This window comes from Streptomyces sp. NPDC058877 (genome assembly GCF_042742855.1).
Taxonomy (GTDB): Bacteria; Actinomycetota; Actinomycetes; order Streptomycetales; family Streptomycetaceae; genus Streptomyces.
Genome location: NZ_JBHYMF010000030.1, coordinates 1 through 55,364, shown reverse-complemented (window position 1 = coordinate 55,364; position 55,364 = coordinate 1). Strand labels below are relative to the sequence as shown.

Annotated in this window: 46 protein-coding genes and 1 pseudogene; 25 read left to right on the top strand and 22 right to left on the bottom strand. The window is 71.3% G+C overall.

Features of this window, described 5'->3' with window-relative positions:
* Nucleotides 1-292 precede the first annotated feature (292 nt).
* The 3 genes from ACFW2Y_RS10220 to ACFW2Y_RS10210 all read left to right on the top strand — a co-directional run bounded on the left by ACFW2Y_RS10220 (nt 293) and on the right by ACFW2Y_RS10210 (nt 2,346).
* Complete coding sequence (locus ACFW2Y_RS10220; protein ID WP_384876151.1) at nt 293-1,045, top strand: GAF domain-containing protein; 753 nt, start codon at nt 293-295, stop codon at nt 1,043-1,045.
* 13 nt (nt 1,046-1,058) lie between these two features.
* Entirely contained in the window at nt 1,059-1,793 is a 735-nt protein-coding gene (locus tag ACFW2Y_RS10215) for a GAF and ANTAR domain-containing protein (RefSeq protein ID WP_384876149.1), read from the top strand.
* 175 nt (nt 1,794-1,968) lie between these two features.
* Complete coding sequence (locus ACFW2Y_RS10210) at nt 1,969-2,346, top strand: STAS domain-containing protein (protein ID WP_384876147.1); 378 nt, start codon at nt 1,969-1,971, stop codon at nt 2,344-2,346.
* 12 nt (nt 2,347-2,358) lie between these two features.
* Here ACFW2Y_RS10210 and ACFW2Y_RS10205 read toward each other — a convergent pair.
* A pseudogene (locus ACFW2Y_RS10205) lies at nt 2,359-2,958 on the bottom strand (response regulator); the annotation flags it as partial.
* Between the two features lie 365 nt (nt 2,959-3,323).
* Between ACFW2Y_RS10205 and ACFW2Y_RS10200 the strand changes: the two are divergent.
* Complete coding sequence (locus tag ACFW2Y_RS10200) at nt 3,324-4,070, top strand: ABC transporter ATP-binding protein (protein WP_384876145.1); 747 nt, start codon at nt 3,324-3,326, stop codon at nt 4,068-4,070.
* Between the two features lie 2 nt (nt 4,071-4,072).
* The gene (locus tag ACFW2Y_RS10195; RefSeq protein WP_384876143.1) at nt 4,073-7,009 is read left to right on the top strand and encodes an ABC transporter permease; all 2,937 of its coding nucleotides are present in this window, start codon (nt 4,073-4,075) and stop codon (nt 7,007-7,009) included.
* 566 nt (nt 7,010-7,575) lie between these two features.
* Here ACFW2Y_RS10195 and ACFW2Y_RS10190 read toward each other — a convergent pair.
* A complete protein-coding gene (locus ACFW2Y_RS10190; RefSeq protein ID WP_384876141.1) occupies nt 7,576-8,166 on the bottom strand; it encodes a dihydrofolate reductase family protein in 591 nt (196 codons plus the stop codon).
* Between the two features lie 359 nt (nt 8,167-8,525).
* Between ACFW2Y_RS10190 and ACFW2Y_RS10185 the strand changes: the two genes are divergently transcribed.
* Nucleotides 8,526-9,647 carry an aminotransferase class I/II-fold pyridoxal phosphate-dependent enzyme gene (locus tag ACFW2Y_RS10185; protein WP_384876139.1) on the top strand — a complete coding sequence of 374 codons (1,122 nt, stop codon included), beginning with the start codon at nt 8,526-8,528 and terminating at the stop codon, nt 9,645-9,647.
* Nucleotides 9,648-9,755: 108 nt separating this feature from the next.
* Here the strand turns inward: ACFW2Y_RS10185 and ACFW2Y_RS10180 are convergent, their stop codons facing one another.
* On the bottom strand, nt 9,756-11,021 hold the full coding sequence (locus ACFW2Y_RS10180) for an MFS transporter (RefSeq protein WP_384876137.1): 1,266 nt from the start codon (nt 11,019-11,021) through the stop codon (nt 9,756-9,758).
* 98 nt (nt 11,022-11,119) lie between these two features.
* Between ACFW2Y_RS10180 and ACFW2Y_RS10175 the strand changes: the two genes are divergently transcribed.
* The 3 genes from ACFW2Y_RS10175 to ACFW2Y_RS10165 all read left to right on the top strand — a co-directional run bounded on the left by ACFW2Y_RS10175 (nt 11,120) and on the right by ACFW2Y_RS10165 (nt 14,862).
* Entirely contained in the window at nt 11,120-12,205 is a 1,086-nt protein-coding gene (locus ACFW2Y_RS10175; protein ID WP_384876135.1) for a DUF5937 family protein, read from the top strand.
* A 137-nt stretch (nt 12,206-12,342) separates the two neighbouring features.
* On the top strand, nt 12,343-12,618 hold the full coding sequence (locus ACFW2Y_RS10170) for a hypothetical protein (RefSeq protein ID WP_384876133.1): 276 nt from the start codon (nt 12,343-12,345) through the stop codon (nt 12,616-12,618).
* Nucleotides 12,619-12,681: 63 nt separating this feature from the next.
* Nucleotides 12,682-14,862 carry an FUSC family protein gene (locus ACFW2Y_RS10165; RefSeq protein WP_384876131.1) on the top strand — a complete coding sequence of 727 codons (2,181 nt, stop codon included), beginning with the start codon at nt 12,682-12,684 and terminating at the stop codon, nt 14,860-14,862.
* Between the two features lie 124 nt (nt 14,863-14,986).
* On the opposite strand, the gene ACFW2Y_RS10160 is transcribed toward ACFW2Y_RS10165, so the two are convergent.
* Nucleotides 14,987-16,978, bottom strand: a complete 1,992-nt coding sequence (locus ACFW2Y_RS10160; protein ID WP_384876130.1) for a hypothetical protein — start codon at nt 16,976-16,978, stop codon at nt 14,987-14,989.
* A 307-nt stretch (nt 16,979-17,285) separates the two neighbouring features.
* Between ACFW2Y_RS10160 and ACFW2Y_RS10155 the strand changes: the two genes are divergently transcribed.
* Nucleotides 17,286-17,723, top strand: a complete 438-nt coding sequence (locus ACFW2Y_RS10155) for an STAS domain-containing protein (RefSeq protein WP_384876128.1) — start codon at nt 17,286-17,288, stop codon at nt 17,721-17,723.
* A 443-nt stretch (nt 17,724-18,166) separates the two neighbouring features.
* On the opposite strand, the gene ACFW2Y_RS10150 is transcribed toward ACFW2Y_RS10155, so the two are convergent.
* Both ACFW2Y_RS10150 and ACFW2Y_RS10145 read right to left on the bottom strand, forming a co-directional pair.
* Nucleotides 18,167-19,162 (bottom strand): AraC family transcriptional regulator ligand-binding domain-containing protein, encoded by a 996-nt coding sequence (locus ACFW2Y_RS10150; RefSeq protein ID WP_384876126.1) that lies wholly within the window; start codon nt 19,160-19,162, stop codon nt 18,167-18,169.
* Between the two features lie 4 nt (nt 19,163-19,166).
* Nucleotides 19,167-20,252, bottom strand: coding sequence for an NAD-dependent epimerase/dehydratase family protein (locus ACFW2Y_RS10145; protein WP_384876124.1), 1,086 nt, complete (start codon nt 20,250-20,252; stop codon nt 19,167-19,169).
* 258 nt (nt 20,253-20,510) lie between these two features.
* Here ACFW2Y_RS10145 and ACFW2Y_RS10140 point away from each other — a divergent pair, with 258 nt between their 5' ends.
* Together ACFW2Y_RS10140 and ACFW2Y_RS10135 are read left to right on the top strand one after the other, a co-directional pair.
* The gene (locus tag ACFW2Y_RS10140) at nt 20,511-21,251 is read left to right on the top strand and encodes a response regulator transcription factor (protein ID WP_384876122.1); all 741 of its coding nucleotides are present in this window, start codon (nt 20,511-20,513) and stop codon (nt 21,249-21,251) included.
* Nucleotides 21,248-22,714 (top strand): sensor histidine kinase, encoded by a 1,467-nt coding sequence (locus ACFW2Y_RS10135; RefSeq protein WP_384876120.1) that lies wholly within the window; start codon nt 21,248-21,250, stop codon nt 22,712-22,714. Before ACFW2Y_RS10140 ends, ACFW2Y_RS10135 begins: the two co-directional genes overlap by 4 nt.
* A gap of 69 nt (nt 22,715-22,783) precedes the next feature.
* Here ACFW2Y_RS10135 and ACFW2Y_RS10130 read toward each other — a convergent pair whose 3' ends face one another.
* Complete coding sequence (locus ACFW2Y_RS10130; RefSeq protein ID WP_384876118.1) at nt 22,784-23,323, bottom strand: DUF2231 domain-containing protein; 540 nt, start codon at nt 23,321-23,323, stop codon at nt 22,784-22,786.
* A gap of 280 nt (nt 23,324-23,603) precedes the next feature.
* Between ACFW2Y_RS10130 and ACFW2Y_RS10125 the strand changes: the two genes are divergently transcribed.
* From ACFW2Y_RS10125 to ACFW2Y_RS10110, 4 genes are all read left to right on the top strand, one after another.
* Complete coding sequence (locus ACFW2Y_RS10125) at nt 23,604-24,002, top strand: DUF302 domain-containing protein (protein ID WP_384876116.1); 399 nt, start codon at nt 23,604-23,606, stop codon at nt 24,000-24,002.
* Between the two features lie 271 nt (nt 24,003-24,273).
* Complete coding sequence (locus ACFW2Y_RS10120; protein ID WP_384876114.1) at nt 24,274-24,525, top strand: EF-hand domain-containing protein; 252 nt, start codon at nt 24,274-24,276, stop codon at nt 24,523-24,525.
* 182 nt (nt 24,526-24,707) lie between these two features.
* A complete protein-coding gene (locus tag ACFW2Y_RS10115) occupies nt 24,708-25,460 on the top strand; it encodes a hypothetical protein (RefSeq protein ID WP_384876112.1) in 753 nt (250 codons plus the stop codon).
* A gap of 403 nt (nt 25,461-25,863) precedes the next feature.
* On the top strand, nt 25,864-26,457 hold the full coding sequence (locus tag ACFW2Y_RS10110) for a DinB family protein (RefSeq protein ID WP_384876110.1): 594 nt from the start codon (nt 25,864-25,866) through the stop codon (nt 26,455-26,457).
* Between the two features lie 161 nt (nt 26,458-26,618).
* On the opposite strand, the gene ACFW2Y_RS10105 is transcribed toward ACFW2Y_RS10110, so the two are convergent.
* Both ACFW2Y_RS10105 and ACFW2Y_RS10100 read right to left on the bottom strand, forming a co-directional pair.
* Entirely contained in the window at nt 26,619-27,986 is a 1,368-nt protein-coding gene (locus ACFW2Y_RS10105) for a (5-formylfuran-3-yl)methyl phosphate synthase (protein ID WP_384876108.1), read from the bottom strand.
* Between the two features lie 147 nt (nt 27,987-28,133).
* Nucleotides 28,134-29,060 carry a RimK family alpha-L-glutamate ligase gene (locus ACFW2Y_RS10100; RefSeq protein ID WP_384876106.1) on the bottom strand — a complete coding sequence of 309 codons (927 nt, stop codon included), beginning with the start codon at nt 29,058-29,060 and terminating at the stop codon, nt 28,134-28,136.
* Here ACFW2Y_RS10100 and ACFW2Y_RS10095 point away from each other — a divergent pair.
* Nucleotides 29,059-29,196, top strand: coding sequence for a hypothetical protein (locus ACFW2Y_RS10095; RefSeq protein WP_384876104.1), 138 nt, complete (start codon nt 29,059-29,061; stop codon nt 29,194-29,196). The genes ACFW2Y_RS10100 and ACFW2Y_RS10095 overlap by 2 nt on opposite strands.
* Nucleotides 29,197-29,348: 152 nt before the next feature.
* On the opposite strand, the gene ACFW2Y_RS10090 is transcribed toward ACFW2Y_RS10095, so the two are convergent.
* From ACFW2Y_RS10090 to ACFW2Y_RS10050, 9 genes are all read right to left on the bottom strand, one after another.
* Nucleotides 29,349-30,869: an aminopeptidase P family protein gene (locus ACFW2Y_RS10090; RefSeq protein ID WP_384876102.1), complete on the bottom strand. Its 1,521-nt coding sequence runs from the start codon at nt 30,867-30,869 to the stop codon at nt 29,349-29,351.
* Between the two features lie 61 nt (nt 30,870-30,930).
* Complete coding sequence (locus tag ACFW2Y_RS10085) at nt 30,931-31,491, bottom strand: MaoC family dehydratase (protein ID WP_384876100.1); 561 nt, start codon at nt 31,489-31,491, stop codon at nt 30,931-30,933.
* An 86-nt stretch (nt 31,492-31,577) separates the two neighbouring features.
* Entirely contained in the window at nt 31,578-32,936 is a 1,359-nt protein-coding gene (locus tag ACFW2Y_RS10080; protein WP_384876099.1) for a hypothetical protein, read from the bottom strand.
* On the bottom strand, nt 32,923-33,948 hold the full coding sequence (locus ACFW2Y_RS10075; protein ID WP_384876097.1) for an ornithine cyclodeaminase family protein: 1,026 nt from the start codon (nt 33,946-33,948) through the stop codon (nt 32,923-32,925). Before ACFW2Y_RS10075 ends, ACFW2Y_RS10080 begins: the two co-directional genes overlap by 14 nt.
* Complete coding sequence (locus ACFW2Y_RS10070) at nt 33,945-34,811, bottom strand: HpcH/HpaI aldolase/citrate lyase family protein (protein WP_384876095.1); 867 nt, start codon at nt 34,809-34,811, stop codon at nt 33,945-33,947. The genes ACFW2Y_RS10075 and ACFW2Y_RS10070 overlap by 4 nt, the downstream gene beginning before the upstream one ends.
* Nucleotides 34,808-36,052, bottom strand: a complete 1,245-nt coding sequence (locus tag ACFW2Y_RS10065) for an aminotransferase class I/II-fold pyridoxal phosphate-dependent enzyme (RefSeq protein WP_384876093.1) — start codon at nt 36,050-36,052, stop codon at nt 34,808-34,810. Before ACFW2Y_RS10065 ends, ACFW2Y_RS10070 begins: the two co-directional genes overlap by 4 nt.
* Complete coding sequence (locus ACFW2Y_RS10060) at nt 36,052-36,918, bottom strand: cupin-like domain-containing protein (protein WP_384876091.1); 867 nt, start codon at nt 36,916-36,918, stop codon at nt 36,052-36,054. The genes ACFW2Y_RS10065 and ACFW2Y_RS10060 overlap by 1 nt, the downstream gene beginning before the upstream one ends.
* A 40-nt stretch (nt 36,919-36,958) precedes the next feature.
* Nucleotides 36,959-37,972 (bottom strand): 4-hydroxy-2-oxovalerate aldolase, encoded by a 1,014-nt coding sequence (gene dmpG, locus ACFW2Y_RS10055; protein ID WP_384876089.1) that lies wholly within the window; start codon nt 37,970-37,972, stop codon nt 36,959-36,961.
* On the bottom strand, nt 37,969-38,898 hold the full coding sequence (locus tag ACFW2Y_RS10050) for an acetaldehyde dehydrogenase (acetylating) (protein ID WP_384876087.1): 930 nt from the start codon (nt 38,896-38,898) through the stop codon (nt 37,969-37,971). The genes dmpG and ACFW2Y_RS10050 overlap by 4 nt, the downstream gene beginning before the upstream one ends.
* 775 nt (nt 38,899-39,673) lie before the next feature.
* Between ACFW2Y_RS10050 and ACFW2Y_RS10045 the strand changes: the two genes are divergently transcribed.
* The 8 genes from ACFW2Y_RS10045 to xdhC all read left to right on the top strand — a co-directional run bounded on the left by ACFW2Y_RS10045 (nt 39,674) and on the right by xdhC (nt 50,155).
* The gene (locus tag ACFW2Y_RS10045; RefSeq protein ID WP_384876085.1) at nt 39,674-40,927 is read left to right on the top strand and encodes an MFS transporter; all 1,254 of its coding nucleotides are present in this window, start codon (nt 39,674-39,676) and stop codon (nt 40,925-40,927) included.
* Entirely contained in the window at nt 40,927-42,312 is a 1,386-nt protein-coding gene (locus ACFW2Y_RS10040) for a hypothetical protein (protein ID WP_384876083.1), read from the top strand. Before ACFW2Y_RS10045 ends, ACFW2Y_RS10040 begins: the two co-directional genes overlap by 1 nt.
* Before the next feature lie 282 nt (nt 42,313-42,594).
* Nucleotides 42,595-43,275 carry a GAP family protein gene (locus ACFW2Y_RS10035; protein WP_384876081.1) on the top strand — a complete coding sequence of 227 codons (681 nt, stop codon included), beginning with the start codon at nt 42,595-42,597 and terminating at the stop codon, nt 43,273-43,275.
* 45 nt (nt 43,276-43,320) lie between these two features.
* A complete protein-coding gene (locus ACFW2Y_RS10030) occupies nt 43,321-44,232 on the top strand; it encodes an ABC transporter ATP-binding protein (RefSeq protein ID WP_384876079.1) in 912 nt (303 codons plus the stop codon).
* Nucleotides 44,229-45,026: an ABC transporter permease subunit gene (locus tag ACFW2Y_RS10025; RefSeq protein WP_384876077.1), complete on the top strand. Its 798-nt coding sequence runs from the start codon at nt 44,229-44,231 to the stop codon at nt 45,024-45,026. Before ACFW2Y_RS10030 ends, ACFW2Y_RS10025 begins: the two co-directional genes overlap by 4 nt.
* Nucleotides 45,027-45,460: 434 nt before the next feature.
* Nucleotides 45,461-46,924, top strand: a complete 1,464-nt coding sequence (locus ACFW2Y_RS10020; protein ID WP_384876075.1) for a xanthine dehydrogenase small subunit — start codon at nt 45,461-45,463, stop codon at nt 46,922-46,924.
* Nucleotides 46,921-49,326: a xanthine dehydrogenase molybdopterin binding subunit gene (gene xdhB / locus ACFW2Y_RS10015; protein WP_384876073.1), complete on the top strand. Its 2,406-nt coding sequence runs from the start codon at nt 46,921-46,923 to the stop codon at nt 49,324-49,326. The genes ACFW2Y_RS10020 and xdhB overlap by 4 nt, the downstream gene beginning before the upstream one ends.
* Nucleotide 49,327: 1 nt before the next feature.
* Entirely contained in the window at nt 49,328-50,155 is an 828-nt protein-coding gene (gene xdhC, locus ACFW2Y_RS10010) for a xanthine dehydrogenase accessory protein XdhC (RefSeq protein WP_384876153.1), read from the top strand.
* A 96-nt stretch (nt 50,156-50,251) separates the two neighbouring features.
* Here xdhC and ACFW2Y_RS10005 read toward each other — a convergent pair whose 3' ends face one another.
* The 4 genes from ACFW2Y_RS10005 to ACFW2Y_RS09990 form a co-directional block, all read right to left on the bottom strand.
* Nucleotides 50,252-51,448, bottom strand: coding sequence for a S8 family peptidase (locus ACFW2Y_RS10005; RefSeq protein ID WP_384876071.1), 1,197 nt, complete (start codon nt 51,446-51,448; stop codon nt 50,252-50,254).
* Between the two features lie 188 nt (nt 51,449-51,636).
* Entirely contained in the window at nt 51,637-52,587 is a 951-nt protein-coding gene (locus ACFW2Y_RS10000) for a nucleoside hydrolase (protein WP_384876069.1), read from the bottom strand.
* A gap of 140 nt (nt 52,588-52,727) precedes the next feature.
* On the bottom strand, nt 52,728-54,614 hold the full coding sequence (locus ACFW2Y_RS09995) for an AMP-dependent synthetase/ligase (RefSeq protein WP_384876067.1): 1,887 nt from the start codon (nt 54,612-54,614) through the stop codon (nt 52,728-52,730).
* Between the two features lie 167 nt (nt 54,615-54,781).
* A partial coding sequence (locus ACFW2Y_RS09990) for an ATP-binding cassette domain-containing protein (RefSeq protein WP_384876065.1) occupies nt 54,782-55,364 on the bottom strand: 583 nt, incomplete at its 5' end.

Here is a 55,364-nt window from a genome sequence, read left to right as displayed (position 1 = left end):
CCCCCTTCCGTCGCTCCGCACACCGCTGCACCCGCCCTTCCGCGAGGCGGCGTTCGAACCGTTCGGGCCGAACCGGTCGGGACCACCGGTCCCGATCACGGGACGTCGGGCCCCTCGCTCCCCGCACCACGGCAAGGAGACGGTGGAGCCCGGAGGTTGCACATCAATGAATCCACGCATCAGTCACATGGCGTCAGGGGCCAATCCCACGTCCGTCCCAGCCGATCAGAACCGGCGGCAGGAGCCGGCCGATCATGATGCACACGACTCGCACGTCGAAGGCGGTGCAACCATGAGGGCTCGCGCGGAGGAACTCCACCGCGTCCTCGTGGAGCGCGCCGCCCCGGACGGGCCGAACCTCGCCACCATGTGCCAACTCGTGGTCGAGAACTGCGCGGTCGAGTCGGCGGCGATCCTCATCGGCCGGGGGCAGCAACGCGGCTCCCTCCACAGCACCGGCGGCGTGGCCGGGGCGATGGAGGACCTGCAGATCACGCTCGGGGAAGGCCCGAGCGTGGACGCCTGGGACACGAGGGAACCGGTCACCGCGGGTGACCTCGCGGAGGCCCGCTTCCTTGAGCGGTGGCCGGGCTTCACCCCACAGGCTCACGGGGAAGGCGTCCACGGAGCCTTCGTGTTCCCCCTGCAGGTCGGCGCCATTCGCTTGGGAACTCTCTCCCTCTACCGCCTCGAACCCGGACACCTGATGCCCGAACAGGTCCGCGACGCACTGCTGCTCTGCACCATCGCCCTGGAGCAACTGCTCTCGCTGTCCCAGGAGAATCCACCGTCCGCACCCGGAACCCTGGGCCTGGGCACGGAAAGCCTGCAGGTGTACCAGGCCACCGGCATGGCCGCTTCCCAGATGCGAGTCGGCATCGAGGAGGCCTTCGTCCGGATGCGCGCCCACGCCTTCAGCGCCGGGATGTCGCTGTCGGAGGCCGCCAAGCTGATGATGACGGGCCAACTGGTCTTCTCGCCGGTCCAGGACCGTCCACCGGGGCGGCCTGCCGAGCGGTCCGACGACGAGGCGGACGGGCAGTGAGGGGAGCACCGTGATGGACAGGGAAGAGGCCCTGGCCTCTGCCTTCGTGGAACTGGCGGACACCCTGGTCGAGGACTTCGACATCATCGATTTCCTCAACCGCCTCGCCGAGCACTGCGTGTCGCTCCTCAACGTGGACGGAGCCGGCATCCTGCTGACCAATCCGCAAGGCGAGCTCCACTTGATCGCCGCGTCGAGCGAGAAGACGCGCCTGCTGGAGCTCCTCCAACTGCAAGGATTCCAAGGGCCCTGCGTCGCCTGCTACACCGAAGGACGTCGGGTCGACTACTCGGATCCCGACCCGGACAAGGAAGTGGAGGACCTCCCCTGGCCGCGCTTCGCCAAGGCGGCCCGTCAAGAAGGGTTCCGCGGCGTGTGCGCGCTCCCGATGCGCCACAAGGGCAAGGTGATCGGCGCGCTGAACCTCTTCCTGCACGACTCCGGTCCGCTCGACGACCGGCGCGCCGCACTCGGCCAGGCCCTCTCCGACATCGCCACCATAGGCATCCTCCAGGAGCGGGCCACGAGACAGCAGGAGATCCTGGCCGACCAGTTGCAGTACGCGCTCAACAGCCGAGTGGTCATCGAGCAGGCCAAGGGGTTCCTCGCCCATCGGCTCGACACCAGTCTCGACGAGGCGTTCGCAGCACTTCGCACGCTGGCGCGGGGCAGCAACCGGAAGCTGGTCGACATCGCGTTGGAGGTGATCACCGAACCCGACAAGGTGGTCCCCGATCTCCAGCCGTGAAGTGTCCGAAGCCCAGGACCGGCCGATATGAATCGTACGATCACATTTAAACCTGAACTCGGCGTGGCGCCGTGACACGGCACTAGCATCCTTGTCAGGCCCCCTCCTCAGGAGGTCTGACAAGGTGCCGCCCCAGACCCCGGCGGACTCAGGAGACTTTCCATCCGGAGTTGTGGTGCACCTTTACACGCTCAGCTTCCCCCACCCCCATCACTACGTGGTGTCCTTCCACGGCGAGGCCGACATCCTGAGCGCCCCGCTGCTGCGGCGCGCCTTGAGCAAGGCCGTGGAAAACGCCGCAGGTCGCGATGTCGTCGCCAACCTCTGCGAGATCGACTTCATGGACAGCTCGGGAGTGGCACCACTCATCGAGGCGGACATGTCACTGCATTCCAGGGGGCGCCGTCTGTGGATCAGTTGCGCCACTGCGCGCAGCGCGCGGCTCTTCCGTGCGCTGAAGCTGGACGGGGTCTTCCCCAAGGTGCCCCGCAGCATGGCGGCGGGGCTGTGCAACAACGGCCCGGGACACCCCACGACGCGGGCGACGGGATGAGGGGCCCTGCCCTCAGCCGTCCGACGGCAGGGGCGTGTGGCCGGGAGGCCTCAGCACATGGCTGGCGATCACTGCCGCCTGCACCCTCCGCTCCACACCGAGCTTCAAGAACAAGCGCGAGATGACGTTCTTCACGGTCTTCTCCGCGAGGTGCAGCCGCCCCCCGATCTCCCTGTTGGTCAGCCCTTCGCTCACCAACAGGAGGATCTCCTTCTCACGGTCGGTGAAGCCGGGGAGATCCGGCTCCGCGCGGCGTTCGGGCACCTCCCCGCGCACACGTGCCATCAGTCGCGCGGTGGCACCCGGATCCAGCATCGATTGACCGGCAGCCACCGTACGCACGGCAGTGACCAGGTCGGTACCGGTGATCTGCTTCAACACGTAGCCGGCCGCACCCGCCATGACCGCGTCCAGCAGGGCCTCCTCGTCGTCGAACGAGGTGAGCATCAGACAGGCCAGGTCGGGCATGTACGAGCGCGGCTCGCGGCACACCGTCACTCCGTCGCCGTCCGGGAGCCGGACGTCCAGGATGACGACCCGTGGACGGAGGGCGGGAATCCTGACCATGGCCTGGGCCGCCGTGGCCGCCTCGCCCACGACCACAGGGTACGGCCGTCAGACCCGATGATCCCCAGGGCACCGTAATCGGCGTCCACGAGAAGAGCCGCCGCCTCGACGATGCGGCGGAGCGAACGCCCCCCGATGCCCGGGCCGTGCGGTGAACCCGCCCAGCGGGTCCCGGTGCCGCCCCCTCCGGGCACACGTCCGCCCCCGTTCCACCGGTGGCCACGGGCGCCTCCACCCCCACCCCGATCGGTCCGGGGCCATGGTTGCGCGCCGCCTCCGGGCCGTCGCAGCGTTCTGACGACGGCGTCTGAAGAACGACGGGGTCCCCTACGGTGGAATCCGCCATTGGGCCCTTTGGCCCCTCCCCCGGGCCTGGGTGGCCGTAGCCTCCCGTTCCTCCGGAGGGTGGTATGGAAAACGTGAACACCGACCGGGCACTCCTCGTCGCCACTCGGGTGAGCAAGATCTACCGAACAGGATCCGTCGAGGTCACCGCCTTGCGCGACCTGGATCTCCTCGTCCACCACGGGGAGATGGTGGGAGTCATGGGACCGTCCGGTTCCGGAAAGACCACCCTGTTGAACTGCCTGTCGGGCTTGGACGACATCGACGGCGGTCGGGTGGAGGTCGACGGTCACGACCTGTTCGCGATGTCGGACGCAGCGCGCACGGAGCACCGGGCCCACACCATGGGCTTCGTCTTCCAGGCGTTCAACCTCATACCGGTGTTCTCCGCCGTGGAGAACGTCGAACTGCCCCTGCTGCTCGTGGGCACCCGGCCCCGCGAAGCCCGTCGCAGGGCGCTGGACATGCTCGACCGGGTGGGGCTCGGTCACCGGGTCGAGCACCGGCCGAGCGAAATGTCCGGCGGTGAACAGCAGCGGGTGACCATTGCCCGGGCCCTCGCCGGCCGCCCCGCAATCGTGTGGGCGGACGAGCCGACGGGCAACCTCGACAGCACCATGGCCGGCCAGGTCATGGACCTGCTGTGCGAGCTCAACCGAGAAGGGGGCCAGACGATCGTCCTGGTCACCCATGACGGCAGCATCGGTGCCCGCGTCACCCGTCTGATCCGCATGCGGGACGGGCGTCTGGTCGACGACGTGGAGCAGGCCGTCACCCCCTCGGCCGTGACCCCCGACCCCCCTCCGGGCTGACCATGTACCCGAACCTCCTCGCTCCGCTGCTCATCGCCCTCGCGCTCGCCCTTGCGGCGCTGCTCCTGGTGGCGATCCGGCAACCGGTCTCACGGCGACTGGCCTTCCGGCAGGTGGCGCGCCGGCGCACCGAGGCGGCGCTGGTGATCGGGGGGTCGATGCTCGGCACGGCCATCGTCATCGGGGCCCTGGTCGTCGGGGACACCTTGGACTTCTCCGTACGACAGGAGGCGTACCGAACCCTGGGGCCGGTGGACGAACGCGTCGTCGCGCCCCCCGGGCCGGCCGGGCGTGCCGTCACCGAACGGCTGGCCACCCTGGCCGGCAACCCCGACGTCGACGGAGTGCTGAACGCCGGGGTCACCCAAGCATCGGCCGTCAGCACCGCCGGCGACCGCACGACCGCAGAGCCGCGCGTCCTGGCCTGGCAGATGGACTTCGACGAGGCCTCGCGCTTCGGTGCGCCGGGCGGGGACTCCGGTCTCGACGGACCGAACCCGATGCCCGGCCAGGTCGTGATCAACGAGCCGCTGGCCCGTTCCCTTGGAGTGGAAGCCGGGAAACCGGTCACGTTGTTCCTGTTCGGAACCCCCCGGACGTACCGGGTCGAGCGGGTGGTGCCGGAGCAGGGCCTTGCCGGTGTCGGCCTGGGCGGCAGGTTGAACCGGGACGCCTTCCTGGCACCGGGGGACCTCGATTCCGCCGCCCGGGCCGCGGGAACGGAGCCGCGCTCCGTCACCTTCGTGTCCAATGCCGGCGGCGTCGAAAGCGGCGAGCGACTGACCGACCGGGTGACCGCCGAGATGCGGGAGGCCCTGGGACCGCTCGCCGGCCAGACCTCGATCGAAACGCCGAAGCACACGGTGCTGCGGGACGCGGAACAGGCCGGTGCCTCGCTCGGTGCCCTGTTCCTCATGATCGGCAGTTTCAGCATCATCGCGGGCGCACTGTTGCTGGTGAACATCTTCGTCATGCTCGGCGAGGAGCGGAAGTCCCAAATGGGCATGGTGCGGGCAGTGGGGATGAAGCGTTCGCGGCTCATCGGCTCCTTCACCCTCGAAGGAGCCGCCTACGCATTGTTGTCGGTGCTGCCGGGCGTGGCCATCGGGGTCGCCGTCGGCTGGGGTGTCGCCGTGGTCGCGGCGCAGATATTCCAAGGCTGGTCGGTCGGCGGGAGCAGCATCCGGATCGCGTTCGCCATCACCCCGACCAGCGTGCTCAACGGACTGGCCCTGGGCCTGCTCATCGCCTTCGTCGCGATCCTGGCCACCAGTGTGCGCATCAGCCGGTTCAACATCATCTCCGCCATACGCGACCTCCCGGCGCGGTCCGGGCAAAGGGCGAGTCGTCGTCTGCTGGTGGTCTCCACCGCCCTTGCCGTCCTCTGCGTCCTCGCTGCCGTACCGGCCCTGGCCCGCAGCCAGCCCGAAGCGACCTACCTGCTGCCCGCCGTCGCGCTCGCCCTCGCCGCTCCCGCACTGCTGCGCGTCCTGCCCCGGCACACGGTCACCACCCTGGTTGCGGGGGGCGTACTCGCCTGGACGCTGCTGGCACCCGTCATCCGCCCCCGGATATTCGACACGCCTTCGATGTCCGTCTACGTCATCCAGGGCACCTTGGCCGCCTTCTCCGCAGTGGTGCTGGTCAGCGACAACCAGAAGACGCTGCTCCGCCCCCTGCGACGGCTCCTCGAGCGGCCCACCGAAGGCGGCCTGGCGGCGCGGCTCGCGGTCGCCTATCCCCTGGCCAAGCGTTTCCGGACCGGTGCGACGCTGGTGATGTACACGCTGATCGTGTTCGTCCTCGTGCTCCTGACGGAGATCTCGGGCATCCTCCGTGCCGGTGTGGACGGAGTCGTCGCGGATGCCACGGCCGGTTACACCCTGCGCCTGGACTACAACCCGGAGGTCGCAGGAGACCGGCTCGTCACCGAAGTGCGAACCGGTCCCTCCGCCGCGGAGATCACGGCCGTGACGCCGCTGCTCAACGCCACGGGCAAGGCCACCGACCCCGGGCACCGCGGTGACGGGCTCCTCGACATCGCCGCCGTCGGGGTGCCCGACGGTGCGATCACCGGCATCACCTTCCGCGAGCGCCTGCCCGGCCTCGAGGACGACGCCGCGGTGTGGCACGCACTCGCCTCCGATCCCCGCTACGTCGTCATCGACGGCTTCTTCGGCAGCACCGGCGGCCCGGCGGGCGACTACTACGACCCCGGTGACACCCTCACCTTGACGGATCCCCGGACGGGCCGTGGTGAACAGCGGATCATCGCCGGAGTGCTCAGCAACGGGCTGGTCTTCTACCCGGGCACCGGTGCCAGTTCGACCACGTACCCCGTCGTGGCGAGCGAAAGGGCCACCCGCGAACTCTTCGGCGCCCAGGCACGGAACGCATCGGCGCTGGTGCGAACCGGTCCCGGCGCCTCCGCCGACGTCGTGGCGACCCAACTGCAGGGCGAGCAGCTCTCTTCCAGTCTCGTCGCCACACCCATCGAGTCGGACATCCGCCGCCAGTTCGACTCCAGCACCGCCTTCTTCCGCCTCATGCAGGGCTTCCTCGCCCTGGGCCTCGGCGTGGGCATCACCGGCCTCGGCGTCGTCATGGTGCGGGCCGTGCGCGAACGCCGCCGCACCATCGGCATCCTGCGGGCACTCGGCTTCCGGGCCCGTACGGTCCAGCGCTCCTTCCTCTTGGAAAGCTCCTTCGTCGCCCTGGAGGGAATCGTGCTGGGCTCGTTGCTGGGCGTCCTCACCACCTGGCTGATGTACAGCAACAGTGCTGCGTTCCAGGGCCTCGAAGGGGGCTTCCCCATCGAATGGGCCGGCATCTTCGGCCTCGCCGCAGCCACCTTCGTCGCTTCCCTCCTGGCGACGATCGGACCGGCACGGCGTGCGGCAGCCATCCGTCCGGCGCTCGCGGTCCGCGTCACCGAATGAGGACCCTCCCCCTGACGCCCTCCTCCATGTCCTTCATCGACGGCCTCTCCTCGGTTTCCGTGTCGCTGGAACTCGGTTACCGCCCCGACGGCATCACGCGTGACGTCCTGCACGGCAAGGTCGTCGAGTCCCAGCGGTTCCGTCCCTCCCGTGACGATCGGCACTTGCACGAGCCTCCACCCGTGACGGTGAACGGGTCCACGGGCTGCGAGGAGCTCTTCGGGGTCTCCGGCGGAGGAGCAGCCCCGGGGGCTGCTTGGGCGGGGAGCAGCCCCCGGGGGCTGCTTGGCAAGACGACTCCCTCTTGCGCTCGACGTTCCTCAGGGGTGGTCGCGAAACACCGCACCCCGGTGGCCCACCCGGGAGGGAGGGGCGACACCTCTCCCGGCGACCACGATGGGGATGCTGCGCGGGCACGATGAGCCCGCCGCGGCGATCTCGGCACCGCAGCAGGACCGTCAGCCGTTCAGGAGCACCCCGTTGTCCCTTTGTCGCGCGCCGCGGTCAGACCCCGACCGAGGCGCTTCGACGTGCTCCGGCATTGCTTGGGTTCGACGGCGGCGCGTTCACCGAGGGCTCGGCGGACCAGCCGGCTGACGCACCACGCGGTAGCGGAGGTAGACGACGTGCGAAGCAAAGGTGCGGGTCTCGACGAGTTCGAGATCCACCCGGCGCTCGTGCCGGGGAAAGAACGGAACGCCGCCGCCGACCAGTACCGGACAGACCCTGACCCGGTACTCGTCGATCAGCCCCAACGCGGCTGCCCCGGCGGCGAGAGTCGCACCGCCGATCGCGATGTTGCCGTCCCCGGGTTCGGCTCGCAATCGTTCGATCTCCTCCGCCAGACGGCCGGAGGCCAAGCGGGCGTTGCCCCGCACGGTCGAGAGCGTGGTGGAGAACACCACCTTGGGCAGCTGCTTCCAGATCTCGGCGAACTCCAGCGTGGAGAAGTCGAGCGCTGGATTCTGGTCGACGGTCTCCCAGTACAGCATCGTCTCGTACAGCCGTCGCCCCAACAGGTGGACACCTGCCTCGCGCACCTCGTCGGTGGCGAAGCGGAAGAGCTCCTCGCTGGGCGCCGTCCAGTCGAAGCCGCCGTCCGGCCCGACGATGTAGCCGTCCAGCGAGATGCTCATCGAATAGGTCACCCTCCGCATCGGACCTCCTCCTCGGTGATGGGTTCGACCGTACGACCGCCGGGCGGCACCGGACCCGTCCCGGCCCGCGAGATCCCCCGGCCGGGTCACCCTTTCGTCGCGAAGGCCCGCTCGCCCACCTCGAAGGCGTGTGGAACGGTCCTGTGGAAGGACGGGCCCCTGCGCGGACGACTGCCCGTGCGGTGACGCAGAACGCCGTCCGCGGACCGGTACCACCAGCAGCGGAGGTCCACACCGCTCTCCACCCGGTCAGCGGGGACGTCGTCCCCATCAGCCAGAAAGGTGAAATGTTCAACTGATTCATCCTCGGGAGTGAGCGCGTCGGCAGCGCGGCCGAGGAACGTAGTAGATCTTCGCCCGTGACGAACGATCATCAGCAATACGTGGACGACGAGATCCTCGACGTCCTCTACCGGAACCGTGTGCAACCGGAGGACGAGGGCAAGCTCGTGGAGGTGGTCTCCAACGACTACCTCGCCCTCGGCGGACACCCGGCCATCACCACCGCACAGCACGAGGCCGACGAGCTGTACGGGAACGGCAACCGGATGGCGGCCCCGCACCTGTTCTCCGACGACCCGCAGCGCCGTCTGGAGGAACGGATCGCCGCCTGGCTCGGCGTCGAGGCCGTCGTGCTGACCCAGTCCGGGTGGACCGCGAACTTCGGCCTCCTGCAGGTTCTCGCGCAGGACACCAGGGTCTTCCGGGACGAGACCGCCCACAGCTCCCTGACCGACGGCGCACTCGCCGCCCGCGCCGAGATCCACGACGTCCGGCACAACGACCCCGCCCATCTGGACGAACTGCTGCACCGTCACGGCCCCGGCCTGGTGGTCCTCAACGCCGTCTACAACATCCGGGGCGACCTTCCCCCGCTGGCGGCCCTGGTGGAAGTGGCCGGCCGCCACGGCGCGGACCTCGTCCTGGACGAGTCCCACTCCCTCGGCGCGCTCGGTCCGGCCGGCCGTGGACTCGCTGCCGAGGCCGGGATCGGAGGCCGGATCACGCACCGCACCGCCTCCCTGGCCAAGGCGTTCACCGGCCGCGCCGGCATCATCGCCACCACCCACACCGCTGCCGAGCAGATCCGCTACCGGGCCCGCTCCGCCTGCTTCGCCTCCACCCTCCTGCCACGCGACATCGCCGGCATCGACGCCACCCTCACGCTGATCGAACGCGCCGACCGCGCAAGGGCGCGGCTCGCCGACCACACCCGCACCCTCCGCACGGGGCTGGACCGGCAGGGATGGGACGTCGGCGACGGCGCCCACATCGCCTCCCTCGTCCACACCACCCTGCCCCGCCTCGCCCGCTCGGTCGCCGCCCTGGACACCGCCGCCATCCGCACCAGCGCCTTCGTCCTGCCCGTCCCCCGCCCCGGCCACCTCCCCCTGCGCATCTGCCTCCACTCCGCCCTCACCGACCACGACCTCGACCGCATCCTGGACGCCACCGCCCTCCTGCGCGCCGAACCCGTCTGATCCGTCCCGCACCGCACCACCGCGGACGGCAGGTCTCATCACTCCGCCAGACGCCCTGCGGCACCCGTCGCCCGCGCCCCGAGCACGGTGCACTGCCCCGACCTCGGGTCAGTGCACCGGCGACCGGCGCGTTCGCGGTGCCCTCGCGGCCGGCGGCACCAACCGCCGAACCGCGTTCCGCGGTCCCTTCTCGATGGCGACGGCGGAGGCGGAGAGGAGCGTCGCAGCGGCGAGGCTCCCCCACAGGGCGGCCGGGCCGCGGGCCGCGAGAGCGGTGATGACCGCCGGGGAGACGGCCAGGCCGAAACCCGTGGAGAGCTGGAAGCGGGCGAGGGATCGCCCCAGGACCCGGGTCGGCGCGAGGGCCGTGACCAACGCGGTGGCACTGCCGGCATAGACGATCTCGCCGAGGGTGCACACCACGGAAACGGCGACGACGGCCGGGGCACCCCATCCGTGCCCGAAGGAGGTCGCCGCGAGGAAACCGAGATAGGACGCGGCGAGCACCACCCCCGCGAGCGCCAGCGCAGTACGCCGGGAGAAGCGGGACAGCAGGACGGTGACCGGAACCTGCAAGGTGACCACCAGCACCGTGTTCGCCACGAAAATGGCCGCCGACCACACCGGGGATGCGTGCAGCTGCGTCACCAGGATCAGGGGAAGCGCGATTTCGGGGACGTTCAGGCAGAAGACGTAGACCACATTGGCGGCCAGTAGCGCGCCCATCCGCGGTGCGGGCCCCTCGGCCCCGTCCTCGGCCGCGGCAACGGCCGGTCCCGCATGGATTCGGACCGACCAGGCCAAGGCCGCCGCCGCGAGGTAGGCGACTCCGGTGGCAGCCGCCAGCATCTGCAGTGCGGTGGTCCCGCCCGTCAGACACACGGTGGCGAGAAGGGCGCCCGTACCCAGACCGGCGTTGCGCAGGGCACGGCCCGCCGCGAGGGCGGCGTCGCGTTCACGCCCCTGGGCGACGGTGGCCACCAGGGCCGCATGGGCTGCCGGCCACGCCTGGTTGCCGATGCCGAGGAAGAGGGCCGCCGTCGCGAACAGCCAGACGTTCCCGGTCGGAGTCGCCAGCAAGAGCACCACTCCGAGCACCCGCACCAGCATCGACGCCGCCACGACCGTGCTGCGTGCCCCCCGGTCCAGCCATCGGCCCACGGCGGGCATGCACACCAGGCCCATGACGATGCCGAGCGTCATGCCGATGCCGGTGGCCGGAGCGGACAGCTTCACCACCATCACTCCGTAGAGCAGCAGGAAGGGGCGGAGCAGACCGGTGCCGAGCGCGTCCACCGCCAGGGCGAGGGCATAGCGGGGGCCTCCGGAGGCGCGGACGAGGGCACGCGGCTGGATCTTGGTAGTGATTGCCATGGCGTCAACGGTGCGTTCGGCCGCCGGGCCGACCTCGTCGGTTGACCAACACCGTCAATCGACGCGGTCCCGGCCGCTCGACCAGCGATGATGAACGGATGACGTTGAAGATCGACATCACTGGCCTGCCGTCCGCGGGGTTGAGGTTCGCCGCCTCCCCACTGGCCGAGCTGACCGCGATGCTGCACGTACTGGCCGAACCCGGGCACCACCCACAGCTCGCGGACTGGGCCGGGGACGTCTGGGCCGGTCTGCCGCCCGAGCTGGCCGAGCGGTTGTGGGAGGCCGAGTTCCTCTGGCGTTCTTCACGAGCCGACTTCCTGGTCCCCGCGCATCCCCGGCAGACGCTCGCCGAGGAGTTGGACGACGTGGACCGGATGGGTGACGACGCCTACGTGACCTCCGCGCTCATCACCACGTGCGGCAGCAATCGGGTGCGCTTCGGCTCGCCGTCCCCGCTCGCCGACGCAGCGGCACGCGAGCGTGCCCTGGACCTGGCCCAGGCCCGCGGCGCCCGCCAGGAGGCCTTCGCGGAACGGCTGCTCGCGGAGCCCGCAGTCATGCGCGCCCGAGTGCGCCAGACCCTCGAACTGTGCGCCGGGGCCTTCTTCGACGCGGCCTGGACGAAGGTGGCCGTGGCACTCGCCACCGATCTGCGGCTGAAGAACGACCTGCTGAAACGCCAGGGCACGGAGGCAGCACTCGCATCGGTCTCCGGCGCCGTCAGCCTGACACCGGACGGCAGCCACATCGTGGTGGACAAGCTCCAGGACCATGCGACGTCGGCCCGCGACACCGGGGTCACCTTCCTTCCCAGCGTCTTCGGCCGCCCGCACCTGGTGGTGGTCCGTGCACCCGGGTGGCAGCCCGTGGTGCAGTACCCCGTGGCCGAGGCGGAGCCCTCGGAGCCGGTGCCGCTGGAGACGGTCACGCTCCGGTTGGAGGCACTGGCGCATCCGGTGCGACTGCGCCTGCTGCGTACCCTGGCCCGTGGCCCGCACACCACCAGTGAACTTGCCCACGCCTGGGAACTCTCGCCCCCGGAGGTCTCCCGCCACCTCGCCGTGTTGCGTCGTGCAGGCCTGCTCACGACCCGACGGCAGGGGCGTTACGTCCGCTACACCCTCGATCTCGCCGATCTGGCGTCGCTGGGCGGCGACCTGCTGGCCGCCGTGCTGCGCTGACCGCGCCCTCTGACGGGTTGCAGATCGTGCACGGACCCCGAGGATGGAACCGGGGGGACGGCCGAGGACGCCTCTTCCGTCGCAGTCGGTGAGGCCGCCAGAACGGTGCGCATCCGTGCGCGTGACCTGGAGGGAACATGAGCGGGCTTCCTCCTCCGACCGCTCCGTCGCCCGTCCGGCCGGAGCTCCTTCGGACGGCCCCGGCCACCGGCGGCGAGGCCGATGTGCTGCGGGTCGAGGGGAAGCAAGGAGTCGACGAACCCCGCAGGGCCGGCGCCGGCGTCACTTCCGTGCGCGTTCGGGCCGCATGCGACGACGTCCCCATCCCGGACGACCTCCGGGACGTCCGCGCCGCCGACGCCGCGCACGGGCCCTCCGTCGGGGCCCCACGAACCGCGCTCCACGACGACTGACACACCCGCGTCCACTCCGACACCGCTGTCCTCGGAAGCGGGCGCACGGCGAAGAGGCTGGTCATGGGCTCAGGAACGGGCACCAGTGGCACCGCCCGCGGGGACCGGGGGCTGCACCGGCTCGTCCGCGAACTGAGGCACGGCACGTCCGCATCGGCGTACACCGGTAGGCGGGCGGCTCGGGTGACACTGGCCGCGGTCACCGCCTTCTACATCGGCCTCTACGGCCTGCACGAACCCACCACCGCCACATACGGCCTGTTCGCCGCGGTGGCGATGGCCGGGCTCTCCCGCATTCCGGGCACGGGACGACAGCGCGCCGTCGTCCTCGTCCGGCTCCTTCCGATCGGCTGGCTCCTCGTCACCGCAGGAACGCTGCTCGCCGTACGCACCTGGACCGCGGCGACGGGGATACTGGTGGTCGGCTTCCTGCTCGCCTACTCGGCCGTGGCCGGCCCCCGGCCGGCCGGCGCGTCCGCGGGCCTCCAGCTGCTCTACATCCTGCCGTGCTTCCCGCCGTACGCACCGCAGGCGCTGGGCGAACGGCTCGGCGGGACGACGCTCGGCTTCCTACTGCTCGTACTCGCCGAGCGGCTGGTGCTGCCCGACCCGCCCGGCGTCTCCTACCGGGTCCTGTCCGCGGATGCGGCAGCGATCGCAGCGCGCTGCGCGTCCGAGCTCGCACGGCCGCCGTGGACGCTGTCGACCGGGACGGAGGCCGAGGCGAGGTCCGCCGGTGAAGCGCTGCGCCCCTCCCGAGTGCCGGATGCGGAGCGGCCGGCCGGCCCGGGAGCGCGGGAACGCGCGCTCACCCACACCGGCATGGCCGCCCGTGTCCTGCTGGCCCGGCTGCAAGAAGTGCCGGCGCCGGGACCGCGGGGCCCCCGTCCCCGGACCCTGGCCCTTCTGCACGAGGTGGCGGCGTCGGCCCTGAGGACGTCCACCGCCTTGCGCACGGGCCGCCCGGCCGACACGGAACGGCTGAGCGATGCCTTGGCGGTCTACCTCCGACTGCGCACGGTGACGATGCCCGGGGAGACACCCGAGACGATCGACGTCGTCCTGCGCCGCCAGGCCGCGCTCATCGAAGCCGCCCACGCCGGTGTGACCCTCGCGTCCGCGGTCAACCTCTCCGTGGGGCGGCAGCCCGGACCGGCCGAGGCGCGGGACGGCGGCTTCTGGTACGCCGGGCAGGGTCCTGCACGTCTGTGGGGACACCGGCTGAAAGCCCATCTGAGCCCCCGCTCGGTGCACTTCCAGAACGCCGTGCGCATCAGCCTGGCGCTGACAGCCGCTCGTACCGTGGCCGGGCTCGACTCCCTGCCGCACGGTTTCTGGGCCATGTTGGCCGTCCTCACCCTGACCCGCACCACGGCCGCACAGACCGGTGCGACCGTGGCCAGGGCCCTCGCCGGCACGCTGCTGGGCGCGCTGATCGCCGCCGTGATGCTGGTGCTCGTCGGCGAGAACGCCACGGCCTACGCCGTGCTGCTGCCGGTGATCATGTCGGCTGCGTTCTGGATCGGCCCGACGCGCGGTGTGGGGTGGGCGCAGGGCCTGTTCACCCTGGTCGTCTCCGTCGTCTTCGCCCAGCTCGCGCCCGCCACCTGGCAGTTGGCCGAGTTCCGCTTCCTGGACGTCCTCGTCGGCAGCTCCATCGGCCTGGTCCTCGGGCTGCTCGCCTGGCCCCGAGGCGCCCAGGGGGAGCTCCGCCGAGACGTCGCCGTCCTCTTCCGCGCCATCGGCTCGACCATCACGTCGACCACCTCGGTCCTCGCGCACGGTGCGACGGCGGGAGAGGACGACCTGGTTCCGCTGCGCCGTGCCCTGACGCTGGCGGAGTCGGCCTTCGCCCAGTACCAGAGGGAACCCCAGCACCCCGGCACCGCCACCGTGGACTGGCATGCGGCCCTCATCGCAGGACACCACGCCCTGCGCGGGGCCCGGCGCCTGTGCTCGGGAGGACTTCCCGTCGAAGCCCGGACCTCTCCGTGGCGTCGTGGACTCGACGTGGACGGCGCGGTACTGGCCGGGCGCTACGAACGGACCGGTGGCCTCCTGGAGGGCGCCCCCCGGCCGCCGCCGGCCGCTTCCGTGCCCCCTGGAGCAGGCCGCGGGGAGCCCCCGACCCCTCCGGCACCGCCGCTCTACTACGACGCCGAGGCATGGCTGAAGTCGCTCTCCGTCGACCTGGACCGGGTCGTTGCGACCACGGCCGGACCCGCCGCGGAGGGCGGGCGGTGACCGTCCTGCGCACCGGGTCGGGCGGCCTGCCCGAGCAGGACCTTCGCACGGCCGTCCGATCGGGCCGACGAGGACCGTGGCCCCTCGCCAAGGCGCCTCCACCGTGTCGCCCGGCCCCGCCGGCTCAACCGCTCCCCGCCACCTCGCGCACCGTCCAACCGGGCAGTGGCGAACCGTCCGGAAGCCGTCCGGTGAGCCGGACCGGCGTCATCGCGTCGGCCCGTACCGCGAGGACCCGCCCCCGCACGTCAGCCCTCACCGGCGCGTCCACGGTGACTTCCGTGACGCGCCGGCTGCCCGCTGCGAGGAGGTACCGGGTCCCGGTTGGCGCGGACCAGAACGTTCCGGCAAGGACGTCCTGGCCGAAGCGTCCGCAGGCGGCGGTGTTGCGCACCGTCGTGACGGGGACGGTGCGACCGGGCAGCTCCAGGCTCACGTCGGCTCGTCCCCTCCCCTCCCAGGTGTCGGCCCGCGAGCAGACCCAGAGGGCTCGCCCCGCCCGTCCGGGAAGGTCTTGTGCGGCGAACTCCCACCGGTTGACCGAGCGGACGCCGCTGTCCCGGAGGAGCGGAAGGGAACACGCCGAACGCGACCAGGCAGCGAGTCCGAGCGGTCCCGCGGCCTCGTGCGGTCGGCGCGCCGGGCTCCCGGGAACGGGCAGAGGGCTCCAGGTCAGGTGAACGGGACTGAGGCCGCCCAGATCGGCGAGGAGGAAGGCGTGGTCCTCCACGATCCGCGTCGAGGAGCGCAACTGGAGGACGGGCACCGCGCGGCAGTCCCCCGGACCGGCCGCGGGTGCGGGGTCCGCCAAGGGCTCGGTGGTCCCGTCGGCGGTGACGCGGAGCGACCGCACGGCGGCGCCGGGGTCCCGCAGGTCCCGCACCCCCGCCTCCGCGATCCAGGGCGCGAGGAGGTACCGGGTCCGGCCTCCTTCCCGTGCGAGGACCACGGCCGCCGCCGTCGTCACGTCGCTGTCGTCGGCCCGTGCCTCCACCCATGAGGGCCGGCCGCGTCCGGTGATCGGCTCGGTGTAGCGGACGAGCGTCCGCCCCGTGTGCAGCAGGACGACCTCCGCTCCGTCGACGGAACCCGCGTACAGCAACGAGGGCTGCTCGGCCCCCGCACCCCGGGGGCTTCCGCCCGTCCATGCGGCCCAGGCCCGTCGGAGCAGGTCCTGGTCGTCGGTGCGGTTTCCCCGGGCGGGCCAAGCCGTGAAGTCGACCCGCGAGGTGTCGGCCCACCTTTCGGCGGGGACGCGCACCGGAACCACCCGGTCGGGGACGGCGGACGCCATCGGGTCGGGGGCCGTCCCGGGGGAACTGCTCGGGGCGCCGACGGCAACGATCCCGGCGAACAGGGCCAGGGCCCCGGCAAGGGCCGCGAGCCGGAAACGTCGGCGCCGGCCCAACAGATCGGTGGGCCGCAGGAGGACCGTGCAGGGGTCGAACTCCGGTCCCCGCAGCAGCCCGGCCACGTCCGGGTCACGACCCGCGCACAACCGTTCGGCCCGGTTCAGGGCCTGCTCCGGAGCGTTCACGTCCGCAGCACGGAGCAGGGCGATCACGGATGCCGGTGCAAGGCCCTCGAACACCGTCAGGGCAAGGGCGGCGCGGGTCTCGGGCGCTGCCGCTGCGAGCATCCGGTCAAGGGCGAGTTCGTCCGTGCCGCCGGCCCGGGGAAAGACCCGCAGCCCGAGCGCCGCGGGCAGGGCCGCCCCCGCCGACACCGTGAACGGTGGCCGCAGGGCCCCACGGACGACGTGGGTGCGGAGCCAGTCGTGAGCGGTCTGCCCGGACGCCCCGGCTGCCCGGGGTGCGGGGACTCGATGGACCTCACCGCCGGTGGCCGCACCGGCCGTGGCACGGGTGCCGCCGCTCCGCGCGAGGCTGCGCTGCACAAGGGCGTGGGCGGCGAGGACCCTGCGGTGGCGGCCGAGGGCGGGGGGCAGGATGAGGTGGGCCAGGCGTACGAGCGCGGGGTAGTGCTCGACGAGCACCGCCTCGGCCGCGATCCGGGAAGGCGACCCCGGGGAGGGTATGGAGGCGGTCTGCTCGGGCGTGCTGGTCGTCTCGGAGGAATCCACATCGGGAAAACGACCCCGCACCGACGACGTCACCTCGGAACTGTGACCGGGGAGCCACCCGACGGCACCGGCCCGCTCGGAGCCCGCCCTACCGGCAGGGCCGGCCGTGGACCGGGTCTCCGCCCCGACAGCGTCCCCGCCGCCGGCCGTGTGGGAGCTTCCACCGGCAGTGGCGTCGAGCGGCGGATCGTCGGCTCCCGCGGTTCCCGGCGCTCCGCCGGCCCGGCGCCCGGTCCGCAAACGGATGCACGACCGGCACCATTGCCCTCCAATGCGTTAAAAGCCGCTCCGGCGGAGTGATGCACCGTGCCGGGCGCGGAGGCAGGGCCGTTGGGGAGGCGTGAGTACCACGAGCAACCCTCCGATACTGCCCACCACCCCTGCCGCCCCGTCCGGTGCCGGTTCGTCCGAACAGGGCGCGGACGTCGCGCCGTGCGGCATAAGCGTCCGCGCCTGCAGCACGCACGGCAAGGACACCCTGCGCATCGCGCTCCACGGTGAGGTCGACCACTACAGTGCGGGACCGCTGCGGGCATTGCTGGCCGCGGCCTCCGGCTGGGGATGTCGCCGCCTCGTCCTGGACACCTCGCTCGTCACCTTCGCCGACTCCGCCCTGCTGCGCGTCCTGCGGAGCTGGACGGCAGAAGGCCGCAGGTTGCGCCTGACCGGCGTGACGCCTGCGATGGAGAGGCTGAGGGCAGCTGCCTGGGGTTCCCCGCCGACCCGCGGCGCCAGACGCGCCCCGATCGGGAAGGGGACCGTCGGGGAGGGGGCATGACCTTCTGCCTGCTGGTCCTGATGCCTTGTCTCCTGGCGGTTCTCCTGCTTGCCGGCGAGCCTCCCGAGCAGCCCCCGATGCGGCGTCGTCACCGGCGCCGCGGACGGCAGGGCGCGGTGACCCGAGTGGGGGTGATCGTCCGACAAGTGCTTCCCTGACCCCGGCGGACCGTCCCGGCCGCAGAACGGTCGTCGGGGCGGTCCGCAGCGGTCCCGCCGGGCCAGCCGACGGCGGTCGTCGCAACCCCGTGCCGGGGTGCGTCGGTCCGGGCCCGCCCGGGAGGAGCCGACGGGCGGGACACGGCCCGGGGCCGTCGTTTCCCCCGGGGGCGAGCCGGCTGGAGTGACGGGATCCGCCGCATCGTCGATGCGGCGGATCCTCGGCGTACGAGCGGAAAGCGGCGGGGCATCGGGGCCGGGCGTGGACGGTGGCCGCAGTGACGGTCACACGGGGACGCTCGTTCCGGAACGCAAGCCGCGCGGCGTCTCCCCCGTCCATCGGCGCAGCGAGCGGTGGAAGGAGGTCAGTTCCTCGTAGCCGATCAGGAAGGCGATTTCGGCGTAGGACAGGACGGAGCGCTGGAGATAGGCGCGCGCCATCCGCTCACGGGTCTGCGCCAGGACCTCTTGGAACGAGGTCCGCTCGCCGCCGAGCCGGCGCTGGAGCGTGCGCGGGCTCGTGTCGAGCTCCGACGCCACTTCCGCCAGCGAGCGCCGCCCGGCGGGCAGACAGGTGAGCAGTACGGCTTGGGTGCGTTCCGTCCAGGTGGTGGATGCTTCGAGCGCGTGCAGCCGCCGATCGAGCTCCGGTTCGAGGAACTGCCGCACAGCGGCGTGGGAGGTCGTCACGAACGGACGGTGCGCGTCGTACGGGGAGAAGACGACCTCGGCACGACGGCCCTTGGTGAGGGGCACCCCGTCCAGGAACTCGGTGACGGCGCTCTGCTCCTCGGGCGGCTCCGGCACCGTGACCCTCACCGGCCCCACCCGGGCCCCGGTCGCCAGCCGTGCGAAAGCCACCCAGAACAGCAGCTCGAACCGTTCCAGCACGGCCGGAGGGGTGAAGGGGTCCCTCGGGCGCAGCGCGATCCGCAGGCCGGCGTCCGCGCGCACGTCCAGGGTGACCGGGTACATCAACCTCTTGTAGGTGTCGATCCGTTCCGCCGCCTGCGCGAGGTCGCGTGCGGCCAGCCCTGCGAGGACGGGGATGTCGAAGTGGTCGGCCGACACCCCGGAGGCAGCCGCGACCGCGAGGTCGGGGCCGCGGTACAGGGCGTCGGCCGCTTCCCACAGTGCGAAGAAGTCTTCGGCCCCGATGCGCTTCCGGGGCCCCTCGAAGAGGTCCGTCGGCAGGTCGGCGCGCCGCAGCACCTGGACCGGGTCCAGGTCGAGTGCGGAGAGGACCCGCTGCCACCCCGGGGCGAGGGAGTACGTCGGCACCGTTCTAGGCGGGCGCGGGGACCGAGCCACGGTCGACGAGCTGTTGGAACATGTCCCCCATCGACTCCTCGATCGGTCGGTACGTCATCCCCAGCTCTCGGCGGCTCTTGCCGTTGTCGGCCTGCCAGGCGACGTTGACGTTGCGGCTGACGAAGGTGCGGGTGAGCCCGGCCGTCGGGGCCGCGAGCCAGACGAGGGGCTTCGGGAGGGCGCGCCGGGGAAGGGGGAAGCGGTCCGCGAAGCGCGGGAGCAGCACCTGGGCGAGCGCGAGCACATCGGTGTCGTGGCCGGAGACGATGTGGCGGCCGTGGACGTCGGGGAGGTAACCGGCGGCGATGTGGGCGCGCGCCAGGTCACGCACGTCGACCACGCCGAGGCCGGCTCGGGGTGCGCCCCGACGCAGGGTGCCGTCACCGAACTGCCGGACGATCGCGAAGCTCTCGGACGTGGGCCGGGCATTGGTCGCGGGCCCGATGACCAGCGACGGGTTGACGACGACGAGCTTCCAGCGGTCCTGCGCGTCGGCGATCTCCCACGCGGCCCGCTCGGCCAGGGTCTTGGAGTAGCTGTAGGGCTGGTAGTCGAGGGAAGCGGTGGTGTTCCAGACCTCCTCGGTCAGCCGGCCGCCGGGAGCGGCGGCGCAATCGACCGCATCGGTGTAGATCGCGGCGCAGGAGGAGGTGAGCACGACGCGCTCCACCGAGGGCGTGGCATTGGCGCTCCGCAGGACGGTACGGGTGCCCCGCACGGCGGGGTCGACCAGTTCGCGCTGCGGGTCGTCCACCCGGCTGGTGAACGGGGACGCGGTGTGGAACACGATGCGGCAGCCGTCCATGGCCTCGCCGTACGAGCCGTCGGCCAGCAGGTCCGCGGCGAAGAAGCGGATTTCTCCGGGTGCCTCCTCGGCGAAGTCGAGGAGGTGCTGGATCTTCGCGGTGTTGTGGGGGTCGCGCACTGCGGCGTGCACCGTGACGCCCGCCTCGAGGAGTCCCTTGACGAGCCACCCGGCGACGTATCCGGTCGCGCCGGTGACCAGGACGGGTGCGGAGGCGTCCACGGGAATGCCGGTCAGGTCTGGGTCTGGGTACATGACGCGACTGTAGGACGCCCCGGTCGGCATCTCCTGTCGGATCGCGCCACCCTGGTGGCGTCGTGATCCGGCCGTCGCCGATCCGGGAGGGGCCGGCGTGCCGGGAGGACGACAGTCGCCCGGAGGGGGCCGTGCCCCGCCCCGGGCGGCCTTCGGCCCCGGTCTCGCGGGCCGGCGACGGCACAGGACGGTCTCAGAGGAAACTCAGAGCGTCCGTGGGTGTCAGGCACCCTCGCGAGGGGCGATCCTAGAGGCGCCATGAACACCACACGCTCTGGGCGCCCCGCCCTCACCCGCACCGACGGCACACCGCTCCGCGTCCTCGTCGTCGACGACGACCCCGACCTCGCCGAGGTGCTGTCCGGCGCACTCCGCTACGAAGGCTGGCACGTCCGCTCGGCCGGCGACGGGGCCGCGGCGGTCGCCGCCGCCCGGGAGCTGATGCCGGACGCCGTCGTCCTGGACATGATGCTCCCCGACACCGACGGGCTGGCCGTGCTCGGTGCCCTGCGCGCCGTACGGGCGGACGTCTGCGTGCTCTTCCTCACCGCCCGGGACACCGTGGAGGACCGCATCGCGGGGATCACGGCGGGTGGCGACGACTACGTCACCAAGCCGTTCAGCCTGGAGGAGGTCGTCGCCCGGGTGCGCGGGCTGCTGCGCCGGGCGGGCATGGCGCGACAGACCACGGAGGGCCCGCTCCTGACCGTGGGCGACCTGGTGATCGACGAAGACGCACACGAGGTGACCCGGGCCGGGCAACTGATCGACCTGTCCCCCACCGAATTCGACCTGCTCCGCTTCTTGATGCGCAACCCCCGCCGGGTGCTCAGCAAGGCACAGATCCTCGACCGGGTCTGGTCGTACGACTTCGGGGGCCGCGCCCATGTCGTCGAGCTGTACATCTCGTACCTGCGCAAGAAGGTGGACGCGGGCCGCGAGCCGATGATCCACACCGTGCGCGGGGCGGGATACGTACTGAAGCCGGCGTCCGCATGAGGAGTCTGCTTCCCCCCACCCTGCGTGCCCGGCTGACCCTGGGCCTGGTGGTGCTGCTGGCGGTCTGTTGCGCCGCCGTCGGCGTGGCCGCGGTGGTCGAGTTGAAGGGGGTCCTCACCGAACGGCTCGACCAACAGCTCGCCGAGGGCGGCACCCGTTTCCCGGCGAGCCTGGCGCGCGCCGGCCGACCGCCCTCGGAGCACGAGGTCGAAGAGGACGAGGAGGAGGAAGAAGAGCACGGCGACACGCGCCGCCAGTCCACGGGTACGTTCGGCGCCCGTCTGCGCAACGGTGCGGTCGTCGACGTGGCCGTCGTGCTCTCCACCGGCTCCTCCTCCGTCCCGCTCACCGAAGCGGACGTCCGACGGCTGGCCGCGATCCCGACGGACGGCAGGGGCCACACCGTAGACCTCTCCGCGCTGGACGACTACCGGGTGATGGCGGCACCGGGCGTCGACGGCGACGTCCTGGTGACCGGGTTGCCCTGGGAGCCGGTCGAGGCTCCCGTCCACCGGCTGGAACTGGTCGCGGGGATCGTGTTCGGCGCCGCCCTGACATGTACCGGAGTCGCGGGCGCCTTCTGGGTGCGCTGGTCGCTGCGCCCGCTGAGCCGGGTCGCCGCGACGGCGACCCGGGTCAGCAGGCTCACGCTGGCCAGCGGCGAGGTGGCCCTGCCCGCGCGGGTCCCCGAATCCGACCCACGCAGCGAAGTGGGACGGGTCGCCGGTGCCTTCAACCGCATGCTCGGGCACGTCGAGGACGCCCTCACCCAACGGCACGCCAGCCAGGAGCGGCTGCGCAGCTTCGCGGCCGACGCCAGCCATGAACTGCGCACCCCGGTCGCCACCGTGCGCGGTCACGCAGAGCTCGCCCTGTTGCACCCCGGCTCGGTGCCGCCGGAGGTCACCCGGGCGCTGGAACGCATCGTCGCCGAGTCGGGCAGGATGGGGGCGATGGTCGACGACCTGCTGCTCCTCGCCCGCCTGGACGCCGGCCGTCCCCTCGAAGCGCTGCCCGTCGACCTGACCCACATGATCCTGGACGCGGTGACGGACGCACGGGCGGCGGGTCCCGCCCACCACTGGGAACTGGACCTCCCCGAGGAGCCGGTGACCGTCACCGGCGACGAGCTCCGCCTCCAGCAAGTGGTGTGCAACCTGCTGGCCAACGCCCGTTCGCACACCCCTGCCGGAACCAAGGTGACCGTCGGCCTCTCAGCGGACGGAGCGGGGGCCGTCGTGAAGGTGCACGACGACGGCCCCGGTGTTCCCGAGGAGGCTCGGCCGGGCCTCTTCGAACGGTTCACCCGGGCCGACCGCAGCACGAAGGACGCGGGTGGCGGGGCGGGGCTCGGGCTGTCGATCGTCGCGGCCGTCGTGAAGGCGCACGGGGGGATCGTGCACTTGGAGAGCACACCGGGGGCAACGACGTTCACGGTGCGGCTGCCGTGGGGAACCGTCTGAGCCTGCGTGTCGCCCGGGGCCGCACCCGCTCGTCCCCGGCGATCGCTGCCGGGGACGAGCGCTGACGGGTCAGTCCTCGCCGTGCCCGCCGATGGCCGTCTGGGAGAACCCGTCCTGCCACGCGGCCTTCGCCCCCGAGTCGCCGATGCGGTACACGTCCACGACCGCGCCCACGGCCACGACGAGCGAGAGCACCACTGCGGCGATCTGCACCGGCGCGGCAGAGCGGAGCACACCCGAGGACGGCGCGGCCGCCGCTTCGGTCCCCTCTCCCGACCCGGCCGTGCCGTTGCGGCGCGCCGTCCACCAGACGCCGACGGCCAGTGCGAACAGGCCGCCGGCCCAGGGCAGCAGGCCGTCGCCGAGCTCGGCGTGCTGGCGGACCAGCGCATTGCTCTCGACGTGCCGTTCCAACCATTCCCCCGCCTCCGAAGCCAAGGGCACGCTCAGCAACGTGACCAGGGCGAGCAACGGCAGCGCTATGCCCATGCGTCGTGCCACCGCCGGCCAGATCGCACCGGCCACGAGTGCCAGGGCGGTCAGGGGGACGAGCACGATGACGAAATGCACGAGCAGGATGTGCGCGGGCAGGCCGTTGACCAAGCTCACGAAAAGCTCCTTCACTGAATGGGTCGCACCACGTGGCGAACAGGCGCGCCAGCCTGGCACACGAAGTTCTGAGGTTCTTCTGAACGCGGCTCCGCGACCGCGGGCCGACTGCCCTTCGACACCGAGCGTTCTCGTGGGGCCTGTCGCTCGCTTCCTGAGGGGAGCGAGCGGGGCATGATGCTCCTCGTGATGCCCCGGCCCGGGCCGCCGCGGAGCAGTGCGACGATCCGGGGCACCCGGGCACCGGCGAGGCCATCAGCGGAACAGCGAGGGGAAGAGCATGCCGTACGACCGCACCGTCAGGCCCACGGGAACCTTCGAGGAGGTGGTGGAAGCCGTCCGGCGCGCGCTGGCCGACCAGGGCTTCGGCGTCCTGACCGAAATCGACGTCCGGGCCACGCTCAAGGCGAAGCTGGACCACGACATGGAGCCGTATCTGATCCTCGGGGCGTGCAATCCTCCGCTCGCCCGTCAGGCCCTGGAGGCCGACCGTTCGATCGGCCTGCTGCTGCCCTGCAACGTCGTGGTCCGCACCGAGGGCGAACAGGCCGTCGTGCAGGCGATCGACCCGGCCACCATGGTCACTCTGACCGGTGTCGAGGCCATGGCCCCCGTCGCTGACGAGGCGGCCCGACGACTCGACGCCGCACTCGCCTCGCTCCCGGGTGCCGGCACCTGAGTGCGCGCGGGCGCCGGGGGTGCGCGGTCGGCGGCTCCGGTCCCGGGGAACCGTCCGGACGATCGCTGCACGGGCGCGTCCCGCCCCTTCCCCCAACAGCCGGTGTCCTGCGCGGAACGCTCATGGATCCCTTCTCGGGGGCGCTCCCGCGGCGGGGCGACGTCCCGATGAACGCGCCCGGAAGGAGGCAACCTCCGGGGTGGCCGGCACGTCCTCCCTCACACGACGCGCCGGCCGCATGTGCGCCCGGCCCCACCGGACAGGACACGTGATGAGCGAGAAGGCCCGGATCCTCTTCGATGCGCTCGACCTCGACCAGGACGGCACGTTGAGCCGTGTCGAGGTCATCCGGGCGATGCGGGAGAAGGGGCCCACCATGGCGGCACAGGGCGTGATCCCCTTCTGGGGGGTCGGGGACGTGGACGACTCCGCCGCCCTCTTCGACGCGGCCGACCAGAACGGTGACCGCGTCCTGAGCTTCGAGGAGTTCGCCGCGGTGGTCAACCGCCGCTTCGGCTGGTGAGCCCCCGCACCCGGTACCCGCGCCCCGGCCTCAGGACCAAAGCGCGGGAACGGGCGGGGGTGCGACGACCGGCGGACGGTCGTCGGAGGTGGGGGTGTTCGGCAGGGACCGTGGAGCCGGAAGCCGTCGTCGTCAGCGAGGTCGGTCGGCCCGAATCCGGCGAGGTTCGCCATACTGCCGGGATGGAGATGCACGTTGCGGAGGCGGCGCGGCGTTGGCTGGCTGACCAGGGCGTCCGTCAGGTGCGCGACGGATGGGTGAGCGACGAGAAGCCGGGCGTGCTGCTCACCGCCAATGAGGTGGCGCACTCCTGGGCCGGCGATGTGTTCGCCGAGGACCTGGATGCGGCCGACCAGGTGCGGTTGGCCTTCGGGCTGCTGGACCTCCTCGACGAATACTGGGTCACCTGCGAGATCCGGTTCGCGGACGACAGCGCGGAGGGGCCCCTGCCGGCCGACGTGCTGTGGGACGGCTACCGTCAACGGCTGGAAGCGGACCGGGATGCCGAGACCGTCACCTACTCGCTGTGGGTGGACTGGTTCGAGGACCACACCACCTCCGCGGCGGCCTTCGTCGAGGTCCTCGGCAATGACATCGACCGAGTGGTGACCGAGCGATCGGAAGCCCAGCTCCGCCGCGCCCGTCGGGTTCTGGAGTGCTCGGGCCCGGTGCGCTGGACGGTGAAGGAGTCGACGTACCTCACCGCCGCACGGCTTTCCGCGCTACATCCAGCGGTCTTCCGCGGTCTGAGGTCGAGCTTCCACGACATCTACGGCGACCTGGAACCGACCGCCGCACTGGCCCTCCTCGACCGGCTGGATCTCCCCGCGGACACCCAGCACCTCGCCGAACTGCGCCGTGTACTTGCCGAAGGGCACAAGAACCACCACCGCAGCCCCGGCGCCTGGGACGATGCGGCACGCGCGTGCTCCTGAGCCACGGGCCGGGCAGACCGAAGGAGGATGCCGGCGGCGTAGGGGCCGGCCGGGGAGATGACCGCCGTCTTTTCATGGTGGGGCTTCTCTGTACTTCACCCTCATGGGCGAAGGCGGGTACGTGGCTCGTCAAAGGGCCTCCGGGATGGAGGAGATGGGGTCAGGGGTGGTGACGGCCGTCCGGTCGGCACCGGCCGGGTCACGGACGACTGACAGTGTCGGGAGACACCGACGCACCGTCGTCCTCGTCGATCGCCCAAGTCTCGTTCATGCATACGACGATCCCGCGGACGGATTCGGGAGACGGGCCCTGGGCGCGAGCGGCCCCTCCCCCGTCGTGCGCCGCAGCCCGTCGGGTTGTCGAGGGAGCCTCGTTGTCAGTGGCTGCTGCGAGACTCGGGCCATGGAACCCAACGACCCCAAGGACGACCTCCACCGCTACCTCAAGGCGGCCCGGGAGTCGGTCGTCTGGAAGCTGGACGGTTTGTCGGAGTACGACGTCCGTCGCCCCCTGACGCCGACCGGCACCAATCTGCTCGGTCTCGTGAAGCACCTCTCCAGCGTCGAGTTCGGTTACTTCGGCCCTGTCTTCGGCCGCCCGCACGACGAGCACCTCCCCTGGTACGAGGAAGGCGCCGAGCCCAATGCGGACATGTGGGCGACCGCCGACGAGTCGCGCGAGGACGTCCTCGGCCTCTACCGCCGCGCCTGGGCGCATGCGGACGCCACGATCGAAGCATTGCCGCTCGATGCGATGGGCCACGTCGCATGGTGGGGCGACAACGGAAACGTGACGCTCCAGCGGATCATGCTGCACATGACGACCGAGACGCACCGGCACGCCGGACACGCCGACATCGTCCGCGAACTGATCGACGGCAAGGTCGGCTTGCGCGAGGGCAGCCCCAACACGGCTGGTGGCGACGAGGCCCAGCGCCGGGATTACTGGAACCGGCTGGAAGCATCCGCCAAGGAGGCCCAGGCCAAACGGGGCTGAGGTGGTTCGAGGAGGGCGCTCTCGTCGATGACCCATGGCCCCTGCCCCACCGAAGGAGAAGAACAGTTTTCCTTCGATGGGGCAGGAAGGCGTCCAGGGGGGGAGCGCGGGGGCGGGCGGATTCTGCCCCTGGCGCGTCGCCCGGTGGACGGTGGCGGGGGTCAGTCCGTCGGTCGGCCCGGCGCGCCCAGGACGGACAGGTCGCCGTAGCGGTCCGCGACACGCACGTCCAGGCCCTCGTGGCGGGCGAGCAGGGCTTCCAGGTCGGTGCGGAACTTCGGTGAGCGCGTCATGCGCTCGGGCACGACCAGATGGCCGCCCTGTTCGGGCGGGATGATCCCGGCCACGAGCCCCCGGCGGACCACCCGGTCGTGGCGGGTCGCGGCGCCGGTGCCGCCCAAGGGGTCGCGGGCGAGCGCGACGACTCCGCCACGCGCGGAGAGCTGGTCGAGGTCGGGGACCAGGTGCCAGATCTGCTGGGCCTGGTGGCTCTGGACGGAACCGGCGAGGTTGGCTTCCAGGCCGCGGGCGTGGCACAGGTCCACGAAGAAGCGGATCTCCTCCAGGGAGAGGATTCCGGTGCGGGGCAGGCCGTGGGCGTCGACGTCATGGGCGTCCAGGTCGACGAGTTCGTCGCTGCCCGCGGTGGAGATCAGGCCGATGCGGGCGACCTTCAGCAGGATGCTGGTGTCGATCATGATGGCGTCCGCTCCGGCGGCTGCACTGGCTTCGACCATGGTCCGGATCGCCTCGGCGTCGGTGCGGCGGCGACGGGTCAGACCGTGGTCAGCGTGTGGGAACGGCTCGCTGACGGTGACATGGGTACCGCGTGCCGCCGCCGGAAGGGCACCACGGGCTTTCAGTTCTTCCTCATCGGGGCGCCGGTCGGGGAAGAGCGGGTTCCCGTCGTCGCCGAGCAGTGCGTCCGCGTACTCCGCGAGGTCGAAGGCGTCCGGCGCGTCGGAAGCCGCCGGATCGTACTCGCGCAGGCCCACCAGCGCGCGGCGAACCTGTGGCAGTGTCTTGCGGGCGTCCCACAGGTCCAGGTCCTGTGCGAACAAAACGGACATGACACGGGTTCGTCCGAGTCCGTCGGCGCGCCGCAGGGTCGCCGTGATCTCGCCGAGTACGTCACCGAGTTGGTCGACCCCCATACCGTCGAGGCCCACCTTCACGATCGGGCAGGGGTGGACGTGCACGCCCATGGACACCGCGACGCCGAGCGCGGCCTGAGCGGCCTTGCCGACGGTCTCGTAGGGGGACTTGGCGATCGCCAAACCGTTCCCGGCCCGTCGGTAGAGCAGTTGGTCCTCTCCGATGTTGGTGCTCAACTGCACGGGGAGGTCGCGTCGGACGGCGAGGACCGCGTCGGCGATGTCCATGATGCGGCGTGGCTTGATCGTTCCGAGCGCGCTGCGCGGGTCTTCGCTGTCGATGATCCGCGCCCCGCCGAGCACGGCCTCTCGGGCCTCCTGCGGCCCGAACACACTGACCAGTAGTCTCCGGTCCGCGTCCATACCGTTCCGCACGTGCCGTCCCCGTTCTTCGCGTGTGATCAACAGACGTGATCAGACGCTACCCAGGCCGCCATGTGCACGTCATCACCCTCACGGGTGAAGCACGGGATTCAGGGCGCGTCCGGCTTCGTCATGGGGGCGTACGGGCTCCGGCAGGGCTCAGTCCGACGCAGCAAGCCGTCTCCGGCAGGCGGCGGCGACGGCTTCGGCGACGCCGGGCATGTCGGGCCGCCAGGTGGGATTGGAGTTCACCTCGCACACCGCGAAAGAGCCGTCGGCCTCGAAGAGGAGGTCGACGCCGGCGACACCGAGGCCCATCGCATCCGCCGCTTCGACGGCCAGCGCCTCCGCATCCGGATGCCTACCGGTGCAGACGGTGTGGGTTCCGCCCTGCGCCAGATTGGAGACCAGACGATCGTCGCCGGCGGTCCGCACAGCAGTGGCCACGGCCCGGCGGTCGACCACGACGACGCGCAGGTCCCGGCCGTGGGAGTGGGAGACGTACCGTTGCAGGAGATAGGGATGGCGGTCGTCCAGACTGCCCGCCACACCCCGCAACCAGGTGTCGTCGGGCGCGAGGAAGACCCGCTGCCCGCGGTGGCCCCGCACGGCCTTCACCACGTACGGCGGCGGGACGCCCGCATCGAGTATCTGCTCCAGGGGTGCGTCGGTGTGGGTACGGGCATCGGGAACGGGGAGACCGACCGCGGCCAGCTGCTGCAACTGCCAGAACTTGTTCGCCGCGGCCAGAACCGCCTCGGCGGGGTTGATCAACCGGGTTCCCATCGCGGCCAGGTGCCGCAGCAGGGTGACACCCCTGTCAGCAGACAGGGAAGCCATCGACAGCCGGGCGTAGGCGACGGCCGGCGCGGCGACGGGGCGTCCTCTGGTGTCGGTCATCGTCAACCGTCCGCCCTCCACGCCGAGCACCAGACGCCTGCCGTGGACGACCGCGGCCCGGTTGCCGAGTTCCGCGGCGAAGGAGTCCACCAACGAGGAAGTGACCGGGCCGGCGGTGCCGGTCGCGTCCCGACCGAGCCCCGGGCACAGCAGCAGCCAGACGTCGGCCCCGCCCGTCGTCGACATGCCCGCCCCTCCCCACCTGCTGGTGCCCGCCCACGAGGAGCGGGCCGGAGCGACCCCCTGCCGCCCCGGCCGGTCCGTCACCGGAGCGCCGTCCACGCCGGAACCCCGCCCCGACCGCGCCCGCTCCTCCCCGTGACGCCCGCCGCGGGGCCGGAGGGAAGGGGCCGCCCGCCCCGGACTTCCTCCGGTCGGACGCCCCTCCACGGGCTGGGCCCCGGGTCGCGCTTCGAGGGGCCTTCCCGGCCCGTGACGCCCTCCGGGCGGACGGCGCTCCTCTCGAGGTGCGCCCTAGCGGGGACCGTCGCCTCCCGCAGCGGCGGACACCCGGGCGATCCACTCCTCCACCTCGTGGGAACCGCGCGGCATCGCGGCGGAGAGGTTCTCGCAGCCGTCCTCGGTCACCAGCACGTCGTCCTCGATGCGCACGCCGATCCCCCGGAACTCCTCCGGGGCCAGGAGGTCGTCGGCCTTGAAGTACAGCCCCGGCTCGACCGTGAGGATCATGCCGGGCTTCAGCTCGCCGTCCATGTACTCCTGGCGCAACAGCAGCTGGCAGTCGTGCACGTCCATGCCCAGGTGGTGGGAGGTGCCGTGGACCATCCAGCGGCGGTGCCAGCCTCCGCGCTCGGGATCGAGGGTCTGTTCGAGCGTGACCCCTTCGGGCAGCAGTCCCCACTCGTGCAGGCGCCGTGCGATGACTTCGTTGGCAGCGGCGTGGATGTCGCTGAACTTGTTGCCCGGCTTCACCGCGGCCATGCCTGCCTGCTGGGCCTCGTGCACCGCGTCGTAGATCTTGCGCTGGACGTCGGTGAAACGGCCGGTGACCGGAAGGGTGCGCGTGATGTCGGCGGTGAAGAGCGAGTCGATCTCGATGCCTGCGTCCACCAGGATCAGGTCGCCCTCGCGGACCTCTCCGGTGTTCTTCGTCCAGTGGATGGTGTTGGCGTGGTCGCCCGACGCGCAGATGGACTCGTAACCGACGCCGTTGCCCTCGTGCCGGGCGTACAGGCCGAAGATCCCCTCGACCCAACGCTCGCCGCGTCCCTTGCGGACGGCTTCCGGAAGGGTCGCGATGATCGCCTCGAAGCCCTCGTGGGTCGCGGCGATCGCCTTGCGCATCTCGCCGACCTCCCAGTCGTCCTTGACGATGCGCATCCCGGACAGGTGGCGGGCCAGCTCCTCGTCCGCCTCTTCCTGTTCCTCGGCGGACAAGGGGCTGCCCGCCTGGGTGCGGGTGGTGTCGACGAGCAGGGCGAGCTCCGGGTCCGCCGCCCGGACGACCCGGAGTCGGGCGGCAGCCTCGTCCTTGGCCAGGTCCCCGGCGAGCGAGTCGATGTGACGGGCGGTGAGGCCGAGCTGGGACTCGACGTCCGCGACGGTCGGACGGGCACCGACCCAGAACTCCCCGTAGCGGGAATCGCTGTAGAACTCCTCGGTGTCACGCGGGGCCGGCGGCCGGAAGTACAGGACGGCCTGATGTCCGCCCTCGGCGACGGGATCGAGGACGAGGACAGCGTCGGGGTCCGCGTCCGCACCGAACCCGGAGAGGTGGGCGAAGGCGGTGTGCGGCCGGAACGTGTAGTCGGTGTCGTTGCTACGCACCTTCAGCCCGCCGGCCGGGATGACGAGCCGCTCGCCGGCGAACCGCCGGGACACGGCCGCCCGTCGACGGGCCGCGTGGTCGGCGACCTCGGCGCGGGGCGTGGGCGGCCGGCCGTCGGTCGCCCAGCCGGAGGCCATGAAATCGCGGAACGCGTTGTTGGTGGGGGTGCCGCGGTGGCCGGCCTTGGGTTGGTTCTCGCTCGTCATGCGCGCCATCCTGTCAGAGCGACCGATCATTCGGGCCGCTATCGATCAAACTGACGATTACTCACATCACCTTGTCGGAAAAGCCCTCGGCACCGGTACCCGGACCCCCTTCTCGGCACTCCTCCTGCGGAGGGACGGCCTCTCGGCAACGGACCATGAAGGACCGCTCGAAGACGATGACGGTCTCCCCCGTCGACTTCGTGCCGGTCGTCTCCACCGTGATGATCCCCTGCCCGGGCCGGGACCGTGACAACCGCTTGTCCAGGATCCGGCTCGTCGCGTAGAGGGTGTCACCGACGAAGACGGGTTCCTTCAGACGCACCCTGTCCCACCCCAGGTTGGCCACTGCCCGCGCCGACAGGGCCTGAACGGTCATTCCGCCGATCAGGCACAGCGTGATGCCGCTGTTCACCAGGACCTTGCCGTACTCGGCCCCGGCACCGTAGTTCTGGTCGAAGTGGAGCGGGTGCTGATTCATCGTCAGCAAGGTCAGCCAGGTGTTGTCCGCCTCGGACAGGGTACGGCCCGGCCAGTGCCGGATCACCATGCCGGGTTCGAAGTCCTCGTAGTCCCCGCCGTGTTCCTCGACGTACTCGTTTTCCTTGACGTGGCGCAGGGCCATGCGCTTTCACTCCGATGTCGCTGAAGGTCGGGGCCGGCGCACACGACGCGCCGGCCCGAAGGGCGTGCAAGAGAAGTGACAGGACGTCAGATCGCCACCATCACGTTGTCGGAACTGCTCACCCCTCCCCGGACGCTGACGATGCCGGCGGAACCGTCTCCGTAGAAACGACAGAACAGTCCGGCCGGACGTCCGCCGAACAACAGGGGTCCCAACACCGGTGCGACATCGGCTTCGTAGGGCTCGTCGCAGCCGTCGACGATCAGGGAGGCGCGACAGGTCTGCGGCTCCACGAACTCCTGCACCACGCTGGGGCCACCGTCGACGGCGTCGCTGACGGCGGACTCCCACGCGGCCTGGTCGACCTGACGGCCGATGACGACCTGCTTCCCGCACTCCCCCAGGCCGGCCTTGAGCACCAGCCGCTCCCGGTTCGCACGTACGAACGGCAGCAGGTCGACCTGCTGCCCCTCGCGGTGGGTCTTCCGCTCCGAGAGGACTCGCGTCCACGGCAAGTAGCGCTCGACGAGCGCGCGCTCTCCCTCGGTCATCCAGGGCCGTCCCTCCGACAACCAGCCCATGGCGAGCTTGCTGTGCAGGAAGGTCGACGTCTGGGTGCCCACGAGCACGCAGCCGTGGTCCAGGGCGTCCTGGACCGGAGTGGTGTCGAGACCCACTTCGAGCCAGTCCGGGATGGTGAAGTTCCGCAGCCCGATCGGATGACGGAGGTGCGGGGCGCAGTCCCACGCCTCGTGCAGTTCGTCGGGTTCGAAGAAGCGAGCGGTCAGACCGTGGCTGTTGTAGTACTCGGCCTCCATCTCGAAGTACCGCGGCTCCACGCCGTTCACCCGGGCGCTGCCGACGACGGCGATCCGTGGTGCGAGCGCCAGCTCCGCACTGATCGACCGGAACATCTCGGCACGTACGGCGAACGGACGGGGGGAACGGAACGGGGTCCGGCCGTCCTCGTCGGCGTGCAGCCTGCGCCACACCGACAATCGGCTCTCCGTCTCCACCACTCCGCCGAGGGCGCCACTGACGTTGAACTCCAGGAACTGCGGTCCGTTCGGGCCGATCACCAGATCGGGCCGGACCACGGAATCGGCGTACCGCTCCTCGACGAACGCGTCGTCCGTCCACAACCGGTCCTCAGTGGCGGGCATGTCGTACGCTGCCAGCCGTTCGGCGGTGGTGCGTCCGCTCTCCAGGGCGGTGCGGCGCAGCAGCCCGGTCAGGGCGACGCTCACCCGGAAGACCTCGGCGTAGGCCGCGCGCGGGATCGCCATGGGCGCCGCGGGCAGGTGCGGCTGATACGGCCAGCCGGTGTCCCTCAGCTCGTGCCGCAACATGTGGCGGATCGTGTCGGCCGGCGCGGCGGGCTTCAGCCGGTGGCGTCCGAACCACGGGTGCCCGTTGGCCGTGCCGACGTCCTCATGCGTGTCCATCGGGCGTTCCCTTCCCCGTCGGGGGAACGACGGACCGGCCGCTCGTTCCCGGTACGGCTCCGCTGTGCGCCTCGAACAGGGCCACCGCAGCCGCCGTGTCCTCGATCGCCATGCCGACCGTGCGCAGGACCGAGGTCCGGCCGTCGACGGCGACCTTTCCGCTCACCAACGGTCCCAACTCCTGGAGGGCCTCGGCCGTGATGAGGCCGCCGTCCAGGGCGGCTCTGACCTCTCCCGCGCCGTCCAGGGCGGCGGCCCGGTCCTCGACCACGGTCACCGCGTCGGCCAGCAGGGTCGGATCGAGCTCGACGGCACCCGGATGGGTCCCCCCGATGACGTTGACGTGGGCCCCGGGAGCCACCCAGTCCGCCTCCACCACGGGTGCGGCGTCGGCGGTCGACGTGGCCGTGCAGACGATCGGGGCGTCGGCGACGGCCTCCCGTGCGGAAGCGCAGACCCTCGCCCGGACGGAGGGGCCTGCCGTGTCGCGAATCCATTCGGCGAATTCCTCGGCACCCGCGCGGGTGCGCGAATGGACCCGGACGGTGCGGATCGGACGCACCGCCGTGATCGCCCGGACCAGTGCGCGGGCCTGCACGCCCGCGCCGATCACCGCCAGGTCGTCGCTGTCGTCAGGAGTGCACCAGCGGGTCGCCAGGGCGGCGACCGCGCCGGTGCGGACGGCGGTGAGCTCGGCACCGTCGAGGAGCGCGATGATCCTCCCCGTCTCCAGGTCCGTGAGCGCAACGATCCCGTGGATCAGGGGCAGTCCGCGTGTCGGGTTGTCGGGGGTGAGCGTGGTGACCTTGACGCTGCCCACTCCGCGCCGCTCCCACACGGCGGGGCTGACCAGGAGGACCCGCTGCTCGCCGTGCTCGATGACGGTGCGGTCGGGAGAGCGGGTCAGGCCCGCGGCCAGGTCGGTGAACATCTCACCGAGCACGTCGATCACACGGGTCATGCGGTGGGTACCGGACATGTCCGCGGCCTGGAGCATCACCGGTGCGGTCACGGCGTCTCCCCCTTGCCGAACCGACTCGCCCAGGCGTCCTCGCGGGCCACCGTGGTGCGGGCCAGCCGGGCGAACGGCGGGCCGACCATGTTGCCGTCCAGAACCGCGATCCCGCCGTCGGCGGCCGTCACGGCCTCCGCCACCCGGCGGGCCAGTCCCAGCTCCTCGTTCCGGGGCCGCAGGATGCGGTTGATCACGTCGAGTTCCGCCGGGTGCACGGTCGCCTTGCCGTGGAACCCGAGCCCCCGTGCCCGGGTGGTCTCCTCGGTGAGGACGGCCGGCTCGGAGAGCCGGAAGTTGGCCGTGTCGATACAGGCCGTGTCGTGCCGGGCGCAGGCCATCGCCATGGCCTGCCGCGCGGCCTGCATGGCCTCCCAGGTGATCTCGACCCCGAGCGTGGCGGCCAGGTCGGCGGAGCCGAGCACCAGGCCGTCGGCGGCCCGCGCGATGGCGTCGATGCCGGTGACGGCCTCGACCGTCTCCACGGTGACGTAGATCTCCGGGTGTGCGCCCGCGGACGCCAGCGTCCGGCGCAACAGGTCGACCTCGATGGACGAGGTCACCATGGTCATCATGACGATGCCCGGTTTCACCGGGGCCTCGGTGAGCATCAGCACGTCGTGGACCGCTGCGATGCCCCCGAGCTCGTTCATGCGCACGGCGAGGTTCTCCGGCCGCGCCGACTTCTCCAACGCGGCCCGGCAGACCGACCGTGCGGCCGGCTTGTCGGCCGGCGGTACGGAGTCCTCCAGGTCGATCAGATGGACGTCCGCGTCGTACGACCACGCCTTGACGACCCGTTCGAGGGACAGCGCCGGGGTGTACAGGATGCTGCGCGGGACCGCCCGCGCCATGCCGGTCACCGGGCTTCCGGATCGGACGCCGGCCGGGCACCGGCCTCGATCAGTGCGGAGCAGAGCCGCCTGATCTGCTCCTCGGACTGGCCGGCCCGCAGCATCACGCGCAGCCCCGCGGTGCCGCGGGCGACGATCGGGAAGAACACCGGCGAGGTGTAGAAGCCGGCGGCGAAGACCTGCTTGGCCGCGTCGACGACCGTCTCGTCGCTCATCGGCACCACGCGGATCGGATAGGTGGCGGCGGCCTGCTCGGTCGTGACCAGCGAGTCGAACAGCGCGATGTTGGAACGCAAGCGCTCCTGCAGTCGCGGGAGTTCTTCGGTGCGGTGGATCTCAGCGGAGGCGAGTGCGGCTCCGACCGCGGCGGCGTTCATCTTCTGGGAGTAGCCCAGCGGGCCCGCGAAGCGCTCGACGAGTCGCCGCGTCTCCTCTCCGTAGCCGTCGAGGAGGATCGCCGTGCCGCCGGCGCCGAAGCCCTTGCTCAGGGTGGCCACGGTGATGGTCCGCTCGTCCAGGACCGGCGAGTGCGAACGCACGTAACCGATGCCGCGGTCGCCGTACGCGGACAGCGAGTGCGAGTCGTCGTAGAAGACCAGCAGGTTGTACTTCTCCTGGAGTTCGGCGAGTTCGTGCACGGGTGCGTAGCCGCCCAGGCTGTCCGAACCGTCCACCACGTAGCAGACGCGCTCGTAGGTGCGGCACATGTCCTTGAGGAAGTCCAGGTCGTGGTGACGGCAGGTCACGACCTCGCTCTCGTCGGCGCAGCTCGGCTTGGCGTTCGCCATGGAGACGTGGGCGTTCTTGTCGAAGACCATGAGCGGGCGGGTGCCGTTGCCGAGGTGTCCGGACGCGATGAGGGGGAGCAGGCCGGTGCTGGCCGCTGCGGTGGATATCGCGCTGATCACCATCGCGCCGAACAGTTCGCCCAGTGACTCTTCCAGTTCCAGCAGGACCGGGGTCTGGACCCGGGTGCGCGGGATGCAGTGGTCGAGCACTCCGAAGCGGCGCAGGGAGGCGACCGCCCCGTCGATGACCTTGGGGTGGGTGTCCAGGTCGAGGTAGGAGCAGACGGTGAAGTTGACGAACTCGTGTCCGTCGGGCATCTGGAACACGCCGTCGTTGAGATCGCCCACGATGCCGGCGACCCCGTGTTCGTAGGACATGTTCCAGAAGGTGTTGCCGATCCCGATAAGCCTGTCGTTGTTGCGGTACAGGTGGGTGGGGGTGATGGTCTTGCGCTCGCTCATCAGGAGTTCACCTCGGTGGGCCGGTAGCTGTAGACGCCCTTGAGCCTCCGGTAGGCGTACGTGTAGAGCGCGACGCCCAACACGTGCGGCCGGTGGAGGATCTTCTTGGACTTGAGCCAGAAGTTGACGTTGATGTTCATGTCGTCGAGCGACTCGGCCTGGTGCCACCAGCCCAGGGGCAGATAGAGCATGTGGCCGGGTTCCAGGACGAAGTCACGGCGCTGGGCGAGTTTGGCCGCCACCCGCGGGTAGCGCTTGAGGTCGACGTCGGCGAGGTCGACCACCTGGGACTTGTCCCCGTAGCCCTGGAGCACCGACCGCGGGTAGTAGTCCCGCACGCCGGGCGGTGCGATGACGAACCGCTTGCGGCCTTCGAGCGCGATGTTGAAGTTCTCGAACTCGTCGAAGTGGTTCTTGGTGAACACGCCGCGGTGGCTGATCCACAGGTTGGCGGCGTACAGGGAGTTCCCGTACCCGAAGAACTCTTCGGCGTCGAAGCCGATGACGGCGTTGACGTCGGCCGGGCTGCTGCGGATGTTCGACACCACTCGGTGCCAGGTGTCCGCGCCGTTGAGGAGCCGCTCGTCCGCGAAGAACTCGCGGAGCCTGATGTCCCGCGTCTCCCAACGCCCCGGGTGGTTCTTGTCGCCCGGCTCGGTGAAGAGGGTGACGGTCATGTCGGCCAGGCGCGCGGCCACCTCGTCCCGGCCGAGCCCCTGCACGCTGCTCGGCAGCTTGATCACCACGGGTTGGTCGGCCTTGTACAGCCCCTGGGGGCCGACGGCCAGGAACTCGTCGAACGACATGCGGGTGACCTCCACACCCGCCGTCCCGTTCGGCTCGGGCACAGCGTCCGGAACTGCCATGTCGTCGTCCTCCTTTCTGAGAGAGCGGGTCGCACACCCGTCAGTCGTCGGCCTTGTCTGCACTCAACTCCGCCACCACGTCGACGATCAGGTCTTCCTGACCTGCGATGGCCTGCCGCCGGCCGAGCTCGAAGAAGACGTCACGCGGGTCCACGCCGGCGGCTGCCGAGAGTTCGACGACCCGGTGTTTGAATCCGGAAAAGACTCCTGCCAGACCGCTGACGATGCTCATCGAGGCGGTCACCGGTGGCGCGGGCATGAGTTCGCGCTCGGCGAGGTCGGCTGCGTCGAGGAGTCCGTAGAGGTCGATGCCCGTGGTGAACCCGCTCCGCTCCAGGACCGGAACCAGCACTTCGAGCTGGGTGTTGCCCGCTCCCGCTCCGAAGCCCCGGGCGCAGCCGTCGATGATCAGGGCGCCCGCGTCGGCCGCCGCCACCGAGTTGGCAACGGCCATGCCGAGGTTGTTGTGTCCGTGGAAGATCACCGGGATGGTGTCGACGGCCTTGACTATCGCTTCGATCCGGGCGGTGACGTCCGGGGGAAGGAGGTGCCCGGCGGAGTCCATGATGCCCACCGCCTGTGCTCCGAACCCGACGGCCCGCGCGGCCTGCTCGGCCAGTTCGTCCGGGCCGGCCATGTGGCTCATCATCAGGACGCAGTGGGCCTCTGCGCCGGTGTCCCGCAGGAAGCCGAGATGGCGCTCGGCCAGGGTCGTCTCGGTGGCGTGCACACCGATGCGGACGATGTCGACGCCCAGGTCGACGGCTCGTCGGAGGTCGGCGGAGGTGCCCCAGCCGGGCAGCATGAAAGTGGCCATCCGGCTGTGCCGAAGGGCTTCCCGGACGGTCGACAGCATGGCTTCGTCACTCGCCGCGGCCAGACCCACCTGGAGCGAGGAGGCGCCCAGTCCGTTGCCGTGGCCGACCTCCACCACCGGAATCCGCGCGGCGTCCGCCGCTTCCGCGTAACGGCGCAGCGCGGTCAGTCCGAGTTGGTGCCGCACTGCGTGCTGTCCGTCGCGCAGCGTGGGGTCGTGGATCACCAGGTGCTTCATGAGGTCGCCCCCGTCCGGGACGTCCGGCCCGACCGGGTCGCGTACTGCTCGGCGACCATGACGGCGGCGGAGTTGATGATGTCGAGGTTGCCCGCGTAGGGCGGCAGGACGTCGCTGTGCGCCATGACCTGGAGGGTGACGGTCACCAGGTCGTCGACGACGGTGCAGGCGGTGATCTGGTATCCGGGCGCGAACGACCGCACTTCCTCCGCCACCTGGTCGACGGCCTCCCGGACGGCGGCCGGGGTGGCACCGGTCATGCGGGCGCGGACGGCCGTCCGGAAGGTGGCCGGCGGCACGGCGGGGCTGATGTTGAGGATCGCCTTGACGTCGGTGACGCCGGAGAAGGCGGTCACGGCGTGGCTGGTGGTCGCCACGTACTCGTCGAGGTTCATCCTGGTCGCGCGACCGGCGACGTCGCTGGCCACGGTCGAGACGACCTCGACGTACGTCACCGGGAAGCGGGCCGCGAGCGCGTGCACCACGGGAACGGACGCCTGGCCGCCGCAACTGATCAGGTTGACGTTGCGTCCGGTCGCCGTTGAGACCCCGGTGACCGTGGGGGCCACCATCTGGCCGACCTTGCTGGGCGTCAGGTCGATGACCAGCGTTCCCAGCGGTTCGAGGAGCGGCCAGTGTTCCCGGTGGGACGCGGCGCTGGTGGCGTCGAAGACGACGTCGAAGGGGCGCGGAGCCGCCAGTACGGCCTCGATGCCGCCCGCGCTGGTGGGGAGTCCGAGGTCCTCGGCGTACCGCAGGCCCTCGGACTCCGGGTTGCGTCCGGCCACCAGTCGGCAGTCGAGTGCGGGGGACCGGTGGGCCTTGCTGACGAGGTCCCGACCGATCGCCCCGGTGCCGATGACGGCGACCGCGAGCGGTTCGACGACGTCCGGACGCATCTCGGTCAGGTCTGCCGTGAGGCTCAACGTATGCCTCCGTGGGAACGGAGGGGGTGGAGCGGAAGTCGGTGCAAGAGGCCACGGCGGGCGCCGGTGGTGCGTCTCGCGGCATCCGGTTCGCAGGTTCCCATGAACAACGTCGTCCTCGCCCTTCGATGTGCGCGCGGCTGCCCCAGGGCAGCCCTGACTGCAGGCACCCACGTGCCTCACCGGGATGTCCGTCCGTTCCGCTTCCGCGCACCGAAGGGTGCGGTCACGCCCTCCCTCGGGGCAACCGGAACCAGCCGTCGCTGTCGGCGCCCCCGAGGGTCGGGCGTGAGGCAATCAACGCGTGGTCGCGTGACCGGAGGACGAAGGAATCGAGACCATCGGGCCACGGTTCGTCGCACGGATGGCGCTGTGCCGCGAGCGCGAACCCAAGGTCTCGTATGCAGTGTGTGAAAGCCCCGTTGACGGCATGCCCTCCCATGCATGCACCGCCGCTGACCGCCGGTTCAGCGCCCAGCGGCGGCGAACATATCAGAAGACCGCAGGGCACAAACCCTCTCGGCCATGAGGAATTTGATCATCCTCAGAGGCACTCGGCCGGCCCTGTCGCGGGAGCGCGGGCGACAGGAGCGCTCCTTGCAGACGGACCTGATCTTTTTCTCGACTCCGCCTCGGACGGCGGCTATTGTCGGCAATCCCGGGCGCCGGACCGTGCGGGTCTCGACGAGCGACAACGGGCTCGCGGGGCCTCGGCGACGGGACGGCTCGCGAAGGGGATGACCATGGATTTTCGGCTGCGCTGCCTCACGGCCTCATGAGCGCGTCGACGACGAACGAGGTCGGTGCGCAACGGCCCCGACTGGGGGGCGACTTCTCCCGGTTGTGGTGGTCCGCTGCCGTGTCCTCGCTCGGCGACGGGGCGACGATCGCCGCCGCCCCCCTGTTGGCCACCCGGCTCACCGACGACCCGCGTCTGATCGGGGCCGCCTCGGTGGCGTTCACCGCTCCGTTCATCCTGTTCGGCATCCCCGCGGGGCTCCTGGTCGACCGGGTCGACATCCGCGCCATGATGGTGCGCGTCGACCTCGCCCGGGCCGGCCTGCTCGCGGTGCTCACGCTCGGGATCATCGGCGGCTGGGGTGGGCTGCCGCTGCTCTACGCCTGCATGTTCCTGCTCGGCGTCGGTGAGGTCTTCTGCCGGAACGCCGCCCAGGTGCTCGTCCCCTTCATCGCCCCCAAGGACGGGCTCGCCACCGCCAACGCCCGCATCATGGCGGCGCAGGAGGCCGGCACCGGCTTCGTCGGCCCGCTCATCGGCGCCCTGCTGTTCGGCCTGGCGATGGCCGTCCCCTTCGGCGTGGACGCGGCCACCTTCCTGTGCTCGGCCGTACTGGTCAGTCGCATCGGACGCACCAAGCCGCCGGAGCCAGCACCGGACAGGGCGGGCGTGATGTCGGAGATGCTGGCCGGCGCCGCCTGGCTCTACCGGCACCACCTGTTGCGCAGCCTCGCCCTGGTGTCGTGTCTGATCAACCTCGCCGGGAACGCCATGCTCGCCGTGCTGGTGATCCACAGCGGGAAGGTGCTCCATCTGGGGCCGCTCGGGTTCGGCGTCCTGCTCGCCTGTCAGGCCGTGGGGGCCGTCACGGCTTCCCGGTTCGCCCCGGCTCTGACGGAACGCCTGGGCCGGGAGGGCGCGTTGGTCGCGACCGCCGTCCTGATCACCATGAGCGAGACGGTGCTGGCTGCCGTGCCCTCGGCGTACGCCGCCGGTGCGGCCCTCGCCCTCTTCGCCTGCGGCACGGTGACCTGGAACGTCGTCGTGGTCGTCCTGCGCCAGACCCTGGTGCCGCAGCACCTGCTCGGGCGTGCCAACAGCGTGTACCGGCTCGTCTCCTGGGGCGGGCTGCCCATCGGCGCGGCGGCCGGCGGCATCGTCGCAGCCGAGGTCGGCACGCGCGCCGTGTTCGGCATCGGCGCGGCCGCCATGGCGGTCGTCGCCGTGGCGCTCCTCGTGGGCGCCCGCCGCAAGTGGATCACCCGTGCCGAGCAGAGCAAGGAGCTGTGATGACGACCACGAGCCCGCCCGAACCGCCCCGGTCGCGCCTGGGACACGCATACGGGGAACAGTTCGCGCGACACACGTCGTCGACCCACCCCACGGCCGCCGCCCGGGAATCGGCGTCCCTCACGCTCGCCTACCGGGACAGGTTCCTGAACGGACCCGCCTTCCTCAGCGGCAGCGAACGCCGTGCCGTCATGGGTGACCTCCACACGGTCTACGCACTGCTCCGTTCCTTGCCCGAGAGGGTGTTCGACGGGAACGTCACCGCGCTGGCCTCCGCGGTCGGCATGGACGCACTGCAGTCCGCGCTGATCACCCGGAGTGCCCGGACCGGCTCGCTCCTCCCGTTGGGACGCGCCGACCTCTACCACGACGGCACCGGCTTCAAACTCCTCGAGTTCAACGTCACCAGTGCGCTCGGGGGCTTCGAGAACGCGGACATCAACCGGGCGATGCTGGCCTATCCGCCCCTCGAAGAGTTCGTGCGGCGACACGGACTCGGCTACCGGGACACCATCGGCTGCATGGTGCGGACGATGTACGCCGAGTGCGCCCCGCACGTCCCCGCCGGCCGGGCGCCCGTCGTCGCCGTGGTGGACACGGCGGAGAACTTCGCCGTCGTGGGACCCCGGCTCGGGGTGTTCGCGGCGAAACTGGCCGAGCACGGAGTCGAGGGAATCGCCTGCGGTCTCGACGAACTCACCTACCCGAACGGTCGACCGACGGTCGCGGGACGGACCGTGGACGTCGTCTTCCGCTACTTCTTGGCCGAGGACCTCGCCGACCCCTCCGCGGCGGCCCAACTGGAACCGCTGTTGGTCGCGGTGGAGCAGGGTCGGGTGGGGCTGTGCAGCCGGCTGGACGCCGAACTGTACGGCAACAAGGGGACCCTGGCGATGCTCTCCGACGAACGCCACCGCGAACTCTTCGACGCCGGCGAGTTGGCGTGCATCGACCGGCTGCTGCCGTGGACGCGATACGTGCGCCCCCGCGTCACGGATCCCGGCGGCACCCGGGTCGACACCCTCGCCCATGCCCGTGCCCACCGGAACGAGCTGATCCTGAAGCCGACGCTGCTGCACGGCGGGAACGGCATCACCGCCGGCTGGGAGGTGAGTGCGGCCGAGTGGGAGAGCAGGGTCACCGCAGCGATGAACGGGCCGGTCGTGCTTCAGCACCGGGTGCGTCCCGCTGCCGAGCCCTTCCCGGACGACACCGGTGGCCTACAGGAGGTCTTCCTCAACTGGGGCATCTACCTGGGCACGCAGGGCTCCGGTGACGACGGGTACGGCGGCGGCTTCGTACGGGCCAGCACCGATCCGGCCGTCGGGGTGGTCAGCATGGGCACGGGTGCCCTGGTCGGTTGCGTCTTCCACGGCGACGACTGACGGAGAGCGCCGTCAAAGGCGCACCGCGCCCCGGATCCGTGTCCTCCGCACCTCGGCACGGACTTCCGCGTGACGGGCCCGTGGCGGCCGGGCGGAGCGCCGTCCCCGCGCCCGGGCCGTGCGGTGCGGGCCCGGCACCCCGGGCCGCGGGAAGGCCGAACGGGTGAGGCCGAACACGCCCCCACCAGCCGCGACCCGTACGAGCCGGTCCGCTCCGAGAGGCGGCAACGGACCGGTTGTGCGAGGTTGGGAGCGATTCGTGCCCACCTCAGGGGAGCAGCCATGGGTGATGCGGTAGGCCAGATGTTGACTTCGGCGGTCGGCATCGCCATCAGTCCGCTGCCACTGGTCGCGGTGATCCTGATGCTCGCGACACCGAGGGGCCGTGCGAACGGCATCGCCTTCACCACCGGCTGGACCGTGGCCGTGGCCTCGGTCGTCACGGTCGTCGTACTGGCCGGTTCCGGCGCCGGCGCAGCCGGTGGGGACGGAGCTCCGGCGTCCTGGACGCTCTGGTTGAAGCTCGCCTTCGGGCTGGTGTTCCTGCTACTGGGCCTGAAGCAGTGGAGGGGCCGGCCGCCCCGGGGCCAGGAGGCCCCGACACCAGGTTGGATGAAGGCCGTCGACACCGCCACCCCCGGCAAGGCGGCGGGTCTCGCGGCCGCGCTGGTGATCGCCAATCCCAAGAACCTCGTGCTCGCGGTCGGCGGCGCCGTCTCGATCGCGGGTTCCACGGCCTCCGCCGGGGGCAAGGCGGCGGCAGCCGCCGTGATGGTGCTGTTGGCCTCGCTCTGCACCGCGCTCCCGCTCGGCGTCTACCTGGTCGGCGGGGACCGTGCCACAACGGTCCTGGCCGATGGGAAGGCCTGGATGTCCACGCACAACGCCGCGATCATGACCACGGTCCTCGTCCTCCTGGGCGCGAAGTACGTCGGCGACGCCATGAGCGGCCTCGCCTCCTGATTCCGACCCTGATTCCGAACCGCCCCGACGGACGGGAGACCACAGATGAACGTCGTGGCCATCGACGGCCTGGTGAAGGACTACGGTCGCTTCCGCGCCGTACACGGCATCGACCTCGACGTGCGGCCCGGCGAGGTCGTCGGCTTCCTCGGACCGAACGGCGCCGGCAAGTCCACGACCATCCGCTGCCTGCTGGACCTGCTGCGGCCGACCGCCGGCACCTTGCGCCTGTTCGGCGCCGATGCCCGCACCGGTGGCGTCGAGGCCCGACGGAGAGTGGCGTACGTGCCGGGGGAACTGCGCCTGCCGGCACGCACGACCGCCGGTGAACTCCTCGACGCCGTGGCCCGCCTGCGGGGCGACTGCGATCCGGCGCGCCGCGCGGACGTCACCGAGCGCCTCGGGCTGGACCCGACCAAGGCGACCCACGGCCTGTCCACCGGCAACCGCCGCAAGGTGGCCCTCGTCTGCGCGTTCATGAGCCGTGCCGACCTGCTCGTCCTCGACGAACCGACGAGCGGGCTCGACCCCCTGCTCCAACAGGTCTTCCGGGATCTGGTGCGTGAATCCCGCGCCCGTGGCACCGCGGTGCTGCTCTCCTCTCACGTACTGGCGGAGGTCCAGCGCACCGCGGACCGGGCGGTCGTCCTGCGCGGAGGCCGCATCGTCGCCCGGGGCACCGTCGAGGAGCTGCGCGGCACCGCGGCCCAGCACGTCGAGGCCGTGTTCGACGCCCCTCCGTCGGTGCCCGACCTGACGGGCGTGCCCGGGGTGACCGGTGTGGAGGTCGACGGCCCGCGCGTGCGCGCCCGCCTGTCCGGCCCACCGACACCGCTCCTCACCGTACTCGCCGCCGCCCGCCCACTGGCGGTGGAGCTGGCCGAGCCCGACCTGGAAGACGCCTTCCGCGAGCTGTACGAGGACGACCGGCACGAGGGCGAGGAGGCCACCGGATGAGCTCCGTACTGACCACCGGGGCGCTGCGGGCGCTGCGACGTTCCTGGTTGACCTGGGCCGTGTCCATCATCGCGCTCATCGTCCTGACCACGGCCTTCTGGCCCGCCTTCGAGAACAGCCCCGACATGTCCGACCTGACCGCGAGCATGCCCGAGGGCTTGGTGCAGGCCCTCGGGATCGGCGACCTCGGCTCGCCGGAAGGCTTCCTCTGGGGCAACCTCTACGCCCTCCTCGTCCCCCTCCTCATGGCGGTGGCCGCCGCTTCCTTCACCACCACCCTCACCGCGCGCCAGGAGGAGTCCGGGCAGTACGAACTCCTGCTCACCCAGCCCGTCTCCCGCACCTCGGTCCTGACGTCGCGGGCCCTCGCCGTGCTGGCGGCGACCCTCGCGCTGGGCCTGGCCGTGTTCCTGGTCCAGTGGGTCGCGGACCTGATCTGGGACCTCGGTACCTCCGTGTCGCGCCTGCTGTCGACGGTCGTCCTGTGCACCTTGACCGCGCTCGTCGCGGCGGCGGCTTCCCTCGTGACGGCCGCCACCACGTCCCGGCCGTCAGCGGCACTGGGCGCGGGCGTCGGACTGACGGTCGCCGGCTACGTCGTCTCCGCCCTCTTCCCGCTCCGCGAGGGGTGGAAGGACTTCCAGTACCTCTCCCCCTGGAACTGGGCACTCGGTGGCGAGCCGCTCACCCATGCCGCGGAGTGGTGGCGCTATGCAGCCCCCGCCGGTCTCGCCCTCCTCCTGGCCGTCCTCGCCCCGTCCCTGTTCGACCGCCGCGACGTCCACGCACCCTGAACCGGGGCCGGTGCAGCGCCATGGTCGTCAGGTGCACGACCGATCGTCCCGGTCGCTCGACCGGGGGTGGCGAGACCGGCCCTTGACCTCCGGGGCCCCGGCAACTAGCTTTCCGTCCACGTCTGGCCCACATCGACCGAGAGGAGGCGACCGTCGGATGTGCACCTGCTCCGATCTGAGTCGCCTCGCCCACACCACGGTCTGGGTTCCGGGTCGCATCGCACACGGCTGCTGACCACGCCGTTCTGACGTGCCCCCTCCGCGGCACGTGCTGGTTCCCCTTCACCGCCTCACGGCACGCGTCGTCCGCGTGCCGTGGTGCGCCCGTACCCGTATCCGTCACACGGCGGACGGCGCACCAAAGCCGAGAAAGCTGCCCCTGCATTGGCGAAGATGACGAATCCACCGATCGCCCACCGAAACGAAGGTCCGACATGGTAGAGGCGAGGATCACGATCAACGGGAGGGACACCTCCCTCTCTCCCGCGACACCCCACACCACCGTGCTGGACTTCCTGCGCGAGCGCGGTCTCACCGGCGCCAAGGAGGGCTGCGGCGAAGGCGAATGCGGCGCCTGTTCGATCCTGCTGGCCCGCCCCGGAGTGGACGAGCCCACCGACTGGGTGGCCGTCAACGCCTGTCTGCTGCCGGCCGCCGCCCTCGACGGCCAGGAGATCGTCACCTCCGAAGGGCTCGCCGCCACCGGCGGACCGGGCACCCCTCCCGTCCTGCACCCGGTGCAGCAGGAGATGGCCGTCCGCGGAGGCTCCCAATGCGGCTACTGCACACCGGGATTCGTCTGCAGCATGGCAGCCGAGTACTACCGTCCCGGTCGCTGCGCGCGCACCGGACCGGAGGACGGCACCGAAGCCGAGCACGGTCCGAACGGCTTCGATCTGCACGCCCTGAGCGGAAACCTGTGCCGCTGCACCGGCTACCGCCCGATCCGTGACGCGGCGTTCGCCGTCGGCACGCCCGCCGCCGACGACCCGCTGGCACGACGTCGCGAGGAGGTCCCGCCCGCACCCGTCTGCACCGCGTACACCCGGGACGGCGGGACGTTCCTGCGGAAGGGGAACCTGGCCGACACCCTGCAGTTGCTGCGCGAGCGCCCCGATGCGGTGGTGATCGCCGGCTCCACCGACTGGGGTGTGGAGGTGAACGTCCGCTCGCGGCGGGCGGAGTGCGTGGTCGCCGTCGACCGTCTGCCCGAACTCCGGGAGCTGAACGTCACGCCCGACCGCATCGAGATCGGGGCCGCGCTGACGCTCACCGAAATCGAACGCCGGCTCGCCGGAAGCGTCCCGCTCCTCTCCGAACTGTTCCCCCGGTTCGCGTCACGGCTGATCCGCAACGGCGCGACCCTCGGCGGCAACCTCGGCACCGGCTCCCCCGTCGGCGACGGCCCACCCGCGCTCCTGGCCCTCGACGCCTCGGTGGTGCTCGCCGATGCCGACGGCGAGCGCGAGGTCCCGCTGGCGGGGTACTTCACCGGGTACCGACAGAGCGTGCGCCGTCCCGGCGAGCTGATCCGCTCCGTGCGCATCCCCCTGCCGCTGTCACCGCTCACCGCCTTCCACAAGATCGCCAAGCGTCGCTTCGACGACATCTCCAGCGTGGCGGTCGCCCACGCCCTCGACATCGAGGACGGGATCGTCCGCAGGGCGCGGATCGGTCTCGGCGGTGTCGCCGCCACCCCGATCCGCGCGCTCACCGCCGAAGCGGCCCTGGAGGGCCGGCCGTGGACGGCAGGGACCGTCGAGGCCGCGGCCCGGGAACTGCGCGCCGCGGGCACTCCCCTGGATGACCACCGAGCCAGCTCCGGGTACCGCTCCGCCGTGCTCGGCCAGAGCCTGCTGAAGCTGTACGCCCAGACCACCGAGGCGGTGCCCTCATGAGCCATCTGTCAGAGCGCCCCGAGAGGCCCGTCGTCGGCCTTTCCGTCCCCCATGAGAGCGCCGCGCTGCACGTGACCGGCAGCGCCCTCTACACCGACGACCTGGTCCACCGCACCAAGGACGTGCTGCACGCCCATCCGGTGCAGGTCATGAAGGCCCACGGCAGGGTCACCGCGCTGCGCACCGGGCCCGCACTCGCCGTGCCCGGTGTGGTGCGGGTGTTGACCGGTGCCGACGTGCCCGGCGTGAACGACGCGGGGATGAAGCACGACGAGCCCCTCTTCCCCGAGGAGGTGATGTTCTACGGCCAGGCGGTCGCCTGGGTGCTCGGCGAGACGCTGGAGGCGGCCCGCCTCGGTGCGGAGGCCGTCGAAGTGGAGGTCGAGGAACTACCATCCCTGGTGACGTTGGAGGAGGCGATCGCCGCCGACAGCTTCCACGGCGCCCGGCCGGTGATGCTGACCGGGGACGTCGACGCCGGCTTCGCCGGTTCGGCCCGCGTGTTCACCGGCACGTTCCGGTTCTCCGACCAGGAACACTTCTACCTGGAGACGCACGCGGCGCTCGCCCACGTCGACGAGGCCGAGCAGGTGTTCGTGCAGAGCAGCACCCAGCACCCTTCGGAAACCCAGGAGATCGTCGCCCATGTGCTCGGTTTGCACAGCCACGAGGTGACCGTGCAGTGCCTGCGCATGGGCGGCGGCTTCGGCGGGAAGGAGATGCAGCCGCACGGGTTCGCCGCCGTCGCCGCGCTCGGCGCCACGCTGACCGGCCGGCCGGTGCGGGTACGGCTCAACCGCCCCCAGGACCTGACCATGTCCGGCAAGCGACACGGATTCCACGCCGAGTGGAAGGTCGGCTTCGACGCCGCGGGCCGCATCCAGGCGCTGGACGCCACGCTGACCGCCGACGGCGGTTGGAGCCTGGACCTGTCCGAGCCGGTGGTGGCCCGCGCGCTGTGCCACATCGACAACACCTACTGGATCCCCCATGCACGCGTCGCCGGACGCGTCGCACGGACCAACAAGGTTTCCAACACGGCCTTCCGCGGCTTCGGCGGGCCACAGGGCATGCTGGTGATCGAGGACATCATGGGCCGGTGCGCGCCCCTCCTCGGTCTGGACCCGATCGAGCTGCGGGAGCGGAACTTCTACCGGCGGGGCCAGTCCACGCCGTACGGACAGCCGGTCGTCCGTCCCGAACGGATCTCCGCCGTGTGGGAGCGGGTCAAGAGCGGGGCCCGCATCGCCGAGCGCGGCCGTGAGATCGCCGCCTTCAACGCCGCCCACCCGCACACCAAGCGGGCCCTCGCGCTCACCGGCCTCAAGTTCGGCATCTCGTTCAACCTCACCGCCTTCAACCAGGGCGGCGCGCTGGTCCTGATCTACAAGGACGGTTCGGTCCTGATCAACCACGGCGGCACCGAGATGGGCCAGGGCCTGCACACCAAGATGCTCCAGGTGGCGGCCACCGCGCTGGGCGTCCCGCTGCACAAGGTGCGGCTCTCCCCGACCCGTACCGACAAGGTGCCCAACACCTCCGCCACCGCCGCCAGCGCCGGGGCGGACCTGAACGGAGCGGCGGTGAAGGACGCCTGCGAGCAGCTGCGGAAGAGGTTGTTGCAGGTGGCCGCAGGCCGGTTGGGCGCGAACGCCTCGGACGTGCGCATCGTCGGGGGCGTCGCACACGCGCTGGGCGGCGACGGTGAGGTGGCCTGGGACGATCTGGTGCGCACCGCGTACCTCCAACGGGTCCAGTTGTCGGCAGCCGGTTTCTACCGGACCGAGGGCCTGCACTGGGACGCCACGGCCTTCAAGGGCTCGCCGTTCAAGTACTTCGCGCACGGTGCCGCCGCGACCGAGGTGGAGGTGGACGGCTTCACCGGTGCCTACCGCATCCGGAGGGTGGACATCGTGCACGACGTCGGCGACAGCCTCTCCCCGATGATCGACATCGGTCAGGTCGAGGGCGGCTTCGTCCAGGGTGCGGGGTGGCTGACGCTGGAGGACCTGCGCTGGGACACCGGCGACGGGGCGCACCGCGGCCGGCTCCTCACCCAGGGTGCGAGCACCTACAAGTTGCCGAGCTTCTCGGAGATGCCCGAGGAGTTCCACGTCACGCTGCTGGAGGACGCCGCCGAAGAAGGTGCGGTGTACGGCTCCAAGGCGGTCGGCGAACCACCGTTGATGCTGGCGCTCTCGGTGCGCGAGGCGCTGCGGCAGGCGGTCGCCGCGTTCGGCCCGACGGGCGTCGGCGTCGAGCTGGCGTCGCCGGCGACGCCGGAGGCGGTGTACTGGGCGATCCAAGCCGCTGGCCGAGGGGCCGATGGGCACGCCGTCGACGGGGTCACCGGCGGAATCGACCTCCGGGTCGGTGCAGCGGAAGCGTGGAGCGGTGCCTGACCTGACGTGGGTCACCGCGGTCGCACGGTTGCGGGCCCGCCGGGAGTCCGGCGTGCTCGTGACCGTCACGACCGTGCGCGGCCATGCCCCGCGCGGGGCCGGTGCGAAGCTCGTGGTCGGGTCTGCCGATGCGTGGGGGTCGATCGGCGGCGGAAACATCGAGGCTGTCGCCATCGACCGCTGCCGGGAGATGCTCGCCGCCGGACAGCAGGAACCGGAGCTGATCGACTTCGCCTTGACCGACAAGGTCACCGGCCGACACGGCGTGCAGTGCTGCGGCGGCGCGGTCTCGGTGCTGCTCGAACCGCTTCCGGTGGTGCCGGCGGTGGCGGTCTTCGGCGTCGGGCACGTCGGCCTCGAACTGGCGCGCATCCTCGCGCGCCATGACCTCGACCTCCATCTGATCGACGGCCGCTCCGCGATGCTCGCCGGGGAACGGCTGGCGGTGCTGGCGGACGCAGTGGCACAGGTGCACCTGCACCACGCCCCCTTGCTGCCGGAGGAGGTGCTGGAGGAGTTGCCGCACGGCACCCACGCACTGATCATGACCCATGACCACGCCGAGGACGCCGCCCTGTGTGACGCCGCCCTGCGCACCCACCACCTGGGCTCCGTCGGGCTGATCGGATCCGCGGCGAAGTGGAGGCGGTTCCGCAAGCGGCTCGCCACCGAGGGCGGTCACGACGACGACGCCATCGATCGGATCAAGACGCCGATCGGTCTGGCCGACCTCACCGGCAAGGAACCCGCGACCATCGCCGTGAGCGTCGCGGCCGACCTGCTGCGCACCTTCGAAGCCGAGGGTGCCGGGAGCTCACGACCGGGCTGATCGGGTGCGGGCCCGGACGCCCCGGTCCCGTCGACCGCCGATGCCCCGCCCCGATCCGCCTGCCGGGGCGGGGTGGGGCATCGGCGGCAGCGGGTGCTACAGGCCGCCGGTGAACAGCAGTTTGTTGGGGGTGCCGCTGCTGACCTTCGTCAGGAGTCCCTGCGTCGCGTGGTCGTCGAGCCACTCGCCGACCTCGGCCGGGGACGCCGTGGGATGCTCGGCCTTGTAGAGCGCGGCGACGCCGGTGACGTGCGGGGTGGCCATGGAAGTGCCGCTCTGGGCGACCGAGCCGCCGCCGATCCGTGCCGACACGACGTCCTGGCCGGGAGCATAGACCTCCACACAGGGACCGTAGTTGGAGAAGGAGGTCTCCTCGTCCCAGACGTTGGAGGCCGCGACCGTGACCACGCCCTCCGCCGATGCGGGCGAGACCCCGCAGGCGTCCCTCGCGTCGTTGCCCGCGGCGAAGACCGGCAACACGCCGGCGGCGTACAGGGCCGTGGCGGCGTTGTTCAGGGCGACGGACTTGGCGCCGCCCAGGGAGCCGTTCAGGACCGCCGGCTGCTCGGCGTTCCTGGCGACCCAATCAAGTCCGGCGATCACGCCGGAGTACGTGCCGCTGCCGTCGCACCCCAGCACCCGGACGCTCACCAGGCCGGCCTTGCGGGCGACTCCGTACGTGGCACCGGCGACCGTGCCGGCCACGTGCGTGCCGTGGCCGTTGCAGTCCTGGCCGCGGCGTCCGTCGCCCACGGCGTCGAAGCCGAAGGAGGCACGGCCGCCGAACTCCTCGTGGTGGTAGTCGATGCCGGTGTCGAGGACGTACGCGGTCACCCCGGCGCCGCTGCCCCGGGTGGTGAAGTCGTTGTCGAGGGGCAGGTTCGCCTGGTTGATCCGGTCCAGACCCCAGGTGGCGGCCGGCCCCCGGGAAGTGGCGGGAACGGTCGGGCGGGGCGGTGCGAGCGCGACCGCGTCCTGCTCGACCGACACGACGCCCGGGGTCTTCCTGACGGCGTCGAGCTGGAGCTCGGTCAGCGGCGCTGCGAAGCCGTTGATGGTCTGCTCGTAGATGAAGGTGGGCTTCACGTTCAGCGTCGACGCCGTCTCGGCCGCGTCGATCGCCCCGTCGAGGGTCACGATGTACTTCCCGGGCACCGCGTGGGCGGCGGTGACCAGCGGTGCTGGCGTCGGCTCCGGACCGGTGGCGTCCTCGGAGGCCGTCGCGTTCGGTGCGGTGGCGACCAGGGCCGTCAGGGCGATGCCGGCAAGAGCGAGTCTGGTGGGGGTGTTCATGCCGGCGAGGGCATCATGCAGAAACGATCACTTCCTACGACATCACGAACGATTCCGCGGGATCCCTCGAACGTCACCGCAATGCGCTCCGCCGATGCGGTGTCGACGACCGGGACGGGGCGTCCTCCCGATGCGGCCCGGGCCGGAAGCTGTCGGGGCGGAACCGGTCCGTGGTACGGCCCCGGGGCCTACCCTGGGGGAGCGCCCAGCACGCGCACGGCCTCCACGATCAGGTCCCAGAAGGCGTCCGCGTCGACCTCCATGCCGACCTCCACATCGGCGGGTCGCCCCGTCACCCCGTGCAGGTCCACCACTGTCGCCCCCCGGGTGTGCGTGCCGTTCAGCTCCACGGTCACCGCGGCCCGCACCAGGCTGACCAGGGAGGGGTTGATCAGGTGGGCGACGGTCAGCGGGTCGTGCAGCGGCGGCGCGTCGAAGCCGTACACCTCCCGGTAGGTGGAGGCGAAGTAGGTGAGCAGCTCGACGCAGAGTTCGCTGAGCGGGGTGCCCAGCGCGGCGATCCGGGCGATGACCGCGGGGGTGGCCCGCACCTGGTGGGTCGCGTTGAGGCCGAACATGGTCACCGGCAGCCCGCTGCGGAAGACGACGTCCGCCGCCTCCGGGTCGCACAGGACGTTGAACTCGGCAGTGGGCGTGGTGTTGCCCCGCCCGGTCGAGCCGCCCATCAAGACGATCCGCTCGATCCGCCCGACGAGGTCGGGGTGGGCGAGCAGGAGGGCCGCGATGTTGGTCAGCGGCCCGGTCGGGACGAGGGTCACGGGCGCGCGGTGCGCCAACAGGGTCTCCCGGATCAGGGTGAGGGCGTCGCGCGGATCCTGTGGAACCACCGGCTCGCCCGTACCGAATCCGGGCCCGTCGAGACCTGATTCGCCGTGGATGTCGGCAGCGGTCCGGCGCGGTCCGTGCAGCGGGCGGTCCCGTCCCGCCGCGACCGGTACGTCCCGGATCCCGGCCACCGCACAGATCCGGCGGGCGTTGAGCGTGGTCTTCTCCAGGGTCTGGTTGCCCGCGACGGTGGTGATCGCGAGCAGTTCGATCCCGGGATGCGCAGCGGCCAGCAGGATGTTGAAGGCGTCGTCGTGACCGGGGTCGCAGTCGAGGATCACGGGGACCGTCATGTCCCCACCGTCCCACATGCGGACCGCCGGGCGCAGGTGCGCGTCGCCCCGGGGCCGATATCACCCGCACGGGCGCCCCCGTCCCGCCGTTGCTCGCGCCGTCCCGCGCACCGCGTCCGCGTCCGCGCCGGCGGAGGTCGTCAGGCCTCGCGGGTGCCCGCGTACATGGCTTCGACCAGGTCGGCGTACTCCCCCAGCACGACGGGCCGCTTGACCTTGAGGCTCGGTGTGAGCTCGCCGTGCTCGACGTCGAGGTCGCGCGGCAGCAGGGAGAACTTCTTGATCGTCTGCCACCGCTGCACCTCGCCGTTGACGCGCCGCACGTAGCCGTCGACCAGCGCATGCGTCTCCGGCGCGGAAACGACCTCGGCATAGCTGCGGCCGGCGAGGCCGTGGGACGCCGCCCAGGGCATGATCACGCTCTCGTCGAGGGCGATCAGGGCGGTGCAGTAGGTGCGGTTGTCGCCGATCAGCAGGATGTTGCTGGCGTAGGGGCACGCGGCCTTGAACCGCCCCTCGATCTCCGTCGGTGCGACGTACTTCCCCCCGGACGTCTTGAACAGGTCCTTCTTGCGGTCGGTGATCCGGAGGAAGCCGTCCTGGTCCACCTCGCCGATGTCCCCGGTGTGGAACCAGCCGTCGTCCTCCAACACTTCGGCCGTCTTCTCCGGAAGGTTGTGGTAGCCGCGCATGACGCCGGGTCCCCGGAGGAGCACCTCACCGTCCTCGGCGATGCGGACCTCCGTACCGGGCAGGGGCCTGCCGACGGTGCCGACCCTGAAGTCGTCGACCGGGTTGACGGTGCAGCCCGCGCTGGTCTCGGTCAGACCGTAGCCTTCGAGCACCGGCACCCCTGCGCCGGCGAAGAAGTAGGCGATGTCGGGGGCGAGCGCGGCACTTCCCGAGGCGCTGCCGCGGAGTTCGCCGCCGAAGGCCGCACGGATCTTGCCGTAGACCAGTCTGTCGGTGACGGCGTGTTGCACGGCGAGCCGCCGGGGAACCGAGCGCCTTCCGGTCCCCACCAGGCGCTCCTGTCCGGTCCTCGCGTGGTCGCGGGCGACCTTCGCCGCCCACAGGAAGACCTTGTGCCTGATGCCGCCCTCGGCCCTCGCCTTGGCGGCGATGCCGTTGTAGACCTTCTCGAAGATCCGCGGGGCGGAGGCCATCACGGTGGGCCGGACCGCGGGCAGATTGGTCACGATGCGGTCGACGCGCCCGTCCACCGCGATCACGCTCCCGGTCCTCACCTGCCCGGAGATCAGGGCGTTGCCGAAGACGTGGGAGAGCGGCAGCCACAGGAACTGCACGTCGTCGGGGAGCAGCAGTCCGCTGGCCTCCTGTGTGACGGCCTGGTAGGACCAGCAGTCGTGCACCAGGCGAACGCCCTTGGGGCGGCCGGTCGTTCCGGAGGTGTAGATCAGGGTGGCGAGCTGTTCGGGTCCGATGCCCTGCACGGTCGTGGTGACCGCGTCCGGATGCTCCTTCAGGTACGCCGTGCCGCGTTCCTCCAGCTCGGCGAGGGTCAGGACCTCCAGCCCCTTCGCCCGGGGCGGATCCGCCACCGGCTCGAAGAGGACGGCGTGGCCGAGTCCGGGCAGGCGTTCCGCGTGCTCGACGACCTTGGCCAGTTGGGCGGCGTCCTCGACGAAGACGGCCCGGCTGCCGGAGTCGGAGAGGATGTACGCCGTCTCGTCGGCGTTGGTGCTCGGATAGACGGCGGTCACGGCGGCGCCCGCACACATCACGCCCAGATCGGCGAGGATCCATTCCATCCGTGTCGCGGAGGAGATGGCGACGCGCTCCTCGCTGCGCAGTCCGAGGGAGAGCAGACCGGCGGCGATCGCCGTCACGCGTTCCGCGGTCTGGCCCCAGGTCAGTGAGCGCCACTCCTCCGTGTCGGGGGCCGCCCGGTCGACCGCCACCGGATGGCGGTAGGCCTCGCGATCGGGGGTGGCCGCGACCCGGTCGAGGAAGAGGTGCGCCACGGAGCGCGGACGGTTCTCCAGCGAGTACTGCGCAGAACTCATGTGGACCTCCGGAGCCGGTGCGCCCGTCAACGATTCATTGACCGGTGGGTCATCGGCGAGCAGGGGTGAGGTTAAGGGGTAATGCTCCGGTGCGTAAGGGGAGCTGCGGGTCCGCCGCCCGGTCGGCCGGGGGACGCGAGGTCCGCCCGGCCGGGGGAGGCGGTGCCTCAGGCGAGGCCGACCAGGCCGCGGTAGTCCTCGCTCCACAGGTCCTCGTCCGCGTCCGGCAGCAGCAGGACCCGGTCGGGGCGCAGGGCGTCGATGGCGCCCTCGTCGTGCGTGACCATCACGATCGCCCCCGGGTACGCGCCGACCGCGCCCAGGACTTCGCCGCGCGAAACGGGGTCGAGGTTGTTGGTCGGCTCGTCCAGCAGCAGGACGTTCGCTCCGGAGTGCACCAGCCCGGCCAGTGCCAGGCGGGTCTTCTCACCTCCGGAAAGCACCCCGGCCCGCTTGTCCGCGTCGTCCCCGGAGAACAGGAACGCTCCCAGCACGTGCCGGGCCTCCCCGTCGTCGAGGTGCGGAGCCGCCGCGGCCAGGTTCTGTCGGACCGTCAGCCCGGGGGCCAAGGTGTCGTGTTCCTGGGCGAAGTAGCCCAGGCTCAGCCCGTGTCCGTGTACGACGCGGCCGGAGTCGGGTCGTTCCGCGCCGGCCAGGATGCGCAGCAGCGTGGTCTTGCCCGCGCCGTTGAGGCCCAGGACCAGCAGGCGGCTGCCCCGGTCCACGGCGAGGTCCACTCCGGTGAGGACC

Bases quoted from the DNA above. Each gene is read 5' to 3' on its own strand.
- ACFW2Y_RS10110 (WP_384876110.1), top strand. From the start codon at position 25,864: ATGGAACCCAACGACCCCAAGGACGACCTCCACCGCTACCTCAAGGCG.
- ACFW2Y_RS10180 (WP_384876137.1), bottom strand. From the start codon at position 11,021: ATGGCAATCACTACCAAGATCCAGCCGCGTGCCCTCGTCCGCGCCTCC.
- ACFW2Y_RS10085 (WP_384876100.1), bottom strand. From the start codon at position 31,491: ATGGCCCTGCGCCACGTCAAGGAAAACGAGTACGTCGAGGAACACGGC.
- ACFW2Y_RS10040 (WP_384876083.1), top strand. From the start codon at position 40,927: ATGACGACCACGAGCCCGCCCGAACCGCCCCGGTCGCGCCTGGGACAC.
- ACFW2Y_RS10195 (WP_384876143.1), top strand. From the start codon at position 4,073: ATGTACCCGAACCTCCTCGCTCCGCTGCTCATCGCCCTCGCGCTCGCC.
- ACFW2Y_RS10060 (WP_384876091.1), bottom strand. From the start codon at position 36,918: ATGGCAGTTCCGGACGCTGTGCCCGAGCCGAACGGGACGGCGGGTGTG.
- ACFW2Y_RS10115 (WP_384876112.1), top strand. From the start codon at position 24,708: ATGGAGATGCACGTTGCGGAGGCGGCGCGGCGTTGGCTGGCTGACCAG.
- ACFW2Y_RS10000 (WP_384876069.1), bottom strand. From the start codon at position 52,587: ATGACGGTCCCCGTGATCCTCGACTGCGACCCCGGTCACGACGACGCC.
- xdhB (WP_384876073.1), top strand. From the start codon at position 46,921: ATGAGCCATCTGTCAGAGCGCCCCGAGAGGCCCGTCGTCGGCCTTTCC.
- ACFW2Y_RS10090 (WP_384876102.1), bottom strand. From the start codon at position 30,869: ATGACGAGCGAGAACCAACCCAAGGCCGGCCACCGCGGCACCCCCACC.
- ACFW2Y_RS10020 (WP_384876075.1), top strand. From the start codon at position 45,461: ATGGTAGAGGCGAGGATCACGATCAACGGGAGGGACACCTCCCTCTCT.
- ACFW2Y_RS10145 (WP_384876124.1), bottom strand. From the start codon at position 20,252: ATGTACCCAGACCCAGACCTGACCGGCATTCCCGTGGACGCCTCCGCA.
- ACFW2Y_RS10125 (WP_384876116.1), top strand. From the start codon at position 23,604: ATGCCGTACGACCGCACCGTCAGGCCCACGGGAACCTTCGAGGAGGTG.
- ACFW2Y_RS10165 (WP_384876131.1), top strand. From the start codon at position 12,682: ATGGGCTCAGGAACGGGCACCAGTGGCACCGCCCGCGGGGACCGGGGG.
- ACFW2Y_RS10170 (WP_384876133.1), top strand. From the start codon at position 12,343: ATGAGCGGGCTTCCTCCTCCGACCGCTCCGTCGCCCGTCCGGCCGGAG.
- ACFW2Y_RS10200 (WP_384876145.1), top strand. From the start codon at position 3,324: ATGGAAAACGTGAACACCGACCGGGCACTCCTCGTCGCCACTCGGGTG.
- ACFW2Y_RS10135 (WP_384876120.1), top strand. From the start codon at position 21,248: ATGAGGAGTCTGCTTCCCCCCACCCTGCGTGCCCGGCTGACCCTGGGC.
- ACFW2Y_RS10005 (WP_384876071.1), bottom strand. From the start codon at position 51,448: ATGAACACCCCCACCAGACTCGCTCTTGCCGGCATCGCCCTGACGGCC.
- ACFW2Y_RS10025 (WP_384876077.1), top strand. From the start codon at position 44,229: ATGAGCTCCGTACTGACCACCGGGGCGCTGCGGGCGCTGCGACGTTCC.
- ACFW2Y_RS10100 (WP_384876106.1), bottom strand. From the start codon at position 29,060: ATGTCGACGACGGGCGGGGCCGACGTCTGGCTGCTGCTGTGCCCGGGG.
- ACFW2Y_RS10120 (WP_384876114.1), top strand. From the start codon at position 24,274: ATGAGCGAGAAGGCCCGGATCCTCTTCGATGCGCTCGACCTCGACCAG.
- ACFW2Y_RS10215 (WP_384876149.1), top strand. From the start codon at position 1,059: ATGGACAGGGAAGAGGCCCTGGCCTCTGCCTTCGTGGAACTGGCGGAC.
- ACFW2Y_RS10045 (WP_384876085.1), top strand. From the start codon at position 39,674: ATGAGCGCGTCGACGACGAACGAGGTCGGTGCGCAACGGCCCCGACTG.
- ACFW2Y_RS10080 (WP_384876099.1), bottom strand. From the start codon at position 32,936: ATGGACACGCATGAGGACGTCGGCACGGCCAACGGGCACCCGTGGTTC.
- ACFW2Y_RS10190 (WP_384876141.1), bottom strand. From the start codon at position 8,166: ATGCGGAGGGTGACCTATTCGATGAGCATCTCGCTGGACGGCTACATC.
- ACFW2Y_RS10035 (WP_384876081.1), top strand. From the start codon at position 42,595: ATGGGTGATGCGGTAGGCCAGATGTTGACTTCGGCGGTCGGCATCGCC.
- ACFW2Y_RS10140 (WP_384876122.1), top strand. From the start codon at position 20,511: ATGAACACCACACGCTCTGGGCGCCCCGCCCTCACCCGCACCGACGGC.
- ACFW2Y_RS10065 (WP_384876093.1), bottom strand. From the start codon at position 36,052: ATGAGCGAGCGCAAGACCATCACCCCCACCCACCTGTACCGCAACAAC.
- ACFW2Y_RS10175 (WP_384876135.1), top strand. From the start codon at position 11,120: ATGACGTTGAAGATCGACATCACTGGCCTGCCGTCCGCGGGGTTGAGG.
- dmpG (WP_384876089.1), bottom strand. From the start codon at position 37,972: ATGAAGCACCTGGTGATCCACGACCCCACGCTGCGCGACGGACAGCAC.
- ACFW2Y_RS10220 (WP_384876151.1), top strand. From the start codon at position 293: ATGAGGGCTCGCGCGGAGGAACTCCACCGCGTCCTCGTGGAGCGCGCC.
- ACFW2Y_RS10095 (WP_384876104.1), top strand. From the start codon at position 29,059: ATGCCCGCCCCTCCCCACCTGCTGGTGCCCGCCCACGAGGAGCGGGCC.
- ACFW2Y_RS09995 (WP_384876067.1), bottom strand. From the start codon at position 54,614: ATGAGTTCTGCGCAGTACTCGCTGGAGAACCGTCCGCGCTCCGTGGCG.
- ACFW2Y_RS10030 (WP_384876079.1), top strand. From the start codon at position 43,321: ATGAACGTCGTGGCCATCGACGGCCTGGTGAAGGACTACGGTCGCTTC.